The following is a 54,935-nucleotide window of genomic DNA, read 5'->3' as shown; positions in this document are numbered from 1 at the left end:
CCGGCGCGCGTCGTCCCACAGGCTGCGGCCCTTGACGGGGGTGGGTGCGGCGGGGGTGGGTGTGGCGGGGGTGGATGTGGCGGGGCCGCCGTCGGCAATGAACACGCTCATGCCAGCCGCACCCGGGGGTCCAACACCGCCAGCAGCAGGTCGGCGACCAGGTTCAGGACCAGGATCAGGGCCGCATAGACGATCACCATCCCCATCACCACGGTGTAGTCGCGCTGCAGCGCACTGATCACGAAGAACTTGCCCAGGCCCGGCAGGTTGAAGATCCGCTCCACCACCAGCGAGCCGGTGATCAGGCCGGCGCAGGCCGGGCCCAGGTAGCTGACCAGGGGCAGCAAGGCGGCGCGCAGGGCGTGCTTGCCGACGATCAGGCGTTCCGGCAGGCCCTTGGCGCGGGCGGTGCGGATATAGTTGGCGTGCAGCACCTCGATCATCCCGGCCCGGGTCAGCCGTGCGATGATGGCGATCTGCGGCAGGGCCAGCACCGTCACCGGCAGCACCATGTTGACCAGCGCCCCGTCGTTCCACCCCGCGGTCGGCAGCCAGCCGAGGTTGGACGCGATGACCAGCACCAGCAGCGGCGCGGTGACGAAAGTCGGGATGCAGACGCCCAGGATGGCCACCGCCATCACCGCATCGTCGGTCAGCCGGTTCTGGCGCAGCGCCGCCATCACCCCCAGGCTGACGCCCACGATCGAGGCGATCACGATGGCCGAAAGCCCGAGCTTGAGGGAGACCGGGTAGTTCTCCTTGATGATGTCGAGCACCGACTTGTCGCGGTATTTCAGCGACGGCCCCAGGTCGCCCTTGGCCACGCCCACCAGGTAGTCGACGTACTGGGCGCCAAGCGGCTTGTTCATCCCGTACTTGGCCAGCACGTTGGCCTCGATCTCCGGCAGCAGCTTGCGGTCGCCGTCGAAGGGGCTGCCGGGCGCCGCGCGCATCATGAAGAAGGCGGCGGTGATCACCAGGAACAGGGTCGGGATCGCGACCAGGAGGCGCCGGCCGATGTAGCGGAGCATGGGGCTGGGAGAGCCTTTGCGCAGAGCGATTTGAGGGCCGGACGTTGCGAAAATTCCACCCACCCCCGATGATGTCAACGAAGGGCCCACAAAGGCGGGTAGCGAGTATCATGAGCGACTTCCGAAACGTCACCGACGACTTCACCACGGCGCCGCAGATCAGCATCGCCGATGTGGCCGAGGCGGCCCGCCAGGGCTTCAAGACCCTGATCAGCAACCGCCCCGACGGCGAGGAGCCCGGCCAGCCGACCGCGGCCGAGATCGCCGTGGCGGCAGAGGCCGCAGGCCTGGCCTTCCACCACATCCCGGTACGCGGCGCGCCCACGCCGGAACAGGTGGAGGCGACCAAGGCCGTGCTGGCGGAGGCCGACGAGCCGGTGCTGGCCTTCTGCCGCTCGGGCACTCGGTCGATCATCACCTGGTCGCTCAGCCAGGCGACGTCGGGGGCGATGAGCCGCAGCGACCTGGTCGGCCTCGGCCGCGCCGCCGGCTATGACCTCTCGGGCGTGCTCGGCGCATGATCCCGTATGTCCGCGAGATCGAGATCGAGTACGGCCGTTGCGACCGGGTCTCGCCGCTGATCCGGCGCGTCACCGCCAACAATCCTGGGCCGTTCACCTTCAAGGGCACCGGCACTTACATCGTCGGCCAGGGCGAGGTGGCGGTGATCGACCCCGGTCCGGACGACCCGGCGCACCTGGAGGCGATCCTGGCGGCGGTGGCCGGCGAGACCGTGACCCACATCCTGATCACCCACCACCACTCCGACCACTCGCCGCTGGCGGGCGCGCTGAAGGCGGCGACCGGGGCCACGATCTACGGCTGCGCCGTCGCCGGCCATGAGGAGGAAGACACCGGCGAGGTGAAGATGGAGGCCGGCCACGACCACGACTTCAAGCCCGATGTCACGCTCTGCGAGGGGGGGACGGTGCAGGGCAATGGTTGGACGATGGAGGCGATCCCGACGCCCGGCCACACCTCCAACCACATCTGCTATGCGCTGAAGGAGGAGAACGGCCTGTTCTCCGGCGACCACATCATGGGCTGGTCGACCACGGTGATCACTCCGCCCGACGGCGACATGAGCGACTACCTGGCCAGCCTGGAGGTGATCCGCGCGCGCAACTTCGCCACGCTGTGGCCCACCCACGGCCCGCCGATCCGCGAGGTCGACGCCTTCATCGCCGCCTATGCCGAACACCGCCAGGAGCGGGTCGACCAGATCCTTGGCGCCCTGAAGGCCGGTCCCGCCCGCATCCGCGACCTGGTGCCCCGGCTCTACGCCGACGTGGACGCACGCCTGCACCCAGCGGCGGCGCGCTCGATGCTGGCGGCGATGATCCACCTGGTGCGGCAGGGCGCCCTGGCCACCGACGGCGCGCCCGGCCCGGACAGCGCGTACCGCCTGGCCGCCTAGGGCTACAACTAGGCTCCAACTTTCCCCGGCTTGCGGAGGAAATGTCGCCAAGGCCATAGGCGGGCGACAATGGGGGAAGTCGCAGGAGTCCTCACTCGCACTTCCCCCATCGACCCTCGCCTTCGGCGTCGGGCCACTTCCCCCCGAGGGGGAAGGATTAAGCCCTACGCCCTCGCCGCCAGGGACTGGAGGTCGCGGCGGATCCTTGCAGGGTCCGCGCCGTCGAGGTCGACTTCCAGGGCAGCGTGCGCCTCGCGCCACAGCGGCAGGGCCGCGGCGAGGCGCGTGCGGCCCTGCGGCGTCAGGGCGATGCGGCGGGCCCGGCGATCCTGGCCATCGACACGGACCTCCGCCAGCCCCTGCCGGACCAGCGGCTTCAGGGCGCCGGTCAGGGTGGTGCGGTCGGTCCCGAGCAGCGTCGCCGCCGCGCCCATGGTCGCCGGCTCCGGCCCGTTCAGCGCCATCATCAGCGAGAACTGGCCGTTGGTCAGCCCGGCCGGCCGCAGCGCCTCGTCGAAGCGGCGCGCCAGCCCGCGGGCCGCCCGCTGGGCATGCAGGCACAGGCACGTATCCCGCACCTGCAGGGTGGTCTCGAACGACACGGTGGAGAGGTGAGCCACCGCGCCTTATGTTGCTAACAACCTATCTGGTCAACTCCGCCGGCCCGGCCCTCACGGCTTGGCCGGCGCAGGGGGCGCGGTCGTGGCGGCGGGGGCCGCCGGCTTCGCGACCACGGCGTGGGGGACCGTGCCTGCCCAGGTCCAGCCCGCGATCTTCCAGGCGCCGTCGGCCTTGTGCAGGGCCAGGGCCATGTGGGCAGGCTCGATGGTGGGCTTGCCACGGACCTTGTAGGTGTAGGTGACGGCGACCACGACCTAGGCGTCATCGCCGCTGATCGTGACCACGTCGGCCCGGTTGAAAGTGACCTTCTCGGCGCTTAGGCCCGCGCCTTTGTCGTGCTTGTCCAGATCGCCCGCCCAGGCCTGGAAGGCGCCGGGGCCGCGCCATAGGTGCGGCGGGACCTCGTCGATGATCGAGACGTCGGCCGCATAGGTGGCCTCGGCGGCGGGGATATCGCCCTTGTTGAAGGCGTTGAGGAAGGTCCGCACCGTAGCCAGGGGCCCGGCGTCGGCCATCTTCGCGGCCAGGGCGGGGGCGCCGACGGCGAGGCCAAGAACGCCCGCGGCCATGGGCAGCATGCGGGCAAGACGCAGTGTGTTCAGCATCGGGATTTCCCCCTTGGGGTTGGACGGACACCAGTCCGATCCACGGTAGACCCGCTGTGTCGTGGCGCAAGGCGGCGTGCGGGCACGTGGGGCACGGCGCGGCGTCAGTTTCCCGGCAGCACCGGCTTGCGGTCGGGATAGGCGGGGCGGACGAACTTCGCCGGCGGGGTCTTGCCGAGGGCGTCCAGCGCCACCGCGACGGCACGCTCCAGCTGCGGGTCGGCGCCGCTGCGCATGGCGGCCGGGTCCTGCTCCACGTCCACATCCGGCGGGATGCCCAGGTTCTCTACCTCCCACTGGCCGCGGGTGCCGTAGAGCGCCCAGCGCGGGGCGGTGACCGTGCCGCCGTCGATCAGCGGCGGATAGTTGCCGATGCCCACCAGCCCGCCCCAGGTGCGCTTGCCGACCAGGGTCCCGGCCGCATGGAAGCGGAACAGATAGGGCAGCGCGTCGCCGCCGGAGCCGCTGAGCTCGTTGATCAGCATCACCTTGGGTCCGAAGATCGCCTGCGCGGGCTCGACCACCTCTTCGCCCTCGCGGGTGGCGTTGACGAAGTTCGGCGTGCGGCCCAGCTGCTCGACGATGTAATCGGCGATCTGGCCGCCGTGGTTGAAGCGCTCGTCGATGATCGCGCCCTGCTTGCCGACCTGGGCGTAGTAGTAGCGGTTGAAGTTGGCGTAGCCGCCGGTGGCGGTGTCCGGCAGGTAGACATAGGCCAGCCGGCCGCCGGACAGCCGGTCCACCTGCTGGCGGTTGGCCTCCATCCAGCTGCGCAGGCGCAGCGCCGTTTCGCTGGCGACCGGGACGACCGTGACCTTGCGTGCGCCGGTCCCGTCGGCCTTCGGCCCCACGGTGATCACCGTCTGCTTGCCGGCCAGGCCCTCGAAGGCGCGATAGACCTCTGCGTCGGCGGTGACCTCGCGACCGTTCACCGCCAGCAGGTATTCGCCCTCCGCCACATTGACGCCCGGCTGGCTGAGCGGCGCCTGCAGGCTGGGGTTCCAGTTCTCGCCGCGCAGGATGCGCTTGATCCGATAGCGGCCGGCATCGACGTCATAGTCGGCGCCCAGCAGGCCGACCTTGACCTGCGTCTGGCTCGGCAAGGCGCCGCCGCGCACGAAGACGTGGCCCAGGCCCAGCTGGCCGGTCATCTCCTCGAACAGGGTGTTCAGGTCCTGACGGCCGGCCAGCCCGTCCAGGAACGGCGCATAGACCTTTTCCGCCCGCGCCAGGTCCAGGCCCTGGGCCTTCGGGTCGTAGAGGAAGTCCCGCTCGATGCGCCAGGTCTCATGGTACATCTGCCGCCATTCGGCGCGCGGATCGACCCACACCGACAGGTCGGCCAGCTTCAGCTTGGTCTCGTCGGCGGGCTTGGGCGGCTTCTCGCTGGCGGCCAGGGTCCACTGGTTCTGGCGGGCGTAGAGGATCTTGGAGCCGTCGGCCGAGACGGCGGCCGAACCGTTGTCGATCCCCTCGACCAGATGCTCGTTCTTCCGGGTCTTCAGGTCGAAGCGGAACAGGGTCTGGTCGGGTCCGCCCTGAGCGGCGTTCTGGTCCTCGTCCGAGATCGACAGCGGCTCGGTGACGGTGAAGACGATGCCGTCCGTACCGGTCATCAGGTCGGCGAAGCGGGCGTGCGGGATCGGCAGGGCCACCACCCGCTGGTCCAGGTGGTCGAAGTCGATACGCGTCTGTTTCACCGGTTTCGCGGCGGCTTCGGCGGCGGCCTTCTTGGCGGTCTTGGGCGTCTCGTCCTTGTCGGTGGTCGGCTTGACCGCCCCGGGCTTGGCCTCCTCCGGCTTGCCCTCCTCGTCGCTCTCGGGCCCGACCGGCGAGGCCTGGTCCTTGCGCAGGACCACCGCATAGACCGCCGCGTCCGCCGGCCGGGCATAGCTGGACATGTCCAGCCAGCCGGCGCCCAGGCCGGTGCTGGTGCTGGCGGTGAAGTAGAGATAGTCGCCGCTGCGGTCGAACCGGGGCGAGGCCGCATCGCTGAGGCCGTCGGTGACCTGCACGCTCTTGCCGCTGTCCAGCGAATAGACGAACGCCGCGTGCAGGTGGCTGGGCAGCTGCTTGGTGTAGGCGATCCAGCGGCTGTCGGGCGACCAGCCGGTGTCGGGGCGATAGAGCGGGCTGTCGAACAGGTCGGTGTCGATCTTCACCGGCGCCCCGCCCTTGGCCAGATCGACCATCCAGACCATCAGCCGCTTGTCGAAGAACACGAGCTTCTGGCTGTCGGGCGCCCAGCGGGGCGCATAGAAGAACGACGGCGGGTCGCCCAGGGCGATCTTCTTCACCGGCCCCTGCCCGTCGGCGGCGCGGATGTGCAGGGCATATTCCCCGGACTCGTCGGAGAACCAGGCCACCTGCTTGCCGTCCGGCGAGGCGGCGGGGTCGCGGTCGGCGACGCCCGGGCTCTGGGTGAGGTTGCGGATATCGCCCTTCTCGGCGGGGGCGGAGAGGATCTCGCCGTGCGCCTCGATCAGCACCCGCTTGCCGGCCGGCGTCAGCGCGACGTGCAGGATCTGGTCGGGCTTCAGCGGCTCGAAGCGGGGGCGCAGTTGCGGCAGTTCGGCCGAAAGGCTGACCGGCACGGTGTGCGACCGGCCGCTGGCGGTGTCGTAGATCTTCAGCGCCCCGAAGGCGTCGTAGACGATGCCGCCCGGCCCGGCGCTGGCCGAGGCGACGTCTAAGCCGTGGGCGTTGTCCACCAGCGGCTTCACAGCCTTGGTCCTGGTGTCGAAGGCATAGAGGCTGACCGGGCCGTTGCGGTCGGACAGGAAGTAGATACTGTCGCCGACCCACATCGGGTTGCGGTCGTTGGAGTTCTCGCGCGGGATCTTCTCGACGGTGGAGTCGGCCAGGTTGGCGATCCAGATGTGCATTGTCGCGCCGCCGCGATAGTTCTTCCAAGCCGGCTGCGGTGCGTAGAACGGCAGGTAGGCCAGGTGCGTCCCGTCGGGCGAATAGCTGCCCACCTCGCCGGACGGCAGCGGCTCCATCCGGGCCGGGCCGCCGGTCATGGCGATCGTGAACAGGTTGTCGGTGTCGCGGTTGGTGGCGCGCGGACTGCTGAATAGGATGCGCTTGCCGTCGGGCGTCCAGCCCAGCGCGATGTCGCCGCCGGGGTGCCAGGTCAGGCGGCGCGGCTCGCCGCCGGCGGCGGGCACGACATAGACGTCCAGGTTGCCGTCGTAGCGGCCGCTGAAGGCGATCCAGCGCCCGTCCGGCGAGAAGACCGGCCGGCTGTTCTGGCCCTGGCCGACCACCACCGCGGTCGCCTTGCCGCCGTCACGCGGCACGGTCCAGATCTCGCCGGCGTAGTCGAAGGCGATCTGGCTGGCCGAGAGGCTGGGGTGCTGCAGCAGCCGCGGCGGATCGGCGGCCATCGCCCCGCTGACCCACGCCGCCGCCAGAACGGCCGCAGCCGCGCCCCACAAGCCCTTGCGCATCGACATGTCCCCTGACTGAGGCCGGGGAGATTGGTCGCCGGCCCGGCGGGGGTCAAGCCGGGCAAATTCCTAAGCCAAACCCACCCTGTCGCCAAGGACCGCCAGGAGGTCGATCGACCCGAGGTTCGCCATCGCTACAGGCCGCGCTCAAGCACGTCGAAGTAGAGGCCGTCCTGCGTCGGCCGGCCGAACCGCTGGTCGTCATAAGGGAAGGGCTTGGTCTCGCCGGTCACCGCATAGCCGCGGCGTAGGTACCAGGCGATCAGGGTCTCGCGCTGATGGATGACCGTCATGCGCATGCGGGTCGCGCCGCGCGCCCGGGCGTAGGCCTCCGAGGCGGCGAGCAGGGTGCGGCCCAGCCCCGCGGCCTGGCGGTCCGGCCGCACGGTCAGCATCCCAAGGTACCAGGCGCCGTCCGCCGCCGGGTCCAGCCAGACGTGGCCCAGATGATCGCCCGCCGCGTCGCGCCAGATCAGCAGATGGGCGTCGGGGTTGGCGGCCAGGTCGTCGCGCAGCAGCGGCTCGCTGATCCGCTCGCCCTCGATCATGTCCTCGACGTTCCAGCTCGCCTGCGGCCCGGTCTCCCGGAAGGCGCGGTTGGTCAAGGCGACGATCTCCGGATAGTCGGCCTCGGTCGCCCGTCGCAGCTCGGCCATGGCCCTACGCGGTCGCCTTGGCCTTGGCGGTGGGCAGGACGTAGTCCTTCATGCGGTCGCGGATCAGCTTCTTGTCGATCTTGCCGGTGGCGCCCAGCGGGATGTCGTCGACGAAAACCACGTCGTCGGGGGTCCACCACTTGGCGATCTTGCCCTCCAGGAAGGCCAGGAACTCGTCCTTCGTCCCCTGTTCGCCGGCCTTGAGCTTGACCAGCAACAGGGGGCGTTCGTCCCACTTGGGATGCAGCACGCCGATCACGGCGGCCAGCTCGGCCTTGGGGTGGCCCATGGCGATGTTCTCGATCTCGATGGAGGAGATCCATTCGCCGCCGGACTTGATCACGTCCTTGGCGCGGTCGGTGATCTGCATGAAGCCATGCTCGTCCAGGGTCGCCACGTCGCCGGTGTCGAAGAAGCCGGCGTCGTCAAGGATCTGGCCGCCGTCGCCGCGGAAATACGCGCCCGCCACGAACGGCCCGCGGACCTTGAGCTTGCCGAAGGTGGTCCCGTCATGCGGCAACTCGACCCCGGCGTCGTCCTGCAGTTTCAGCTCGATGGCGATGGGCGGCCGGCCCTGCTTCAGCTTGTAGCGAAGCTGCTCCTCCTCGCCCATCGCGGCGATGGCGGCGTTGGGCGTGGCCTGGGTGCCGAGCGGCGAGGTCTCGGTCATGCCCCAGGCGTGGGTGACGTCGACGCCATATTCGTCGCGGAAGCCACGGACGATCGCCTCCGGCACCGCCGACCCGCCGATCACCACCCGCTTCAGCGTGCTGAGTGTGCCGTTCGTCTGGCGCAGATGGGTCAGCAGCATCTGCCAGACGGTGGGCACCGCGGCGGAGAAGGTGACGCCCTCGGTCTCCAGCAATTCGTGCACCGAGGCGCCGTCCAGCTTCTGGCCGGGCATGACCAGCTTGGAGCCGGCCGCGGGTCCGGAGAGCGCCAGGCCCCAGGCGTTGGCGTGGAACATCGGCACCACCGGCAGCACCGTATCGCGCGCCGAGATGCCCAGCACGTCGACGCCCATGGTCACCAGGGTGTGCAGGAAGTTCGAGCGGTGGGAGTACAGCACCCCCTTCGGATGGCCCGTCGTGCCCGAGGTGTAGCAGAGCCCCGCAGCGGTGTTCTCGTCGAAGCCGCCCCACGCGCAGTCGGCGGAGTTCTGGTCGATCAGGGTCTCGAAGCAGAGCGCGCCGGGAAAGCCGCCCATGTGGCCTTCATCGGTCATGACGATGAAATGCTTCACTGTCGGCAGCTTGGCGCGGTTCTCGATCAGTATCGGCAGGAAGGTCAGGTCGGTGAAGATCACCTGATCCTCGGCGTGGTTGATGATGTAGCAGAGCTGCTCGGCGAACAGCCGCGGGTTCAGGGTGTGGCAGACCGCGCCGATCCCCATGATCCCGTACCAGGCCTCGATGTGGCGGCCGGTGTTCCACGCCAGGGTCGCGACCCGGTCCCCGGCCTGGATGCCCAGCCCCTTCAGCGCGTTGCTGAGCCGCTTCGCCCGGTCGTGGATCCGGGCGTAGGTGGTGCGCACGATCGGGCCCTCGATCGAGCGGCTGACCACCTCGCGGCTCCCATGCCAGTGGTTGGCGTGGTCGATGATCTTGTCGACCGTCAGCGGCCAGTTCTGCATCAGGCCCAGCATGGCCATCTCTCCCCACGACTTATCGCGTGTCTGTCAGCCGCTAGGCTTAGTCAGCGCAGGCCGCTTCGGCAACGCGCCTCAGCCCAGCCAGGCCCGGACCGCGGCTTCGGCAGGGATCGTGGCGTCCGCCTTGCGCCAGGCAACCGGCCGCAGCCGCGCCACCTGATCGCGCAGCACGGCGACTGTGGCGTCGGAGGCGTCGCCCGTGCGGCCGGCGACCCGGGCTTCCAGGACCTCCAGCGGCGCATCGAGCCAGGCCGGCCGGAACGCGACTCCGCATTCGGCCGCCAGCGCCTCGGCGCGGGCTCGCAGGACGGGGTCGATGAAGGTGGCGTCCAGCAACACCGCCCGCCCGGCCCGCAGGAGTGCGCGGGCGTCATCGAGCAGGGTGTCGTAGGTCCGGATGTCGAATTCGGCGCTGTAGGAGGACGAGGGCAAGATCTCGGTGGGCGCCACGTTCATCAGCCGCTTGCGGATTTCGTCAGTGCGCAGGATCACCGCCCCCGGCGAACCGCCGAGGCCTGGCGCGACGGCGCGGGCGAAGGTCGACTTGCCCGAACCGGACAGGCCGCCCACCGCCGCCAGCACCGGCGGCGACGGCGACAGGTGGGCGATGGCGGCCTCGACATAGGCCGCGGCGTCGGCGAGCTCGCCGGAGTGCGCCGAGACGTGGGCGCGGACGCCGGCGCGGACAGACAGCATCAGCGGCAGGGCGGCCAGGCCCTCCCGGAGCCCGGCCGGGAAGCTGCGGGCGGCCTCGTCGAGATAGCCGCTGAGCGCGCGCACGGCGGCGTCGCGGCGGCCGCGGAAGTCCAGGTCCATCAGCAGGAATGCCAGGTCGTACTGGACGTCCAGGTCGGACAGCAGGTCGTTGAACTCGATGCAGTCGAAGAGCACCGGCCGGCCGGCCTCCATCAGGATGTTGCCCAGGTGCAGGTCGCCGTGGCAGCGCCGCGCGAAGCCCGCGACGGTGCGGGCGGCCAGCAGTGGGCGCTGGCGCTCCAGTTCCGCCTCGGTCAGCGCCGTCATGTGCTCGACGCGGGCCTGGTCCAGCCCGGGGCAGGTCTCGCGCAGCAGCTGGGCATTGGAGCCGACCGTGAAGGCCAGGGCGGAGAGACCGCCTTCCGGGCGCGGCGGCGCGGCGGCGTGGAAGCCGGCGATGGCGCGGCCCAGGACCTCCGCCATGTTGCCGTCAACCGACTCCGGCTTGGCCGAGAGCACCTCGCGCTCATCGAAGCGGCGCATCTCCAGGGCGTATTCGACTGTCTCGCCGCGGCCTGCCAGGGCCAGGGAGCCGTCGGCCTCGCGGGTGATCGGGCGGACGGCGCGGTAGATGTCCGGCGCGGCCGTTTGGTTGAACGCCAGTTCGCGGTCCAGGGCCCACAGGCGCTTGGCCGGGGTCGAGAAGTCGGCATAGCCCAGGTCGACGTGGCGCTTGATCTTGAACGCGGCCTCGGCCCCCAGGAACACATGGGCGCAGGCCGTGTCGATGGTCCGCTCGGTACGCCCGCCCATCCAGGCGATGATTTCCGCCTCGAGCCCGACGGGCCGGGCGCCACTCAAGGAAACAGCCGGCGCGTGGTCCAGCCGCCCTCGGCCCGCTCGAACAATAGCCGCTCGTGCAGGCGGAACGGGCGGTCGCGCCAGAACTCCATGGCCTGGGGTTCAACGCGGAACCCGGACCAGTGGGGCGGGCGCGGCACCTTGCCCAGGCCGAAGCGCAGACCGACCTCGGCGATCCGCTTCTCGAGCGCCAGCCGGTCCGGAAGGGTCCGCGACTGCTCCGAGGCCCAGGCGCCCAGCTGGGCCGGCCGCGCGCGGGTGGCGAAATAGGCGTCGGCCTCGGCATCGCTGACAGGCGAGACAGCCCCCCGAACCCGCACCTGGCGGCGCAGCGACTTCCAATGGAACAGCAGCGCCGCCTTCGGACTGGCGGCCAGCTCGCGGCCCTTGGCGCTCTGCAGGTTGGAGAAGAACACGAAGCCCGCCGCGTCCACGCCCTTCAGCAGCACCATGCGCACGTCCGGCAGGCCGCTCTCGTCGACCGTCGCCAGGGACATGGCGTTGGCGTCGTTCGGCTCTTTGCTCACCGCCTCGGCGAGCCAGCCGTCGAACAGGGCGTAGGGGTCCGTCTCGCTGAGCAGCGGCGGCGGCTCCGCGGCGGTCACCTGGCGGACGTAGTCGTCCTCGCTGGGTGACGGGGGAATGAGGGTCTTGTCGGTCACGTCACCGCCTATAGCGCGCCCGGCGGCGGGCGCGCGAGGCCTTAACGGAGCGTTGAGGGCGTTTACCCTAAGGTTCCGGATCATGAGTCGGACCGCGACTGACCTGACCCTGAAGGACGCCCGCGAAGTGCTGGGCGTCAGCTCCGCCTCGACCCCCGCCGAGGTGCGGCAGGCGTTCCGCGACGCCGCCAGGCGGGCCCATCCCGACGCCGGCGGCGGCGACGGCGCCTTCCAGCAGGTGGTGGAGGCCTACCGCCGCCTGCAGGACCCGCTGAGCGAGCGCTTCGTCCAGCCCCCGCTGCGCGCCCGGCCGACCCCCGACCCCGACCTGGAAATCTCCCCGCGCCTGGCGCTGGAAGGCGGCGAGGCGGACCACCGGACGCCGGACGGGTCGATAATCCGCATCACCCTGCCGGCCGGCCTGCGCTCCGGCGACAAGGTGCGGGCCGGTGAGCTGGAACTCTGCGTCTATATCCGCGCCATGGACGGCGTAATCGTCCGCGGCGACGACCTCTGGATGACGGTCAAGGCGCCGCCGGCGGTGCTGAAGAAGGGTGGCCGGGTCAGCCTGGAGACCCCGCTGGGCCCCCGCAGCGTATGGATCGACCGCAAGGCCGCCGAGCGCGGCCTGGTGCGGGTGGAGGGCGAGGGCCTGCCCGCCCGAGGCCGCCGCCCCCACGGCCACCTGTTCATCCGCCTCTGCGCCGCGACCGGCATGGCCGACAGCGCGGCCCTGGCCCTGCTCCGCCGCTTCGCCGCCGCCTGGGCCGCCTAGAGCGCGTCAGGCGAAAGTGGATCCCGGTTTCGCCGCCCGACGCGCTCTAATTCAAAGCGTTGGAGCCTTTTTATCTGGTTCAAGTGCGTCCACTTGAACCAGAAAGGCTCTAAGCGTCTACCCAAGACGACAAAGGCGAGGCCGCTCGCGCGGCCTCGCCCTGAAGTCCGGCGGGACAGGGCCCGCGTGGCGTCGAATGGCTTAGGCGACCGCCGCGCGCCGGCGACGGAGCATCGCGCCCGCGCCGCCAAGGCCCAGCAGCATCATCGCCCAGGTCGCCGGTTCGGGCACGCTGCCCGTCAGGGAGACGCCGTCCAGCGCCGCGATCGGCGGCTGGCCGTTTGGCGTGCCCTTGGAGAGGAAAGTCAGGGCCTGGCTGGCGCTCGTGGCGATAAAGCTGAAGTGCCCCTTCTTCCAGCCCGAGAACTGGCCGCTGGGCACCGCCAGCGTCTCCGTCTCGAAGGTCTGGCCGCCGAAGGTCACGGCCAGCTTCTCGGTGGTGTCGCCGGCGCGGTTGCGCAGTTGGCCGGCGGCCCAGTCGAAGGTCAGGTCGTAGCTTTTGCCGATCGTCAGGCCGCCGATCGTCTGGGTGACCTGGCCCGAGTAGTCGGTATCGCCATCGAGCGCGACGAAGTTGCCGCCGTTCGGGCTCAGCGCGTTGAAGGTGTCGTAGAAGTAGCCCAGGCCATCGCCGAACTGGTTCACGGCATTCACGCTGTGTTGGGTGCCGCCGAAGTAGTAGAACTGCAGGTGATTGCCGCCGAGACCTGACCAGTTGGCAACGCCCTGGCCGCCGAAGCCGGCGCCGAATTGCGTGTTTGACGTGTAGGACGTGTCCTCGAAGCCGCCGTTTGCGACCAGGTTGGCGGCCTGGGCGGCGGTCGCCGACACCAGGAGAGACGCGGCGATGGCCGCGGTTGCGAAGAGCTTCATGTGGACGAACCCCGTGTCGGTTTAAGCCAGACTTGGACCCGCGGCCCGAATAGGCGCGGTTTCAACGCCGCATTAACCACGGCGCAACCGGGCCTCACATGCGATTCCCCCAGGGCGCGAGCCGGTCCGGCACGGCCGAGGCTGCAGCGCCCCGTCGCAGGCTGGCGACGAATACCTGACTACTCTTGAGAGACGCCGCGCCTGGCCAGCGACGCCGGCTGTATGACCGCGATTTAACCGGCTCCCGCTGCGCCGCTCGGCTAGGCTTGAGCGTCCCCGATCGCGCGGAGCGGAAAATGCGGCGAGTGCCTGGAGTTTGCGGATCGGTTGCGGCGGCGCTGCTGCTGCTGGCGGGCGCCGCCCAGGCCGGACCGGTCGGCGAACGCCACCTGCAGACCACCGACGCCACGGCGGCGCTGCGCGACGCCGAGCACCGGTCGACGGTGCGGGTGACGGTCTGGTACCCGGCGGCGGCCGGCGCGGTGGAAGAGCGCATCGACATCGGCCCGCCGGGCAGGCCGCTGTTCCTGGTCGGCGCCGTCGGCGCCGACGCAGCCTTCGCCGACAGCCGGCCGCGGCCTGTGATCCTGTTCTCCCACGGCTTCGGCGGCTCGGCGCGGATGATGGGCTGGTTCGGCACGGCGCTGGCCCGGGCCGGCTATGTGGTGGTGGCCGCCGATCACCCCGGCAACAACGCCCTCGACAAGATGACCCCCGCCGGCGCGATCCTGTCCTGGGACCGCGCCCAGGACCTGCGCGCGGCGCTGGACCGGGCGGCGGCCGACCCGACGGTCGGGCCGCACCTGGACCTCAAGCGGCTGGGGGTGGCGGGGTTCTCGGCCGGCGGCTTCACGGCCCTGGTCTCGGCCGGCGCCCCGGTCGACATGGGCCGCTTCATGGTGTTCTGCGGCCAGCACCCCGCCGACGGGGTCTGCGCCCCACAGAAGGAATTCGCCGTGTCCGTGGAAGACAGGCAGCGGGCGCTGGCCGCCCCGGAGTTGCTCGCCGAGGTCGCCCACGCCAGCGACGACCACACGATTCCGGGCGTCCGTGCCGCCTTCGCCATCGCCCCGGCCATCGTGCAGGCCCTGCCGCCCGAGGGGCTGGCGCGGATGAAGGTCCCGGTCGCCATCCTGCTGGGCGACGCCGACTCGGTCGCCCCGCCAGACACCAACGGCCGCGTGGCCGCCGCGGCGATCCCCCACGCCCAGCTCAAGGAACTGCCGGGCGTCGGGCACTACGACTTCCTGGGCGCCTGCACCCCGGCGGGCGTAGCGGTCGCACCCGTCTGCAAGGTCGCCGTCCCGCAGGACCTGACGCACCAGACCGCCATCGACATGGCCCTGGCGTTCTTCGGCGAGACGCTGGGCGCGCCGTAGTTTGGTTCGGCGCGAGGGTTCCGCTAGAAGCGCCTCGTCATGTCGCACAATACCTTCGGCCACCTCTTTCGCGTGACCACCTGGGGCGAGAGCCATGGGCCGGCGCTGGGCTGCGTGGTCGACGGCTGCCCGCCCGGCATCGGGCTGACCGAGGCCGACATCCAGCCCTGGCTGGACCGCCGCCGGCCGGGCCAGGGCAAGTTCGTCACCCAGCGCCAGGAACCGGACGCGGTGCGCATCCTCTCCGGCGTTTTCCAGGACGACCGCACGGACGGGCAGGTCACCACCGGCACGCCGATCTCGATGATCATCGACAACCTCGACCAGCGCAGCCGCGACTATTCAGAGATCGCCACCGCCTTCCGGCCGGGCCACGCGGACTACGCCTACTTCGCCAAGTACGGAGTGCGCGACTATCGCGGCGGCGGGCGGCAGTCGGCGCGGGAGACCGCGGCGCGGGTGGCGGCCGGGGCCATCGCGCGCAAGATCCTGGCCGGCGTCGCCATCCGGGGCGCGGTGGTGCAGATCGGGCCCTACGCGGTCGACCCGGCGAAGATCGATTTCAGCATCACCGGTGACAATCCATTCTGGGCGCCGGACCCCGACATCGTGCCGGTCTGGGAGGCGCACCTGGAGCAGATCCGCAAGGCTGGCTCCTCCACCGGAGCCATCGTCGCCGTGGAAGCAACCGGTGTTCCCCCCGGCTGGGGTGCGCCGGTCTACGGCAAGCTGGACGCCGAGCTGGCGGCAGCCTGCATGTCGATCAACGCCGCCAAGGGGGTGGAAATCGGGGCCGGGTTCGCCGCCGCCGCGCTCACCGGCGAGCAGAACGCCGACGAGATGCGGATGGGCAATGATGGGCCGATGTTCCTGTCCAACAGCGCCGGCGGCATCCTGGGCGGCATCTCCACCGGCCAGGCGGTGAGGGTGCGCGTCGCCTTCAAGCCCACTTCCTCGATCCTCACCCCGCGGTTGAGCCTGAACGAGGCCGGCGAGGAGATCGAACTGCGCACCAAGGGCCGCCACGACCCCTGCGTGGGGCTGCGCGCCGTGCCCGTGGTGGAGGCCATGATGGCCTGCGTCCTGGCCGACGCCTACCTGCGGCACAGGGGCCAGACCGGCGGCGGGGCGCACGCCCCGAACACGGCACCCGGGGGTTGAATTTCAATTCAGTAACAACTTAGTGGGGCGTCAAGCATTTGATCGAACGATGGTTTCTGTTCAGATACCAACGATATTCGATTGACCGCCGAACACGGGTCGCCTTAATCCCCCCCGGTCCGCCGTCCGCATCTCGCGGTCAGGTGAGTCGCCCCGGCAGAGTGGATCGGTTAGCAAGGCCAAGTGCGTTACGACCTGCTGAAAATCCTCCTGGTGGACGACAACCACTACATGCGGGTTCTGCTCGGCGAGATCCTGCGCGCCATCGGCGTGAAGGACATCTGCGAGGCCAATGACGGGGCCGAGGGCCTGCAGATGATGCGGGATCATCCCATCGACGTGGTGATGACCGACCTCAGCATGCAGCCCCTGGACGGGATCGACTTCGTCCGCCTGCTGCGCAATTCGCCCGACAGTCCCAACCAGCTGGCCCCGGTGATCATGATCACCGGCCACTCCACCATGGCGCGGGTGGCCGAGGCGCGCGACGCCGGGGTGAACGAGTTCCTGGCCAAGCCGCTGACCGCCCGTGGCGTGATCGAGCGCCTGCACCAGGCGGTGGAGCATCCCCGCGCGTTCGTCCGCACCGACGACTACTTCGGGCCCGAGCGGCGGCGGCGCGTCGATCCCAACTTCCGCGGCCCTTTCCGACGCTCGACCGACGAGAAGAAGGACGCGCCCGCCTCTTAGAGCGCGGTCAGGTCGCGCTTCACCTGCGCCACCACCGGCGCCCAGTCGTTGGGGATTGCCTGGCGATAGAGGCGCGCGCTCGGGTACCAGGGCGAGGTCGCGCGGCCCTGCATCCAGCGCCAGTCCGCATGGCGCGCCGGCAGCAGGATCCACACCGGCTTGCCCATCGCGCCCGCCAGGTGTGCCACCGAGGTGTCGATGGTGATCACCAGGTCGAGGCCGGCGATCAGGTCGGCGGTCGCCTGGAAATCCCCCGCACCGGTGTCGGCCGGATCGAGGCTGATCGCCCCTGGCAGCGCCAGCAGCTCCGCGCCGGCGGCCTCGGACAGCGAGCGTTCCGGATGCGGCAGGGCGTTGCCGCGCCACATGACCCCGACGCCGCCCCGGCGGGTCGGGGTCCCGGTGAAATAGGGCCCCTGGGGCAGGGTCTCGGGCGTCACCCCGAAGCGGAGCGGCAGGGAGAACGGCAGGGTCCAGTAGTCGTGCGGCCCGGCGTCCCAGGGGCCGGTGACCGGCAGGTAGTCGACCGGCATCTGGCGAAACAGCCGCTCGAGGGCGGGCGGGCCCGCATAGGTGACCTTCGCCGCTCCCAGCATCGGCAGGAAGCGGGCCAGCATCAGCTGGTCGCCGAACCCCTGCTCGCGCCAGATGAACAGCCGCTTGCCGGCCAGTGGCTCTCCTTGCCATTCCGGGGCCGGGAACCCGCGGCCCACCGCCTTGGCGGGATCGGGGCGCAGCCCATCGTAGAGCGGCCAGCCCTCCGTGAAACGGCCCAAGCCCAGCAGCGCATAGCCCAGCGACAGGCGCAACTCCGCCTCGTCGGGCTGGCGGGCGATGGCCTCGCGCAGCAGGGGCTCGGCCTTGTCGAAGGCGCTGAGCGCCATGTGGCAGCGCGCGACCCCCACCCGCGGCGGATCCGGCGCGACGCCCAGGTCCAGCGCCCACTGGAAGCACGGCAGGGCCTCATCCGGCCGGTCGGTGTTGTAGAGCAGCCAGCCCAGGTTGTTGGCGGTCTCATGGTCGTGCGGCGCGTTGTCGAGGACGACGCGATAGAGCGACTCCGCCTTGCCGGTGTCGCCGGCCTTGTGCAGCGCCAGCGCCCGCTGGAACATCGCCTCGCCCACGACGTCGCGCTGCGGGCCGGCCTGGGGACTCTCGGGGTCGGAGGGGCTCATCGGGCGGGGGTCAGGCGATGCCGAGGTACTTGTGCGTCTGCACGCTGAGCCGCCAGCGCGGGTGGGCCAGGCAATAGGCGATGGCGGCCCGGGTATTGGCCTCGCGGTCGGGGCTGTCCATCGGCTGCAGCAGGAAGCGTTCGAACGCCAGGCCCTCGAAGCGGGCCGGATCGACGCCGGCCTGCGGATAGACCAGCTTCAGCTCCTGGCCCTCGGTCTGGACGACGGCGGCGTCGGCCTTCGGGCTGACGCAGAGCCAGTCGATCCCGGGCGGCGCCGGCAAGGTGCCATTGGTCTCCAGCGCGATGGCGAAGCCGCGGGCGTGCAAGGCGGCGACCAGCGCCGGGTCCACCTGCAGCAGCGGCTCGCCGCCGGTCAGCACCGTCAGTCGGTCGTCCGGGCCGCCCCGCCAGGCGGCCTCCACCGCGCCGGCCAGGGCCTCGGCGTCGGCGAAGCGCCCGCCGCCCGGCCCGTCCATCCCCACGAAGTCGGTGTCGCAGAAGCTGCAGACGGCGCCGGCGCGGTCCTGCTCGCGCCCCGACCAGAGATTGCAGCCGGCGAAGCGGCAGAAGACCGCCGGACGCCCCGCTTGGCCGCCCTCCCCCTGCAGGGTCAGGAAGATCTCCTTCACCGCGTAACTCATGCCGCCAGTTCCGGCCGCCCGTCGCCGAGCCAGCCCTCGAACCCGCGCTGCCGCAGCTCGCACGCCGGACAGGCGCCGCAACCATAGCCCCAGGGGTGCAGGGTCCCGCGGTCGCCGCGGTAGCAGGTGTGAGTCTCCTCGATGGTGATCGCCACCAGCCGCTCGCCGCCCAGGCCCTTGGCCAGGCCCCAGGTCTGCGCCTTGGTGAGGGCCATCAGCGGGGTCTCGAGGATCAGGTCGCGCTCCATCCCCAGACGCAGCGCCTGCTGCAGGGCATCCAGCGTCTCGCGCCGGCAGTCGGGATAGCCGGAGAAGTCGGTCTCGCACATCCCGCCCACCAGGGCCGTCAGGCCGCGCCGGTCGGCCAGGGCGGCGGCGTAGATGAAGAACACCAGGTTGCGCCCGGGCACGAAGGTCGACGGCAGGCCGCGGTCGGTGATCTCGATGGCCCGGTCGGCGGTCAGCGCCGAGTCGGCCACCGCGCCGAACCCGCGCAGGTCCAGCACATGGTCCTCGCCCAGCCGCGCCGCCCAGTCGGGGAACTCGTGGACCAGACGCGCGCGAACCGCCTGCCGGGCCTGCATTTCCACCCCGTGGCGCTGGCCGTAGTCGAAGCCGACCGTCTCGACCCGCGCATGGCGTTCCAGGGCCCAGGCGAGGCACGCCGTGGAATCCTGGCCGCCGGAAAACAACACGAGGGCGCCTTGGTTCATCGGCTTCATATGGGCCGTAAGCCACCGCTGGAAAAGCGGACCTTGCGGCAGCTTTGGTGGCTCCAGCGCCACACTGGCGCGCGCAATCCCTTACGCGGCCTAGCCTTGCGTTGACAGTTTGTCACGGGGAGCCGAGCTTCCGGCCGCTGAACGGGGGGCGCCGCCGCCTCCCCGCCGGATATTCTTTTCGCGGCGTGACGGCGTCTACGGGCCAGGACAAGAGCTCGGGAGCCCTGGGAGGAACTTATGTCGGATACCCGTACTCTTCGGAGCTGGCTGGCCGTGGGCGTTTGCGCCGCGGCGATCACGGCCGTGGCCATGCCGGCCATGGCCCAAACCAGCTCCAGCGCCAGCTCCAACTCGAATGTCATCGAGGAACTGGTCGTCACCGCGCAGAAGAAGGAGGAGGCCCTCCAGGACGTGCCGATCGCCGTCTCGGCCTTCGACCAGAACGCGCTCGAGAAATCCAAGATCGACGGCGGCCCCAACCTGGTGCTGGCCGTGCCGAACGTGAACTTCTCCAAGGGGAACTTCACCGGCTACAACTTCCAGATTCGCGGCATCGGCTCGAAGCTGGTCTCGGGGTCCGGCGACGCAGGCACCGGCATCCACCTCAACAACGCCCCGCTGATCGCCAACAACCTGTTCGAGACCGAATTCTACGATGTGGAACGGGTCGAGGTGCTGCGCGGTCCGCAGGGCACGCTCTACGGCCGCAACGCCACCGGCGGCGTGGTCAACCTGCTGACCGCCAAGCCCACCGACACCTTCGCGGCCAACATCCGCGCCGAATACGGCAACTACAACGCCAGGAAGGCCCGTGGGATGATCAACATTCCGCTGGGCGACATGTTCGCCGTGCGCCTGGCCGGCACCTATCTGAAGCGCGACGGCTTCGGGACTAACATCGTCACCGGCAACGACGCCGACGACCGTGACCTGTTCGGCGCGCGCGCCACCATCGCCTTCCATCCGACCGACAAGTTCCGGGCCTGGGCGATGTGGGATCACTTCGAAGAGGACGACAACCGTTCGCGGATCGGCAAGCAGATCTGCAGCAAGGACAACGGTCCGGCCAACGTCGGCGGCGTGAACTACTCCTCCGCGGCCGGCGGCCTGGTCGGCCAGATCGAGCGCGGCTTCTTCAGCCAGGGCTGCAACGCGACGTCGCTCTATGCCGCTGACCGGTTGGGCACGGTGAACTCTCAGGCGACCCTGGGCGGCCTGTTCGGCGCCCTGGCCGGCTTCCAGACCGGCGACGCCTATGCCGGCAAGGTCCAGACGCCGGGCATCCGCGACATCGAATCGACCTTCGACCCGACCTACAAGTCGAAGACCGACATCTACGAATTCAACGCCGAGTTCGAGGTCACCCCGGACATCAAGATGACCTGGCTGACGGCCTACACCTACTACAAGCTGAACACGCGCCAGGACTACAACCGCTACACCCCCAGCGTGCCGTTCAACACCACGCCTAATCCGGTGAACGTCCTCGCGGGCGTGCCTGGCTACGCCCAACTCTATGCGTCGCTGTTCCCGGGCGGCGTGATCAACGACCCGCAGAACGGAGCCTTCAACCGCTTCACCACCAGCGATTTCTCGACGGCCTATACCGAGCAGTGGAGCCACGAGATCCGGTTCCAGTCGAGCTTCGACGGGCCCTGGAACTTCAACATCGGCGGCATCTTCACCCGCTTCCAGGGCACCGGCGACTACTTCGTGATGTTCAACACCGGGACCGGCTACTACCAGGCAAACAACCAAATATTCGCCGGTAATGCCAACTGCACCAGTGGCCCCGCTTGCGTAGCCATCGATCCCAAAAAGGATCCGACGCGCCTAGGCCACAACTACTATGACAACTACGGCCCCTATGACCTGACGTCCTATGCCGCGTTCGGCGAGCTCTACTGGCAGATGGCGCAGAACTTCAAATGGACCCTGGGCCTGCGCTATACGGTCGACCGGAAGGAAGTCGAGAACCACTCCGTCACGCTGGGCACGCCCGGCAGCGGCATCGGCGGCCCGTCCGCCGGCCAGGATGCCATCCTGAAGGCCAAGTTCTCGGAACCGACCGGCCGCTTCGGCTTCGACTGGAAGCCGCACACCGGATTCACCGACGAGACTCTGCTCTATGGCTTCTATTCGCGCGGCTACAAGGCCGGCGGCCTGAACCCGGCCTTCAGCCCCGGCATCGGGGTCGTGCCGATCAGCCCGACGTTCAAGCCCGAGTTCATCGACAGCTTCGAGGTCGGGACCAAGAACACCCTGCTCAACGGCACCCTGCAGGTGAACGCCACCGGGTTCTATTACAACTACAAGGGCTACCAGGTTTCGAAGATCATCAACCGGACCTCGATCAACGAGAACATCGACGCCCGGGTCATGGGTGCGGAGTTCGAGTCGATCTGGCAGCCGCTGGACGGTCTGCGCTTCAACGCGCAGATCGGCTACCTCGACACCAAGATCAAGAACGCCAATTCGATCGACACCTTCGACCGCACCCAGGACAATCCGGGTCTGACGCTGGTGAAGTCGAACGCCGCCTCAAACTGCGTGGTCTCCACGGCGGCGGCGGCGACGGCGCTGACGATCGCCAACGCCACCAACCCGTTCAACATCCTGGGGGTCTGCTCCCTGGCCTCCGCGGCCGGCGCGGGCACCAACATCGGCGGGACGGGGGCGATCGCAGCCGGCACCAACGTCTTCGGCGGCCTGGTCAGCGAGGGCGTGCCGGTGGCCCTGAGCGGCAACAAGCTGCCCAACGCCCCGCACTGGACCGTCTCGCTGGGCGCCCAGTACACTTGGCACGTCCTTGACAACTGGGATGCCATCCTGCGCGGCGACTACTACCATCAGACCCAGTCGTTCGCGCGGATCTACAACAGCAACGCCGACCGCATTCACGCCTGGGATAACGTCAACCTGACGCTCACGGTCGAGAACAAGGACCTGGGCGTCGAGGTCGGTGGCTTCATCAAGAACGTCACCAACGAGAAGGCGATCACCGACTTCTACCTGACCGACGACAGTTCCGGTCTGTTCCGCAACGCCTTCTACACCGATCCGCGCACCTACGGCGTCTCGGTCACCAAGCGCTGGTAGAAGCCAACCGTCCAGGGCACTGCCTTTCAGGGGCGGCGGAGCGATCCGCCGCCCCTCTTTCATGGGCGCTTCTAGACCGATTTGACGATCCGGTATGGCTTGAGCGACTTGTGACCCGCCGCGATCCCTTGGCCCACAAGGGTTCGGTGACCGTTGTTCAGTTTTGCGCTCACAATTCGAAAATGCGGTCTTTTCGCCACAGTTGGCCAAAAGGCGTGGCCAAAAGGCGTAACTCATCAGCGATAAGTTGACGCCGCGCGCAGCCCGGTTTGAGGGTCCGCGCCCCGGACGCCTCCCCGCGTCCGCTTCAACAATCAACAGACCACGAGGTCGCGGCTCCCTCCGTATGGCCTCGGGAGGACCCTTCATGTCTCGCATCCACGCGCCATTGCGCGCGCTCCTGGTCGCCGGCGTTTCCGCCGCGGCCCTTACCGCCATCGCCCAGCCGGCCCTGGCCCAGGCCTCCGCCGACGCCAGCAACACCGTCGAGGAACTGGTCGTCACCGCAGAGAAGCGCGAGCAGTCGCTGCAGGACGTGCCGGTCGCCGTCTCGGCCTACACCTCGGCCAAGCGCGACATCGTCGGCATCAACAGCATCCAGGACTTCGTGAATTTCACGCCCGGGATGAACTATTCCGGCACCGACCGGGTCAGCCTGCGCGGCGCTGGGCGCAACACCTTCTACATCGGGAACGACCCGGGCGTGGCCAGCTACTCGGACGGCTTCTATTCGGCCTCGTCGTCGGAACTGTTCAAGACGCCGCTGTTCATCGAGCGGACCGAGATCCTGCGCGGCCCGCAGGGCACGCTGTACGGCCGCAACGCCATCGGTGGGGCCATCAACCAGATCTCCAAGCGCCCGGCGCACGAGTTCGGCGGCGAGATCCGCGCCTCCTACGCCAACTACAACCGCACGGTGATCGAGGGCGTGGTGTCGATCCCGCTGGCCGACAACCTGCGCATCAAGGTCGGCGGCAGCCAGGACCATCAGCGCGACGGCTTCATCAAGAACATCGGCACGGGCAACGAAGGCGCCACGATCAAGCGCACCTACTTCGAGTTCCAGCTCGAGGCCGAGCCGACCGACAAGCTGAACATCTTCCTGCGCTACAACCACTCCAGCTGGGACGACACCCTGGGCGTCGGCGACCGCCTGGCCAACCTGGTCACGCCCTACGACACCACCCGCGCGTTCGGCCTGATCGGCGCCCTGCAGCCCAACCCGCAGTTCGGCTACACGACCCCGAACCCCGGCGTGAAGGACCCCTACGTCCAGAACACCAACACCGACGGCTATGGCCAGCTGCGCGGCAACCACGTCATCACCACCAGCATCACCTATGACCTGGGCTTCGCGGACCTGAAGTACATCGGCGGCTTCCAGCAGTACAACTACCAGACGGGCGGCGACTACGACGGCACCAGCCGCACCGCGGCCATCGCTATTCCCGGTATGGCGGCCCCCTACTTCCCGACCCAGACCACCGACTTCAACGAGCACAAGCGGTACTACTCGAACGAGATCAACCTGACCTCGCACGGCGACGGCCCGCTTCGCTGGATCGTCGGGGCCTATCAGTATCATGAGAAGTATCGCCAGCAGATCCAGCTCGCGAACCCCAACCAGGCCTCGCTGGCCACCCCGCTGACCTTGGCCGGAACGCTCGCCGCGCCGAACCCCAGCCGCGACTTCTTCGACACCCGCGCGACCCTGACCTCCAAGGCCTATGCGGTGTTCGGCCAGGCGACCTATGCGTTCAACGAGCAGCTCTCCCTGACCGGCGGGCTTCGCTACACCAAGGACAAGAAGGACGGGACCGAGAGCCAGCGCCTGATCTTCCTGTCGCCGGCGATCGCCGCGGGGACCGTCGCCTTCGACGTCTCCACCGACGTCGACCCGACCAAGCCTGGCGTGCAGAATTTCCGCTCCGTGGCCGGCAGCTGGGACGCGGTCACCGGGGTGGTGAACCTCGACTGGACGCCGGACAAGGACACCCTGGGCTATGCCAAGTACAGCCGCGGCTACAAGTCCGGCGGCTTCCTGCTGGGCACCCTGTCCAGCCAGCCTGAGGCCAAGCAGGAAAAGGTCGACGCCTTCGAGGTCGGCCTGAAAAAGACGATCGGCGGTCACTTCCAGATCAACGCCGCCACATTCTACAACGACTACAAGGATCTGCAGCTCAACCTGTCGCAGCTGAACGCGGCCGGCACGGCGGCGGCGAACAACTTCGTCAACGTCGACGCCAAGGCCTATGGCGTCGAGCTGGAGAGCATCTGGCGGCCGATCGACCACCTCGACCTGTCGGCCAGCTATGGCTACCTGCACACCCGCATCATCAAGGGCTGCTGCTTCTACGACCCGGCGGATCCAGGCGCGCTGGACCCGCGCGCCACGCCGTCCGGCGGGGTGGTGGTCTCCAACGGCACCCGCCTGGTGTTCCAGACCCTGAAGGGGTCGCAGATCTACCAGTCGCCGAAGAACAAGCTGGCCCTGAACGGCAACTACACCTTCGACTTCGCGCCGGGCTCGCTGATCCTGTCAGCCACCTACACCTGGACCGACAAGACCTTCTACCAGCCGTTCAAGAGCGCGGCGAACAGCGTGCCGTCCTATGACACCACCGACTTCCGCATGCTCTGGAAGGACGCCCAGAACCGCTTCACGGTCATCGGCTACCTGAAGAACGCCTTCGACCAGAAGGGCTACACCTCCAACGGCTCGACGACGCCTTCGGCGATCTTCGACAGCCCGAACCCGGGCACGACCTCGATCGTCCAGACCCGGACCGCCACGGTCCGCGGGCTGATCCAGCCGCGCACCTACGGCGTGGAACTGCAGTACCGCTTCTAGGACTGCTGCTTCGACTTTGGCGCTCATGCCTCCCCGAGCGCCGGCCCTGCGGGCGGAACCCCTGGTTCCGCCCGTCTCTTTTTCAACGTTACGTCGAAATCAGACGTCCTGCGGCCGGGCTTAACCTCTGCGCAAGCGCTGGCGCCCAATATGGGTCCCTAGCTTCTGCGTCCCAGGCGGTTCATGTCCCTGCCCGACTTCTTCTTCGAGCGAGTCACGGCCGATATCCGTCAGCAGATGGAGGGTATCCAGGCCTTGACCGCGCAGCTGGGCCGCCAGCGGCTCACGGCCGACGGCGAAGCCTGCGTGGCCAGCGTCGCCGAGGCCGCGGCCGGGGTCGCGCGCATGCTCGAGACCGCCCGCGACATGCGCGGCACGGTCAACGGCGTGGATCTGAACCTCGAACCGGTGCGCCTGCGCGAGGTGATGGACGACATCGAGGCGCGCTGGCAGCCGCGGGCGACCGCCGCCGGCGTCACCCTGCTGGTCGGCTATGACGGCGATCCCGACGCCGTGGGCATGGCGGACCGCAAGCGCCTCCTGCAGATCTTCGACGGTTTCATCGGCGAGGCGGTCGCCGCCCAGGCCCGCGGCGCGGTGGAGGCGGGCCTCTATGCCTATCCCGGCCCGGACGGCGTGCGCCTGGAAGGCCGCATCCGCGGTCCCCGCGACTCCGGCTGGGACGCCAAGGACGCCGAGACCCGCATCCGCGGCATCGAGGCGCGGCTGGGCCTGGAGGTCGCGCTGGGCGCCATGCTGGCCCGGCGCATCCTGGCCGGCATGGACGGACAGCTGCGCAAGGAGGCCAACGCCGGCGCCTCGGACACCGCCGCGTTCGAGATCCTGCTGGCCCTGGCGCCCGAGGCGGCCGCGGCGCCCCACGAAGACGCCGGCCGCGCCGCCCACATCCTGGTGGTCGACGACAACGCCACCAACCGCATGGTCGCCCAGTCGCTGGTCGAGATGTTCGATTGCACCAGCGAGTCCGCGGAAGACGGCGAGGAGGCGGTCGAGGCCGCCCGCACCGGCCGCTTCGACCTGATCCTGATGGACATCAAGATGCCGCGCATGGATGGCGTCGCCGCCACCCGGGCGATCCGCGCCATTCCGGGCCGGGTCGGCGAGACCCCGATCATCGCGCTGACCGCCAACGCCGACCCCGAGGACGCCGCCGGCTACCTGGCCGCCGGGATGAACGGCGTGGTCGAGAAGCCCATGAAGCCGGAACACCTGCTCACCGCCCTGCAACAGGCCCTGGACCCCGGCGCCAACGCCAGGGCGGCGTAGGGCGCTTCGGGTCAGGCGCCTGGCGCAACCTAGTCGGAACATGGCGCCGCGAGCACGATCTCGCGACAGAAGTCCGGCTTGCGGGTCGCGCGCCAATAGGCTGCAAGGCCGGACGCCTGCATGAGGCTCGTGAACCGGGCATCGCTCCAGAGCGGGCGGGCGGCCGCCGAAAACAGGGGCGCCGTGTCTCGCTCCCCGGGCCGCTGCGGCCCGATGAGCGCCCCCGCCGCGTCAGGGCTCCCGGGGCCGGCGAACAGCCGCTCCGCCAGCGCCAGCGCCGCCTGCGGACGGCCCAGGGCCAAGGCAGCCCGCATCGCCTGTCCCGGCGCGTCCGGCGCGCGACGCTCCATCGCGCCGCGGTAGGCGGCAAGCACAGCGTCCCCCGCCGCGGGCGAGCGGCTGCGAACCGCGTCCGCGAGGTGTGCGGCCATGGCCATGTCGGCGGCCAGGGCCGAATCCGGCCAGAGCGCGGGGTCCGTCGCCATCGCCAGCGCCTCCGACGTGCGCCCCGAGTCGATCTTCAGCCAGAAGCGCGCGCGCCAGAGCTGCGGATCTCGCGGCCAAAGGCTGGCGGCGCGGGCCGCCACACATTCGGCGGCGTCCAGTTGCTGGCTGTCCGCCAACAGTTGCACCCGCCCGGCCTGGATCCAGGGCAGGAGCGGCGCCGCGGCGGCGGCGCGTTCCATCAGGGCCGTGGCCTCCCGCATACGTCCCACGGCGGCCAGGAACTGCGCGCGTTGCACCAGGACGGCCGGCGTGTCGGTCGGCGCGAGTTGCAGGGCGCGCCGCAACGCCTCGTCCTTGTGCGACCAAGCGCCGAAGGTGGGCTCCAGACTGACCTGGGCGGCCAGGGCCAGGCCTTCGTGCGGGTCCAGCGCAAGCGCCCGGGTCGCCGCCTCGCGGATGCGAAGCGTCACGGCAGCCCGCTCGGTGGGCGCCGTGGTCCGCAGACTCAACACCTGCGCCATGGCCAGGGCGCCCCAGGCGTCGGCGTCTCGGGGCGCGCGGGCCGTCGCCTCGCGCAGGTAGCCTATTCCGCGGTCAAGCTGTGCCGGCGTGCCCTCGAAGACGGCGGCCCGCCCGCGAACTTCCAGGTCCGCCGCGGCAAACTCGGCGGGCGTCTGCGCCGGTCGCGCGGTCCTGACCGGCTCCGGCCGAGCGGCCGCGACGCGCTCGCGCCACGCCCAGGCGCCAGCGCCTCCCAGTACGACCAGTAGCGCCCCGAGCGCCATCCAGGTCCGCCGACGGCCGAGCCGGTCGTTCGCCCGCTGCGGCGGCCTCAGGTCGCGGCGTCCCCCAGCGTCTGCGCTCGCCGGGAACGCCAGCAGACGATAGCCGATCTTCGGCAACGTCTCGATGCTGAAGGCGCCGGCGGCAATTCCTTCGGAGAGGCGGCGGATCTTGGAGATCACCCGGGTGATCGCGTCCTCGCTGACCGCCCGCCCGCCCCAGCAGGCTGCGACCAATGCATCGCGCGAGAGCACGGCGCCCTGCGCCCCGATCAACGCCAACAGCACCTCCATCACACGCGGCTCGACAGCTTCGCGGCCCGTCGGGCCGGCGACCTCGCAGATCGACGGGCGCACGGTGACGTCGCCGACAATCAGGTCCGCACAGTCCGCCAGGGAGGGTCGGGTCATCACCTAACCCACGGAACTAACTAGTCATCGGGAAAACATCGGGAAAACATCCGCTACGGGTCCTGTCGCCTACTCGCCCATGCTGTCCGGTGCCCGCCAGTCGCTCAACCCGGGCGGCATGGAGCCCGAACCATGGCACGTTTGAAAGTCCGCGACGCCCTCGTTGCGCTGGCGCTGGCGACTGGCGCCGCGGCGCCGGCCCGCGCCACGACCGTCCTGTTCTCCGGAAGCGAGCACAACACCAACCCACCCGCCCAACCGGGTGGCCGCTGTGCGCCGACGCTGACCGTCAGCATCGGGCCGGCGAACGCCAGCGGCCTGTCGAACCTCGGCGCGTTTACCCCGACCCAGAGCCACTGCCTCAACGCCCCGCCCCCCGTCGCCTACTACGACGGCCGGTTCGACTTCGCGTTCGGCGCGGCCGACCATCTGTTCGGGACCTACAGCGGTCTCCTAACCGCTTCGGGAACCCCGGGTCTCTTCAACAATGCACAGGCGTTCGTCGCCACCGGCGGCACGGGCCGCTTCGCGGACGCCATCGGGCGCTTCGACGGGACCGGCACGGTGCAATTCCGGCCCGGCGGCCTGGCGGAAGGCCAACTCGACTTCGCCGGCGTCGTCGAGGCGCCGGGCGTGCCCGAGCCGGCGACCTGGCTGACCCTGGTGCTTGGCCTCGCCGTGACCGGCCTCGCGCTCCGGCGCAAGGGCCACCGGCTGGCCGGGGTCAGCCTGTGATTCGCGCGGCGCTCGCCGGCGGCCTGTCGCTCTGCCTTGCCGCCTCGGCCTATGCCGGTGGGCCTGTCTGCACCGCGGACGGCTTCGCCATGGCCGACGATGCCGCGATCCAGGCCCTGGAGGTGCAACAGGCGCGAACCTGGAACGCCCACGACATTCCGGCCTACGCCGCGCTGTTCACCGAGGATGCCGACGTCGTGAACGTCCTGGGCTGGCGATGGCGCGGTCGCGCCGAGCTTGAACAGAAGCTGTCCCTGGCTCACCACACGGTCTTCCGGACGAGTGTGCTGACCCTGGAGACCGTCGACATCCGCCCGCTGGCCCCCGACCTCGCGGTCGTGCTGGTGACCTGGCGCATGGCCGACGCCCGTCCGCCCGACGGGGTATCCGCCCACACGCCGCAGGCCGGCGTGCAGACCCAGGTGCTCCGGCGCCTGCCGGGTGGCTGGCGCATCACCGCCTTCCAGAACACCAACCGCGTCCCCGAGCGCCCATTCGGCGCCCCGCCCTCGTGACCGCCGACTTCCGTGCACCATCGGAGATGCTCACCTTGCCCATGCCTGCCCTTCGAGGTTCATCGGGCGCCCTGGCCCACTGGGGGCGGCAGTCACCGCCGCTGCCTTCCCGGTCCGTTTCAGCCGCACATTCTGGTGTCAAAACCGGCCCTTGCACCCCCTGTCGCAATGACTTAGGTCGCGGGCTCCGGTTTCGGGGGAGATCCTATCCGTGGCGAAGACGGCGGCCGTCCCGCCCTCCCTGGAGGCCGTGCGTCAGCGCATCGACGCGCTGGACACCGAGCTCCTGCGCCTGGTGGACGAGCGCGCCGCCCTGGCCCGGATCGTCGCCGCGGCCAAGCGGGCGGCCGGCGACGGCGACAAGTTCGGTCTGCGGCCCGCCCGCGAAGCCGCGATCCTGCGCCGGCTGATCGCCGCCGAGCACACCTCCGCGAACCCCAGCCTGATCGTGCGCATCTGGCGCGAGCTGATCGGCGACAGCCTGGCCAGCCAGGGCCCATTCCACCTCAGTGTCTGGGGCGCCAAGGACCCCGGCCGCGCGGTCGAAATGGCCCGCCAGCGCTTCGGCGCCGCCCCGCCGCTCAGCCAGGCGGCGAGGCCCGAGGACGCCATCGCCCAGGCCCGCACCCCCGGCGGGGTCGCGGTCTGCGCGCTCAGCCCCGACAGCGCCTGGTGGGGCCGGCTGCTGGCCGAACCGCAGCTGAAGGTATTCGCCGCCCTGCCCTGCCTGGCGGCCTGGGGCGAGATGGCGGCGCTGGCCGTGGCCGCCGTGGAGGTGGAGCCGACCGGCGACGACCGCACCTTCTGGGTTACCGACGCGCCGGGCGCCGCCCGCGCCGTGGAGGACGCCCTCGGCCGCGACGGCGTGGCGGCCGACCTGGTGCTGGAGGCCGGCGGGCTGAAGCTGTTCATGCTGGCCGGCTTCTACCAGGGCGGCGACGAACGCCTGGCCCGCGCGCCGGGCCGGCTGACCGGCGTGATCGGGGCTGCACCGGCCCCGCTGGACGTGTAAGACGCAGCCTCCGCCCACCGGCACAGCGTCACCCCGTTCCAGGCATGCCCGACAGCACCGATCTCCTCGCCCCCGCCGACCCGCGCGCCCAGGCGCCGAAACCGCTCCCCAAGCCCGGGATCCTGGACATCCACGCCTATGTGCCCGGCAAGTCCAAGGCCGAGGGCGTCGAGACGCCGATCAAGCTGTCGTCCAACGAGAACATCCTGGGCAGCAGCCCCGCAGCCCGGGCGGCGTTCGTGGCAGCCGTGGACAGCCTGCACCTCTATCCCGACAGCCGGGCCAGCGAGCTGCGTGCGGCGGTGGCGGCGCACTTCGACCTGGAGCCGGACCGGCTCGTGTTCGGCGACGGCACCGACGAGGTGCTGCACCTGCTGAACCAGGTGTTCCTGGAGCCGGGCGACAACATCGTCATGGGCCAGTACGGCTTCTCCGCCTATTCCATCGGCGCGCGGGCCTGCCAGGCGCAAGTGCGGCAGGCCGCCGAGCCCGGCTATCATCTCTCGGTCGAGGCGATGCTGGCGGCAGTGGACGCGCGCACCCGGCTGGTCTTCGTCACCCAGCCCGGCAATCCCACCGGCACCTTCCTGACCCGCGACGAGCTGCGCGCGCTGCACGCCGGCCTGCCGGCCTCCGTGGTCCTGGTGCTGGACGGCGCCTATGCCGAATTCGCCACCGATCCGCGCTTCGACGACGGCCTGGAGCTGGCCCGGGCGCAGGACAACGTGGTGGTCACCCGGACCTTCTCCAAGCTGCACGGCCTGGCGGCGCTGCGCATTGGCTGGGCCTATTGCCCGGCGCCGATCGCCGACGCCGTGGACCGGATCCGGGCGCCGTTCAACACCTCGATCGCCGCCCAGCAGGCCGCGGTCGCGGCGCTGGCCGACGTCGACTTTCAGGCACGGTCGCGCGAACACGTCGCCTACTGGCGGCCCTGGCTGACCCAGCAGTTCGGCGGCCTCGGGCTCGAGGTCGTGGCCTCGCAGGCCAATTTCGTGCTGGTGGGCTTTCCGACGACGCCCGGCCGCACGGCGGCCGAGGCCGAGGCCTGGCTGGCGCGCCGGGGGCTGATCGTGCGCGGGGTCGGCAACTACGGCCTGCCAGACCACCTGCGCATCACCATCGGCCTGGAAGAGCACAACCGCGCCGTGGCCGACGCGCTGGCCGAGTTCATGAAGGCCTGATCCGATGACCGCGCCGATCTATGCGAAGCTGGCGGTGATCGGCTGTGGCCTGATCGGGTCGTCGGTGGTCCGCGCCGCGCGGGCGGCGGGCTGCGTCGGCGAGATCGTCATCGCCGAGACCTCGGCCGAGACGCGGGCGCGGATCGTCGAGCTGAAGCTCGCAGACGCGGTCACAGGCGACGCCGCAGAGGCGGTGCGGGACGCCGACCTGGTGCTGTTCGCGGTGCCGGTGCTGGCGATGGGCGAAGCGGCGCGGGCGGCCTCCCCGGGGTTCAAGCCCGGCGCGACGGTCACCGACGTCGGCTCGGTCAAGGGCGCGGTGGCCGAGGCGCTGACGGCGGCCTGCCCGGACAGCGTCTTCGTGATCCCCGGCCACCCCATCGCCGGGACCGAGCAGTCGGGGCCAGACGCGGGCTTCGCCGAGCTGTTCCAGAACCGCTGGACCATCCTGACGCCGGACGGGCGGACCGACGCCCCTTACCGCGACGCGGTCGGCCGGCTGGCGGCGTTCTGGACCGCTATCGGGGCGCGGGTCGAGGAGATGGACGCCCGTCACCACGACCTGGTGCTGGCCATCACCAGCCACCTGCCCCACCTGATCGCCTACAACATCGTCGGCACCGCCGCCGACCTGGAGGGCGTCGCCGAGGCCGAGGTGATGAAGTATTCGGCCGGCGGCTTCCGTGACTTCACCCGCATCGCCGCCTCCGACCCGACCATGTGGCGCGATGTGTTCCTGACCAACAAGGACGCGGTGCTGGAGGTGCTGGGCCGCTTCACCGAGGACCTGCAGGCGCTGAGCCGCGCCATCCGCTGGGGCGAGGGCGACAAGCTGTTCGAGCTGTTCAGCCGCACACGGGAGATCCGCCGCGGCATCGTGGCCATGGGCCAGGAGAGCGCCGAGCCGAACTTCGGTCGCGACCGGGGCAAACACTAGGCTCCGATTTCGGCCACAGACGGGCAATATGGTTGCTACAGACGGCGCGCCCTGTGCCGCCGCATCTTCGGAGAGACACCCCATGCGCACCCTCATCTTCGCCGCCGCGGCTTTGGCCGCGCTGGCCGGCGCCGGCGTCGCGGCGGCCCAGGCGCCGGACCCGGCGACCATTATCAAGGCCTGGGACAAGGACGGCGACGGCGCGGTCAGCAAGGCCGAATGGATCGCGGCCGGCCGGCCGGCCGAGCGGTTCGACGCCGTCGACGCCAATCACGACGGCAAGATCACCGCCGAGGAACTGGCCGCGGCCATGGCCAAGATGCGCCAGTCGCAGGGCGGCTGATCGACCCAGAAGGTGCTGGCCATGGCTGAGATCGTCGTCCGCCACCGCTATGCGCACCCGCCGGAGACGGTGTTCGACGCCTGGCTGGACCCGAAGACGGCGGGCCGCTTCGCCTTCGCCACTCCGGACGGCGAGATGATCGTGGCCGAGGTCGACGCCCGGGTCGGCGGCCGCTTCACCTTCACCGACCGGCGCCCGGACATGGGCGCTGTGGCCCACGTCGGCGCGTATGAGGTCATCGACCGGCCGCGCCGGCTGGTCTTCACCTTCGCCGTGCCGCAGTTCGACCCGGGGTCCACGCGGGTGACCCTGGACTTCGCCGCGGCCGCCGGCGGCTGCGAACTCACCCTGACCCATGAGGGCGTGCCGCCGGAATACCAGGACCAGACGCCGAAGGGCTGGGAGATGATCCTGGCGGCGCTGGAGCGGGTGGTGCTTTAGCGCGGCTTGGCGCCCTCGCCCCACCAGCCGCGTTGTCCCTTTGAGCAGGCGGCCAGGTCATCGAGGACGGCGGGCAGACCGGTGCCATCGATCACCACCTCGGCGACCGCGCGCCCGTCCACGCTGACCCGTAGCGCCTTCGCGCCGCGGAGGGCGGAGAGCGCGTCACGGTCAAATTCCGGATCGAACGCGAAATACGAGTCGCCGTCGTAGACCGGCTTGAAGGTGAAGCTGTGGGCGTCCGCCTCCATGCGGCCATGACGCCCCCGGGGCAGGGGGTCATCCGACCTGACGGCCAATCCGACCACCCCCTCTGCGCCGATCAAGATCAGCATGGTGCGCTCGGTCACCAGCGCATAGGCGGTGCAAATCCGAGCCAGCGGCGACCGTTCCAGGAACCAGGTCTTCTCCGGATTCATGGCGGCGCTGACGCTGGCCTTGGCGCCGCCGCCGGCGCCGGCGCCCCACCATCCCTGCTCGCCCCTGGAGCAGGCGATGACGGCGTCGAGCGCCCCTTCCGCGCCGGTGCCGTCCAGCGTCGCGCTGATCACCGTCACGCCATCGACCGCCACCTCGACACCCTGGGCCAGCCGCAGCGCCGCCAGGGCGCGGTCGTTGAGTGCGCCCTCGGTCGCCAGCAGATCGTTGGCGTCCGAGAAGTCGGGCTTGAACTCGAAACTGTAGGCTTCCGTCGCCAGGGTGGCCTTGCGACCGCGCGTCATCGGCGTCTTCGATCCCACCAGCAGGGCGACCTGCCCATCTTCGGCGCGCAGGATGAGCAGCGCACCGGCCTTGGTCGGGAGGCTGGCGAAACACCCCCCGCCGGACCGGTTGTGTCCGACGCTCCAGAAACCTTCCTTGTTGAGGACAGGGTCTTGCGCTGCGGCGGGCGCAGCGCCCATCGCCAGGATCAACAGCGCGGCGCCCAGCTTGCGAAACAGGTTCATGACAGCGTCCCCCGACGGTTCCGGCGGAGCCTGCAACACAACCCTGAATGATTGCTGAGCCGGAATGCGCGGAAGCTTAGCCGCGGGGCGGCGGCGGTGTAAAGAACAAATGTAGAACTTCAGTTCCTCCTCCGTTGGAGGAGGATCTTAAGGTGATGGCGGCAAAAACGCCTGCACCGCCTCGATGGCCTCCACCAGGGTCAGGCGCTGGAGCTCGACGCCCGGCGGCAGGCTGCTGAACAGGCGGGTGGGGCTGCTGGCGTCGAGCATGACGAAGACGCCCTTGTCGTCGGCGCGGCGGATCAGTCTGCCGAAGGCCTGGGCGATTCTGGCGCGGGCGATGCTGTCGTCGTAGCTCTTGCCGCCGAACCGCACGCGCCGCGCCTTGTGCAGGATGTCGGGGCGCGGCCAGGGGATGCGGTCGAAGACCAGCAGCCTCAGCGACCGGCCAGGCACGTCGACGCCGTCGCGCACCGCATCGGTGCCCAGCAGGCAGGCGTCCTGTTCGGCGCGGAAGATGTCGACCAGGGCGCCGACCTCCAGCGGGTCGACGTGCTGGGCGTAGAGGGCGATGCCCTTGTCGGCCAGCGGCGCCGCGATCCGCTCGTGCACGGCGCGCAACCTGCGGATGGCTGTGAACAGGCCCAGGCCCCCGCCCCCCGCCGCCAGGAACAGCTCGCGCATCGCGGCGCCGACCTGGCGCGCGTCATCGCGGCTGACGTCGGTGACCACGATGGCGCGGCTGTTGCCCGCATAGTCGAACGGCGAGGCCAGCCGGAGCGTCTTGGGCCGCTCGGGCAGGCGCGCGGCGCCGCTGCGCATTTCGGCCAGCGCGAAGGGGTCGTCCAGGGTCATGTCGGCCAGGGTCGCCGAGGTGACCAGCACCCCGTGGGCCGGGGCGATGACGGTGTTGGTCAGCGGCTCGGTGGGGTCCACCCAGTGGCGGCGGCAGGCGGCGTCCACCACCCGGCCGTAGAGGAAGTTCGCATCGAACCAGTCGACGAAGTCCGGGTCGTCGTCGGCGTTCTCGTCGATGGCCTGCAGCATGGAGCGCCAGGCCGGCAGCTGCATGCGGGCGCGCCGATCGAGCCCCCTCAAAGCGCCTTCAATTCTTGCGCGTTCCGAGCCGCCCAGGGTCTCGGCCTCGGCGTCCATCAGGTCCTCCAGCGCCCGCGCCAGGGCCAGCAGGGGGGTCTCCAGGTCGGCCAGCGCGCGGGCGGCGGCCTGGGCGGTCTCGCGCACCCGGTCCAGCGCCGGGCGGGCGGCGCATTCCATGCCCACCTCGCTGGGGGCCGCACGCGCCCGCAGCTGCTCCAGCATGGCCACCAGGAAGGTCTCCACCGGGCCGATGGGATTGACCTCCCCGTTCGGCGGGGCGATGCGGCCGGACCAGCCCTCGCCCGGCAGCTGCGAGGCGGCCTGGATGGCGTCGGAGAGCGCCGTGCGCGCCTCGTCGTCGTCCCCCAGCACGTCCAGCAGCCGCGCCTCCAGCCCCCGGCCGCGGCGCCCCCGCCCCTCCGGCCCGCGGATCCAGCGGCGCAGCTCGGCCGCCTCCTGGCCCGAGAGCGCCGCGGAGAAAGCGCTGTCGGCCGCGTCGAACAGGTGGTGGCCCTCGTCGAAGACGATGCGCTTGAGCTGGGTGGTCTCGCCGTCGGCCTTGGAACCGCGCGCCGCGCGCGCGCCGTCGAACGCCGCCTGGGTCAGCACCAGGGCGTGGTTGGCGATAACGATGTCGGCGCGGCGCGAGCCGCGGATCGCCTTCTCCACGAAGCAGGTGCGGTAGTGGGCGCAGCCGGCGTGGACGCATTCGCCACGCCGGTCGACCAGGTTGCCGGGGCTGGCCTGGGCCGGGGGCGGCACGGCGAACAGGGTGGGCAGCCAGGCCGGGAAGTCGCCGCCGGTCATGTCGCCGTCGCGGGTGGCGCGCGCCCAGCGCGCGGTCAGCGCCATGCCGATCAGGTCGGACCCGCCCAGTTGCGCGGCGTTGGCCTGCTCCTGGAAGTTCAGCAGGCACAGGTAGTTCTCGCGACCCTTGCGGACCACGGCCTTCCTGGCGCGCACCTTCTCGTCCGGATAGATCGCCCGGCTCTCGCGCTCGATCTGGCGCTGCAGGGCGCGGGTATAGGTGGAGACCCAGACCGCCGGGCCGTTGGCCTCGGCCCACAGCGAGGCCGGCGCCAGGTAGCCCAGGGTCTTGCCGACCCCGGTGCCCGCCTCGGCCAGCATCATATTGGGCTCGCCCTCGCGGTCGCGGGGCTGGAAGACGTGGGCGGTCTCGGCGGCGTAGTCCGCCTGGGTGGGCCGCGCCTCGTCCAGGCCGGCCTGGGCCAGCAGGGCCGCCAGCCGGGCGCGGGCGTCGGCGGCGGGGACCGGCTTGGATCCGGGTTCGCCGGGCGGAGCCTCGGCCTCCCATTCGCTGAGCCGCTGCCAGACGTCGAGGCCGGAGGAGCGGAAGGTGTTGCCGGGGAGCTGGGCGCGCAGGGCGGCGATGACGGCCGTACCCCAGGACCAGCCGGCGCGGGCCAGGGTCTCGGCGATGGCGAGGGCTTCCTCGCGGGTGGGCGTGGGGGCGGCGGCGAGTTCGGCGAGCAGGGTGTGGGCGGCGCGTTGCAGGGTGGCGGCCTGCTGCTCGACGGACTTGGGTTCGGGCAGGCCCAGCACCTGGGCGAGGCCGGCGGCGGAGGGGGCGGTGAACTGAGCGGGCCGGACGAAGGCGAAGAGTTCGAGGGCGTCGAAGATGCGGGGCGTGCGCGGGGGGGCCGGGAGGTTGAGGCGCCGCGCGGTCATGGCCGCGTGGGCGAGGAGGACGGGGGCGGAGGTGAGGAGGTCGCGGGCGTCGGGGGGGCGGATGGCGGAGGGCGGGCCGTTGGGCGGCGCGACGGCGCAGCGCGGGCCGGGGAGGACGACCAGGGCGGGGGCGAGTTGCAGGGTGGGTGGGGCGGCGGACACGCTGAACCGCTAACGCAGAATCACGCAGAACGGAATGGGAACGGAGATCTTGTGAAGTTGGCGGCGCGCGATCATCCGGCTCGCATGGCCACGATCCAGATCCGCAACGTCCCCGACGCCCTGCACCGGCGGCTGAAAGCCAAGGCGGCGCGGGAGGAGTATCGCTGGCCGAAGGGTTGCTGCGGGTGGTGACGGCGGTGGCTGAGCGCCCGGGCGTGGAGGAGTTGCGGGCGCGTTGTCGTGGGGTGTCCCAAGAGGCCGGCGCGCGGAGCCATGAGGGGCGTTTCTGGGAATTCGGGGCAGGTTAAGCGCGCCCCTTCCCGTCAGCAGCCTCAGCCCCGTCGCCGAGCATGCTCCGCCCCCCCCGCTTCAAGGACGCGCGCTGGCGCGCTCGCTGCGGGTCGACCGGCTACCGCCGGTCCCTGACCCGATTGAGTGCCAGAGAGGTCTCGCCGCGGCGCGGCGCGCCAGGGGCGCGTCCTTGACATCGCCAAGGCCGGAGGCTCGCATCTACCGTGGGGTTCAAGTGGTGGTGTGCGCGGGGCGCGGGGCGCGGGCCGGGTCCGGCGCGCCTCTCCCCCGAGCGCCGCAGGCGCGAAGAGAGGGAGAGGGTAGGGAGAGGGCCGGCGCGTGCGACGGGCTGGCGCTGGATGGGCAAGCCATGGCCCGCGAGCGTCGTCGGCGCTGATCCTCGCGTCACACCCGGTACGAGCTTCGAGGGCCAGCCGGCCCTCTCCCTGCCCTCTCCCTCTCGGCGCTGGGCGCTCGGGGGAGAGCAGGTGGTGGGGCGGACTCCGTTGGCGCCTAGACTTTCAGCGACTTCCGTACCCGCCGGTCCGGGGACCGGCGGCGGGTCAGGTCGGGCGGTGCGGTCAGGCCGCGACGGCCGCGCGGCGACGGCGCAGGGCCACGCCGGCCAGGCCGAAGCCGCCGATCATCAGGGCCCAGGTCGAAGGCTCTGGCACGGCGCCGCCGATCGCCGCCAGGTGGAAGTTGTCGATCCCCCAGCTCTCGTCATCGCCGCCCTGCCAGCCCGCGCCGCCGGCCGTGATCTTCAGCTTCCAGTCGTCCGAGGCGTCGGCGATCAGGACGTCATAGTGGACCACGGCGTCGCTATAGCTGCTGACGCCGAAGTTGCCGGTCCCGACCACCGTGCCGGGCCCGAACAGCGGGCCGTTGCCCCCGCCGCCAATCCAGGTCAGCGACAGGGGCGCGACGCCCTGGATGTCGACCGTCGGGATATCGGGGCCAAAGCCGTTCGAGGCGTCGAAGCCGTCCCAGGAGTCGATGAACGCAAGATCGAAGCTGACGTGCAGGCCGGTGTGCGCGCCCAGGCCGCCGACCGAGAACACCGTTGGCGAGGTGGTGGTGACCCGCGCGTAGTCCGTCCCGAAGCCCGGGAAGGACTGCGCGCCCACGATGCTCAGGCCACTGGCGGCGCCGAAGCCCAGGCTGAAATACGGGAGTGGTCCGGTGGACTGGAAGACGTCTCCGCCATCGAAATTCGTGGACCAGATGTTGGTCTCGGCGGCGGCCGAACCGGCGGCCGCGGCGAGCGCGCGCGATGTTCGCCGGATCGATGCGGTCAGATACCCGTGCGCCGGCCGCCTACCCCATCGCCTTGCGCGAGCTGGCCTCGACGGCGGCGCGGGGAATCAGGCGCAGGGTGGAGCTGGCCTTGGCCAAGACCGCGCCGTTGGCGTCGGTCAGGCGGCCCTCGGCGAAGGCGGTGGCGCGGCCGGCGCGCTCGATCCAGCCCTCGGCGATCACCAGGCCCGGGCGGGCGGGGGCGAAGTAGGTGACCTTCATCTCCAGCGACATCGGCGTCATCTCCGGCGCCTGGGCGATGGCGGCATGGGCCATGGCCGCGTCGATCCAGCCGCAGACGAAGCCGCCCTGGGCGACACCGCCCGAGTGGCACATGTGCGGGGCCACCTGGAACTCGATGATCGCGCGGCCAGGCTCGAGGCTGACGATCCGCACCTGGCCCAGGGCGGTCTGCAGGTCGGGGGCGACGGCGTCGGTCATGGGCGGCATCCGGTGGCGTGTGGGGTCGGGATTACGATGACTCGGGGGTCTCGCGACAGGGCGGGCGCGGGGCGGCGACGGAACGAAGGCTCACGCGCCGTTTTTAAGGTCAAGCTGGCCCGCGTCGGGAAACCGGCGCTAACTGCCAAGGTGGAGGTTCCGTATGGCGGACGATTCCGGGCCGGTCCCGGAGGACCCAGGTCTCGAGCGACGCTACCGTGCGCTGTTCGCGAACATGGCCGAGGGGTTCGTGGTCTGCGAGGCGATCCGCGACGACGCCGGGCGGCTGGTCGACTACTGGGTGCGGGCGGCCAATCCGGTGTTCGTGCGGCGCGCGCCGGCTGGGGCGCGGATGGTCGGCCGCCGCCAGTCGGAGATCCGGCCCAGCACGGCGGCGGCGTGGTTCGGCGCCTGTGCGCGGGCGCTGGCGTGCCGCGACGTGCGCTTCGAGTACCGGGATACCTACGCCGAGCGCTGGTACGACGTGCACATGATGCGGCTGTCGGACACCGAGTTCGGTCAGTTCTTCATCGACGTCAGCGAGCGCAAGGCCGCCGAGGCGCGACAGGCGGAGCTGTTCGACGAGCTGAACCACCGGGTGAAGAACAACCTGAGCGTGGTGTCGGCGATCCTGGAGCTGCAGGCGCGGTCGAGCCCGCCGGGGGTGCGCGCGCAGCTGAGCAAGGCGGTCGACCGGATCCGCACCATCGCCGACCTGCACTCGATGCTCTACCGGCAGAACAGCCGCGACCGGGTGGACCTGCAGCCCTATCTGGAGGGGCTGTGCGCGCGGCTGGGCGAGAGTCTGTTCGAGGAGGGCCGGACCCGGGTGGCGGTGAGCTGCGCCGCCGTCGCCGCGCCGGTGCGCGATGCCGTCAGCCTGGGCCTGATCGTCAACGAGCTGGTCACCAACGCGGCCAAGCACGCCTTCGCCGGCGGGCGCGGCGGCCAGGTGACGGTGACGTTGTCGGCCGAGGGCGCGCGGCTGCGCCTGGCGGTGGCCGACGACGGGCCGGGCCAGGCTGGCGGCGGGACGCGCGACGGCGGGCTGGGCCTGCGGATGGTGCGCTCGCTGGCGGCGGGGCTGGGGGGCGAGGTGCGGTTCGGCGGCGGGCCGGGGACGCGGGTGGACATATCGCTGCCGATGCCGGGGACCTGAGCGCGAAAACCTGTGGCGCGGCGGGCGGGCTTGGGGTCACGGTGGGCGATGGGTCCGCGCAGACGGACCTCAGGAGGACCACAGCATGGATGACGCCGGCCAGATCCAGACTCCGCGCGCGGTCGCGGCCAAGAGCCTGCGCACGCCCACGACGGTGAGCCCGCAGCTGCAGCGCTCGATCTCGACCATGGCGGCCCAGGCGGCGGCCGGCGGCGGCGGGCTGCCGCTGGGGTGGAGGCCGGGGTCGGCGGACGAGTGGACGGCGCTGATCGCCCAGGTCGACGCCCAGGCGCTGGCCCTGGTCCCCGCGCTGGCGGCGATGTTCCCGCACCGGGTCGAGCTGATGCAGGTCGCCGGCGTGACGGTGCGCCAGATCGTCCCGGCGAGCCTGGACCCGGCCAAGGCGGGCCGCGTGTTGCTGAATTTCCACGGCGGCGGCTATGTGCTGAACGGCGGCGAGGCCAGCACCGGCGAGGCGGTGCTTGGCGCGCACTATTCGCGGATGACCGTGGTGTCGGTGGACTACCGGATGCCGCCGGAGCACCCCTTCCCGGCCGCGGTGGACGACGCGGTGGCGGTGTGGCGGGCGCTGGCGGCCGAGCGGCCGGCCGGGGCGATCGGGGTGTTCGGCACTTCGGCCGGCGGCGGGCTGACCCTGGCGCTGGCGCTGAAGCTGAAAGAACTGGGCCTGGAGCTGCCCGGCGCGCTGGCCACCGGCACGCCGTGGACCGACCTGACCGGAGCCAGCGACAGCTACCAGGTCAACGCGGGCGTCGACGGGGTGTTCTCCAGCTTCGACGGCATGGCCGGGGGGATGGCGGCGCTCTACGCCGGGGACGCCGGCGTGACCCACCCGCTGGTGTCGCCGATCTACGGCGACTTCGCCGGCTTCCCGCCGACCATCTTCACCACCGGCACCCGCGACCTCCTGCTGAGCGACACGGTGCGGGCCTATCGCGCCATGCGCGCGGCGGGGGTGACGGCGCGGCTGGAAGTCCATGAGGCGATGAGCCACGCGGAGTACATCTACGCCTTCGACAGCCCGGAATCGGCGGTCGTGTTCCGCGATATCGCCGCCTTCTTCGACGAACACCTGAAGGGATAGCGGGCGAGCGGCGACGGCTTCAGCTCGACTGGGTGGTGTCCGGCAGGCCCAGGATGCGCTTGGAGATGATGTTGTTCTGGATCTCGGACGAGCCGCCGTAGATCGACATCGCCTTGCCGCCCAGCCAGCCGCGCACGGTCTCGATCTCATCCGTCGTGAAGGCCTCGCCCTGCCAGCCCAGGCCCTGATGGCCGAAGATCTCCAGGCTGAGCTCCGACCGGGTCTGGGCGACGTTGGTCGCGGAGTTCTTCAGCACCGAGGCGGCGTTGCCCGGGTTGTTGCTGCCCTTCGCCTCGGCCATGGCGCGGGCCAGGGTCAGGCCGTGCACCTTGGCGTCCATCATGTGGCGCGCGAGCCGGGCGCGCAGGTCGGTGTCGGCCAGGCGGCCCTTATCGTCCACGCCGACATAGGCCTTGGCCACATCCGACAGCGGCGGGATCACCCGGCCGCCGCCCGACGCGCCGGTCTGGCTGGCGCGCTCGTGCTGCAGCAGCCGCTTGCCCACTGTCCAGCCCACATTGAGCTGGCCGAGCAAGGCATCCTTGGGCGCCGTCGCGTCGGTCAGGAAGGTCTCGCAGAACGGCGACGCGCCGGCGATCAGCGCGATCGGCCGGGTCTCGATCCCTGGCTGATGCATGTCGATCAGCAGGAACGAGATGCCGTCGTGCTTCTTGGCCGAAAAGTCGGTCCGCACAAGGCAGCCGCACCAGTCGGAATACTGCGCCCCGCTGGTCCAGGTCTTCTGGCCGTTGATCACCCAGTGGTCGCCGGCGTCGACCGCCTTGGTCTGCAGCGAGGCCAGGTCCGAGCCGGCGTTGGGCTCCGAATAGCCCACGCACCATTGCACGTCACCGCGGATGATCGGCGGCAGGTGCTGCTGCTTCTGCGCCTCGGTCCCGTAGTCCATGATCGTCGGGCCGATCATCGTCACGCCCATGCCGAACATCAGCGGGTTGAACGCCCCGGCCTTGGCCATCTCCTGGCCGAGCACGCGGGCCTGCTGGGGCGAGAGCCCGCCGCCGCCGTACTCCGCCGGCCAGGTCGGCGTGGCCCAGCCCTTGGCGCCGATCCCCTTGCGCCAGGCCTTGAGGTCGCCCGTCGCGGCGGTGACTTCCAGGCTGGCCAGCGCGCCCTGGCCCTTCAGCGAGGCCGGGAAATTGGCCGCGATCCAGGCGGCCGCCTCCGCGCGGAAGGCCTCCAGTTCGATGTCGGCTCCGGAGTCGGCCATGTCAGGGTCTCCCGCTACAACGTCGTCAGCATACGGCGCATGGCCGAAGCTATAATCTAAGGCGGGTGACGCGACGGGAGCGAAGGCCCTATGGAAGGCCCATGAACCCCTGGATCCATCTCGACACCGCCCAGATCCCCGGCGGCGGCGAACTGCGGCTGATGCAGCGCGGCCAGGACTTCTCGATCATGTCCGGCACGATCGAGCTGATGAACAGCCGCCTCTCGGGCTCCGAGGTGGCGCTGGCCAACCTCGCGTGGGCGAAGATCGCCGAGCGCAAGGCGCCGCGCATGCTGATCGGCGGCCTGGGGATGGGCTTCACCCTGCGCGCCGCCCTGGCCGCACTGCCGAAGGACGCCCAGGTCACGGTGGCCGAGCTGGTGCCCGCCGTGGTCGCCTGGGCCAAGGGCCCGCTGGCCGGCCTGTTCGCCGGGTGCCTGGGGGACAAGCGCCTGATCCTGCGCCAGGCCGACGTCGCCGACCTGCTGCGCGACGCCAACCCGCCCTATGACGCCATCCTGATGGACGTGGACAACGGCCCCGACGGCCTGAACCGCGACGCCAACGACAGCCTCTATTCGGTGGCCGGCCTGGCGGTGCTGCGCAAGGCGGTACGCCACGGCGGCGTCCTGGCGGTGTGGTCGGCCGGCCCGGACCAGCCCTTCATGGGCCGCATGCGCCGCGCCGGTTTCGCCGTCGAGGAGGTCCAGGTCCGCGCCAGCCCCTCCGGCAAGGGCGCCCGGCACATCATCTGGGTGGGCGTGGCGCGGTAGGCGCCGGCCTACGGCCGGTAGCTCACCGCCATCCCCGCCCGCACGTCCTGCTGCACGCCATATTGCGCGAACGGATAGCGGAAGCCGTTCTTCGACAGCGCCCGCATGCCGGCGATGGCCTTGATCAGATACTCCGGCGGCAAGGCCATCAGCATCTCGTCGTCCAGCACCCCGCCATAGCGGCGCTCGGCGAAACAGGGGATCGAGAGGCTGGGCGCCCGGGTGGTCAGCGCCCGGCCCCAGCTGTCGGCGCAGGCGCTCTCGCCGACCACGCCCCAGTCGAACTTCTTGTAGCCGGACCACTGCAGCCCGTTGATGAAATAGATCATCGCCCCGGGCGTGGCGTAGAACAGGGCGATATCCGGGTCGCCCAGCTTCTCCGCCGCCAGCGGCCCGATGGCCAGCGCGTCGAACTGGCCGTCCGGCACGCAGTGCATCGCCGCCTGGTGGGCCGACGCGTCCTCGACGGTCTCGAACCACACCCCGGTCATGTGCCGGCCCGATTTCCAGTCGTCGGTCTTGGCCGATCCCAGGCCCACCACGGCGCGGCACTGCGCGCCCACCAGGTCCTCGGACGTCACGCCCACGGTCCAGCCCAGCCGCGAGGCCTGGCCGACCAGCTGGTCCAGGGTGTGGACCGCCGTGGGCCGCCGGATGCGCGGGATCGCCTCCATCTCGGCCCGGTCGGCGTAGAGCTTCATGCCGAACGGGATCGAGCGCAGCTTCAGCAGCTGCTCCAGGTCGGCGACGATGGCGGGCCAGTCCAGGTTCATGATCAAGTCCTTCAGCGTGGGCCTCGCCGCCACGCTGGAGCCAGCGGGTGCTGGGCGCAAGGACGACGCGCACCTCCTCTCCCCCGCGAAGCGAGCGGGAGAGGGTAGGGAGAGGGCCGGCGCGTGCAGACGTGATCCGCCGTTGGTCCAGCCAGGACCCGCTCGCGCCGCCGCCGTGGCTCATCGCGGGACCACACGTACGAACCGACAGGTCCAGCCGGCCCTCTCCCTACCCTCTCCCTCTCTTCGCTGCGTTCGGGGGAGAGGCGGCTCTTCGCCCTACGCGGTCACCGGCGCCTTCGCCGCGACCTTTTCCCAGTCTTTCCACAGCCGCTTCGCCTCCGCCCGGGCGGGGCCGACCGAGGCGTCCTTGATGTGGCCGTAGCCGCGGATCTGCTGCGGGACCTGGGCCAGCTTCACGGCCAGGAGGTGGTGGGCCGCGTCGAGGCCACCCACGATCCGGTCGAGCTCGGCCTCGAACTCGGCGACCAGGCCGCGCTCCATCTTCCGCTCCGCGGTGTGGCCGAAAGGATCCATGGCCGTGCCGCGCAGGCCCTTCAACTTCGCCAGGGTCGGGAACGCCAGGTCCAGCATCCAGGGCGAGAAGGCCATCTTGCGCGGCCTGCCGTCCGGGCCCTTGCGCGCCAGCAGCGGCGGGGCCAGCCAGACCTTGGCCTTGCCGCCCTTGAAGGTCTCGGCGCGGTACTTGGCGAACCGGCCGTCGGAATAGAGCCGGGCCACCTCGTACTCGTCCTTGTAGGCCATCAGCTTGTAGAGGCTGACCGCCGCGGCGCGGGTCAGATCGTCCGAGCCCAGCGGCGCCTCGGCGGCGCGGACCTGCGCGACCCGAGCCAGGTAGCGGTCGGCGTAGGCGGCATTCTGGTAGGCGGTGAGCTCGCCCGCGCGATGGGCGATCAGGTCGTCCAGCGGCATGGTCTCCGGGGTCGGCACGTCGTCGTCGCGCTTGCCGCGCTGGGACGGGTCGAAGGCCACCTTGCGGCCCAGTTCGAAGGCCTGGAGGTTGGCCTCGGTCTCCACCCCGTTCAGCCGGATGGCGCGATAGAGGGCGCGGCTGGAGACCGGCACCACGCCCTTCTGCCAGGCAAAGCCCAGCATGATCATGTTGGCGTAGATGGCGTCGCCCAGCTGGCTCTCGGCCAGGTGGCTGGCCGGGGCGGAGTCGTAGGACTTCACCGCCGCCCCGATCCGCTGGCCCTGTTCGTCGCCGTCGAAGCGGACGTCACGGTCGGTGACGAAGTCGGCGGTGGGGGCGAAGTCGGCATTGCCCACCGCCACCGTGCGGTCCTTGGCGTAGAGCGCCAGCGCGTCCGGTCCCGCGGCGGACAGCAGGTCGCAGGCGATCAGCACATTGGCGCTGGCCGCCGGCACCCGGCCGCCGATCACCGTGGTCTCGGTCGCGCCGATGCGGACGTGGCTGAACACCGCCCCGCCCTTCTGCGCCAGGCCGGTCATGTCGACCACCGATGCGGCGCGACCGTCGACGTGCGCCGCCATGGCCAGGATCGAGGCCACGGTCGTCACGCCCGTACCGCCCACGCCGGTGAAGACGATGTTCTGCACGCCCGCGAACTCCTGGAAGTCCGGCAGCGGCGTGGCGTCGGCGGTCAGGGCCGGCATGGCCTCGCGGTGCGCGTTGTCGGCGCCTTCAAGGGTGACGAAGCTGGGGCAGAAGCCGTCCAGGCAGGAATAGTCCTGGTTGCAGGTCGACTGGTTGATCTTCCGCGTGCGGCCGAACGCGGTGTTCAACGGCTCGACCGACACGCAGTTCGAGGTCTTGGAACAGTCGCCGCAGCCTTCGCAGACCAGCGGGTTGATCATCACCCTGAGCGGCGCGGCGGCCATCTTGCCGCGCTTGCGCCGCCGGCGCTTCTCGGTGGCGCACACTTGGTCGTAGATCAGCACCGAGACCCCGGGCGTGTCGCGCAGCTGGCGTTGCATGGCCATCAGCTCGAGGCGCGGCTTGACCTCCACGCCGGGCGCCAGGTCGGTTATGTTGAGATAGCGCTCCGGCTCGGCGGCCACGACGACGATCTTCTGCACGCCCTCGGCGGTCAGCTGCCGGGTGATCTGCGGGACGGTGAAGCCGCTCTCCGCTGCCTGGCCGCCGGTCATGGCGACCGCGTCGTTGAACAGCAGCTTGTAGGTCATGTTCGCGCCGGCCGCGACGGCGGCGCGGATGGCGAGCGATCCGGAGTGGTTGTAGGTGCCGTCTCCGAGGTTGACGAAGACGTGCTTCTCGTCGGTGAACGGCGAGGCCCCGACCCAGCTCAATCCTTCACCGCCCATGTGGCTGTTCAGGTCGGTCGAGGGGTCGTTGAAGCTGGCCATGTAGTGGCAGCCGATGCCGGCCAGGGCGCGGGAACCCTCCGGCAGGCGGGTCGAGGAATTGTGCGGGCAGCCGGAGCAGAAGAACGGCTTGCGCTGCTGGTCGCTGGACAGCGTCACCGCGGCCATCGAGGCGGCCGAGACCCGGTTCAGATAGTCGTAGACCCGGTCCATGTGCGGGCCGGGCGGCAGGCGGTCGGCGATCGCCAGCGCGATCTCCGCCACCGACAGCGAGACCAGTTCGCTGAGCAGCGGCTGGCCGTGCTCGTCGGTCTTGCCGACGATCTTCGGCCGCGCGTGGGCCGGCAGGTCGTAGAGCGCGGCGCGGGCCTGGCTCTCGATCAGCGGCCGCTTGTGCTCGACCACCATCAGGGTCTCCAGGCCGGCCGCGAAGGCGCGCAGGCCCAGCGGCTCCAGCGGCCAGGGCATGCCGACCTTGTAGATCGCGACCCCCAGCGACGAGGCCTCGGCCTGGCTGATGCCCATGGCCGACAGCGCCTCGATCACGTCCTTGTAGGCCTGGCCCTGGCAGGCGATGCCCAGGCGCGGGCGACTGGCGCCCAGCATGATCCGGTCGATGCGGTTGGCGCGGGCGAAGGCCAGCGCGGCAGGCAGCTTCTGGGTCCGCAGCCGCCGCTCCTTCTCCAGCGGCTGGTCCTTCAGGCGGATGCCCAGGCCGCCGGCGGGCAGGCGATAGTTCTCGGGCGTCACGAACCGGTGGCGATCCAGCGAGACGTCGATGGTCGCGCCGGAATCCATGGTGTCGGCCAGGGCGATCATCCCCACCCACAGGCCGGAGAACCGCGACATCGCGATGCCCAGCAGGCCGTAGTCCAGCACCTCCTGCACGTCGGCCGGCGACAGCACCGGAATCTCGGCGTCCTGGAAGGCGTATTCCGACTGCGACGGCAGGGTGGAGGACTTGCAGGTGTGGTCGTCGCCGGCCACCGCCAAAACCCCGCCCTTGGGAAATACCCCGGCGAAATTCGCGTGCTTGAAGGCGTCGCCGGTGCGGTCGACGCCCGGCGCCTTGCCGTACCACATGCCGAACACGCCGTCGTAGCGGGCGCCGGGGAACAGGTTGGCCTGCTGGCTGCCCCAGACTGCCGTGGCGGCGAGGTCCTCGTTCAGGCCCTCCTTGAACACCACCTCGGCATCCTTGAGGTATTTGGCGGCGCGGCCGGCCTGCTGGTCGAGGCCGCCCAGCGGCGAACCCCGGTATCCCGAGACAAATCCCGCCGTGTTCAGCCCCGCGGCGCGATCCAGCCGGTGCTGGTCGATCAGGACACGCAGCAGTGCCTGGACGCCGGTGATGAACACCCGACCATCCGTGAGCAGAAACTTGTCGTCGAGCGTCACTTCCTGGTGCCGCATCGCAATTTTTATCCTTTCGGGCCTCCCCTTGGCGCCTGCAAGATCATATAAGACCGGCGCAATTGCTTGCCAAAAGCATGCCTCGGACCAGCGGTTCCGGGGCAAGAACAGTATGCTCTCACGCCGATAGCAGGAGGAAAAGTTGTCTGAGGTGCTCGACGCCGTCGATGCCAAGATTCTGGATCTTATCCAGCACGACGCCGGATTGTCCGTGGCCGAGATCGCCGAGCGGGTCGGATTGTCCTCCAGCCCCTGCTGGCGGCGCATCAAGCGGCTGGAGGATGCGGGCGTCATCCAGCGCCGGGTCACCATCCTGGACCGCGACAAGCTGGGCCTGGGCTTCGAGGTCTACTGCACCGTCAAGCTCAGCCTGCCGACCAAGGACAACCTGGACGCCTTCGAGACCGCCATCGGCAAGCTGGCCGAGGTGGTGCAGTGCGCCACGGTCACCGGCGCCGCCGACTACGAACTGCGCATCGTCACCCGCGACATGCACGCCTTCGACGAATTCCTGCGCGAGAAGATCCTCGGCCTCGGCCTGGTCTCCAACATCGAGAGCCGCATCGTCATCCGCTCGGTGAAGAACACCACCGCCGCGCCGCTGGGGCTGATCAGCCCGTATGTGAGTTCGCAGGGATAGGTCGTCGGTGAACGACCTCGCCAAGATCGCCACGCTCACGCCGGTCCAGTTCTGGGCGATTATCGTGCTGTTCCTGGCAGGCTTCATTTCATTGAAGCTGTATCGGTTTTTGGATCGGCGGCAGACCACCGCTGCGGAAGCTTTGATTGACGTTGTCGGCTTCTCGCTCCTGAACGCCTTTGTCTTCTTCTGACCGATCTATCTGAACAGCCAGATTCTCGCCCAGAGGCCGCGCTACTGGCCAGCCGTGATTGGCAACGGGATCCTGGCCTGCATCATCGGACCGGCCATTTGGCCGCCGCTGTTTCGTCTGCTGCAGCGCTACGGACTGCGTGGCGGGTGGTTGCTCGGTGAGCAGAAAACCGCCTTTGACGCCTACTTCAGCACCAGCGAGCCGTGCTGGGTCATCGCTCATCTTCAAGATGGTTCGACGGTCGCCGGCTATTTCGGCGGAGAGTCCTTCGCCTCCGCGCACCCGCACTCCGGCGACTTCTATCTGCAAGTCTGGACGTTGGACGAGAACAGCCGCTTCGATAAGCCGGCGCCAAACTCGAAGGGTGCGATCTTCCATCGAAGCGATTATGTTTGGGTTGAACTCTTATGCGACGATCCTGCAGGACAAGGATAATTCTCGTGGCGGCGCGCAAGTCGGCAAACACTCACATTCAGGTCATTCGTGACGGCTATTCGCCGAAAGCGGACGGCCCAAAAAATCCGCCTCACGGTGGATCGGTGACCGGCGGGTGGGCCACACGAGATGCCGCAGCCGGCGCTTTCACGCGTGTGGCGCGAGAGCCAACACCACCCAAGACGTAGATGATCGAACTCGTCATCGACCAGCGCCGCAAGGACCTCGGCGGCTTCGAGGTGGGTCGTGTGCTGCCCTACGCCAAGCACCGGATGGTCGGGCCCTTCGTGTTCTTCGACCATATGGGGCCGGTGGACTTCCAGGCCGGCTTCGCCAAGACCGTCGACGTCCGCCCGCACCCGCACATCGGCCTGTCGACCGTCACCTACCTGTTCGACGGCCACATCACCCACCGCGACAGCGTCGGCGCGATCCAGGAGATCAACCCTGGCGAGGTCAACTGGATGACCGCCGGCAAGGGCATCACCCACTCCGAGCGGTTCGAGACCCTGCGCGCCCACGGCGGGACGATGCACGGCATCCAGGCCTGGGTGGCGCTGCCGACCGAGCTGGAGGAGATGGCGCCCAGCTTCGCCAACCACGGCGAGCGCGATCTGCCGACCTACGAGAGCCCGGACGGAAAGCTCTGGAGCCGGCTGGTGGCCGGCAAGGGCTGGGGCGCCGAGGCGAAGGTGAAGACCCACTCGCCCCTGTTCTACTGCCACTGGCGCCTGCGGGCCGGCGCCCAGGCGGAGCTGCCGGCGGAATATCCCGAACGCGCCGCCTATGTGGCGCGGGGCTTGGTCGAGGTGGAGGGGCGCCAGTTCCACCCGGGCCAGATGATCGTGTTCAAGGCGGGCCAGCCGGTGCTGTTCACCGCCGTCACCGACGCCATCGTCATGCTGCTGGGCGGCGAGCCGGTGGGGCCACGGTTCATCGAGTGGAACTTCGTCTCCTCGTCGCAGGAACGCCTCGACCAGGCCAAGGCCGACTGGCGCGCCGGCCGGATGAAGCTGCCGGACGCTGACCACGACGAATTCATCCCCCTGCCGGGCGACCCGCCGCCGAGCGCGCCCGCCATGAGCTGAGCGGCGGGCGGCGACCAGGTCCCGGACGCCGCCGATCCGCCTAGCGGCCCCTTGATTTTCAATCGTTTCGCCACGCTCCGCCGTCGTCTTGCTTATGGCGACGCACGCGCCTGGGCCTCACCATCGAGCGCGAACGAGGACGGCCAGGCCGGCCGTCACGATGAGGTCCATGGATGCCGACCCCCCCATGGCCGACCAGGTCGACAACGCAACGCGCCAGAGCCCTCGGCCTCGCCTATGCGGTCGGGCTCACCACCGTGATCCTGTCGGGCGCGGCGCGCGGGCAACCCGCAGCCCCTGCGGCGGACGCCGCGGTCCGGCCCGGCGACGACTTCTACCGGTACGCCAACGACGTCTGGCTGAAGACCATGCCGCTGCCGCAGGGCCGGTCCCGATACGATACCGGGGCCATGTTGAAGGACCAGGCCGCACGGCGGGTCCGGGACCTGGTCGAGGACGCCGCCAAGGCCCCGGCCTCGGCGCGCGCCAAGCGGGTTGGCGACGTCTACGCCAGCTGGATGGACGTGGCCGGCATCGAGGCGAAGGGCCTCCAGCCGCTTTCGGGGGAGCTGGCCGCCATCGCCGCCATCCGCGACCGCCGCGCACTCTCGGCCTATCTCGGACGTGCGCTGCGGCTCGACGACGGAACCAATAGCCAGACCGACGGCCTGTTCGGCGTCTGGATCCATCAGAGCTTCCACGACGCTGATCGCTACGCGGCGCATGTGGTGCAGGGCGGACTGGGGCTGCCGGACCGCGACGACTATCTCGACGCCAGCGCCGGGAAAGCCGCGCGGCGCGACCTCTATCGGGCGCACGTCGCGGCGATCCTGAAGCTGGCCGGTTTCGACCTCGCCGACGTCCGCGCCGGGCGGGTCCTGGACCTGGAGGTCGCCATCGCGAGGACGCACGCCCCGGCGGACGACCTGGCCGATGTGTTCACGACCGACAATCCGTGGCGCCGGGCGGACTTCGCCACCCGGGCGCCGGGTCTGGACTGGGCCGCCTGGTTCAAGGCCGCCCGCCTGGACCGGCAGGACGTGTTCGTCGTGTGGCAACCGTCGGCGGTGGTCGGCGCGGCGGCGCTGGTCAGCGCCCAGCCGATCGCGGCGTGGCAGGATTATCTCGCCTTCCATCTCATCGCCCACGCTTCGGCGGCGCTTCCCAAGGCCTTCGGCGAGGAGGACGCCGCCTTCCTCGGCCGCCTGTCCGGCCGCCCGCCGGCGACGCCCGCCGCCGCCCAGGAGGCCCGCGCGCAACAGGCCATCGCCGCGACCACGGCGGCCCTCAGCGAGGACATCGGCCAGCTCTATGTCGCGCGATATTTCCCGCCCCAGGCCAAGGCCGCCGCCACGGCGATGGTGGAGAACATCCGCACCGCGTTCCGCGCCCGCATCGCCAGGCTCGGCTGGATGTCGCCCGCGACCCGCGACACCGCTCTGGCCAAGCTGGCGGCGGTCAGGGTCGGGGTCGGCTACCCCGACACCTGGATCGACTATTCCGGGCTCACGGTCAGGCGCGACGACGCCTACGGCAACCTGCGCCGGGCCGAGGCCTTCGCCTATCGGCGCGAACTGGCCAAGCTTGGCCGGCCGGTCGATCCGCGCGACTGGCTCCTGGCGCCGCCGCAAGAGGTCGGCGCCAACATCAACTTCAGCCCGAACGCCCTGCAATTCTCCGCCGGCCTCCTGCAGCCGCCGTTCTTCGACGCCGGGGGCGACGCCGCGGCGAACTACGGCTCCGCCGGCGCGGGCATGGCCCATGAGATCGGCCACAGCTTCGACGAACTGGGCAGTATCTACGATGCGCGGGGAAGCCTGGTCCGGTGGTGGACCCCGGACGACCTGGCGCGCTACCGCGCCGCCCTGGCGCCGCTGGCCGCGCAGTTCGACGCCTATTGCCCGAAGCCGGAGCTTTGCGTGAAAGGACAGCAGGTCCTGGGCGAGAGCAGCGCCGACCTCGCAGGGCTGCTGGTGGCCCACGACGCCTACGTCCTGTCGCTGGGCGGCAAGCCCGACATCGTCAAGGACGGCCTGACCGGCGACCAGCGCTTCTTCCTGGCCTTCGCCCGGCGCTGGCGCAGACAGCAGACCGACGCGGCCCTGCGCCAACAGATCGCCACGGACACCCACGCCCCGGGCGAATACCGCGCCGACCTGGTCCGCAACCTGGAGGCCTGGGTGCGCGCCTACGCCGTCGCGCCCGGCGACCGGCTCTACCTCGCGCCCGGAGCGCGCGCGCAGATCTGGTGACGATGGGGTCGATACCCCCTCTCCCGGTCGTCGGCCGCGCGCAAAAAGGGTTGTCATCCCGGACGATCCGAAGGATCGATCCGGGACCCAGGCGCACCGAGGATGGGTCCCGGCTCTGCGCTTCGCTTGGCCGGGATGACGGGCTCTAACGGAATGAACGTCAGCGTCTTCGACCTGTTCAAGCTGGGGGTCGGTCCTTCCAGTTCGCATACGATGGGGCCGATGACGGCGGCGGGGCGGTTCCTGGCCTGGCTGGGAGCGGACGTGGGGCGCGCGGCCCGGGTCGAAACCACGCTCTATGCGTCGCTGGCGTTGACCGGGCGGGGGCATGCGACGGACCGGGCGGTGATCCTGGGGCTGGCGGGGTTCGAGCCGCGGACGCTCGACCCCGACGCGGGCGACGCCGTGGTCCTGGCGGCGCGCACCGAGGGCCGCCTGAAGCTGGGCGGGACTCACGAGATCGCCTTCGATGAGGCGCGAGATCTGGTCTGGGCCGGCCGCACGCGGCTGCCGCAGCATCCCAACGCGCTGAAATTCGCCGCCTTCGACGCCGACGGATCGGTCCTCGCCGAGCGCACCTACTTCTCCATCGGCGGCGGCTTCGTGCGCGACGAGGACGAGATCGGCCAGAACACCGCGCCCGCCCGCGCCCTGCCCGCCCCCTACCCGTTCGAGTCCGGTGCGGAGTTGCTGGAGCAGGCCCAGGGGGCGGGCCTCACGATCGGCGACCTGATGATGGCCAACGAGCGGATGCTGCGCGCCGACCCCGAGATCGAGGCCGGCCTCGATGCGCTGGTCGCCGCCATGTACGCCTGCATCGAGCGCGGCATGAAGACCCCCGGCGTCCTGCCCGGCGCGCTGAAGGTCACCCGCCGCGCGCATGGCATCTGGAGCCACCTGGTCAACAACGCCGAGCGGCAGATCACCGACCCGCTGGCGGCCCTGGACTGGGTCAACCTCTGGGCCTTGGCGGTGAACGAGGAGAACGCGGCGGGGGGCAAGGTGGTGACGGCGCCCACGAATGGCGCGGCGGGACTGCTGCCGGCGGTGCTGCGCTACTACGACCGCTTCCACCAGGGCACGGCCGGCGGGCGGCGGAACTTCCTGCTGACCGCCGCGGCCATCGGCACGCTCTACAAGAAGAACGCCTCGATCTCCGGCGCCGAGGTGGGCTGCCAGGGCGAGGTGGGGGTGGCCTGCTCGATGGCGGCGGCGGGGCTGGCGGCCGCGCTGGGCGCGTCCAACGCCCAGATCGAGAACGCCGCCGAGATCGCCATGGAGCACAACCTGGGCCTCACCTGCGACCCGATCGGCGGGCTGGTGCAGATCCCCTGCATCGAGCGTAACGCCATGGGCGCGGTGAAGGCCATCGACGCCGCGCGCCTGGCCATGCTGGGCGACGGCCAGCACTCGGTCAGCCTGGACAAGGTGATCGCCACCATGAAGCGCACCGGCCAGGACATGAGCCACATCTACAAGGAGACCTCGCTGGGCGGCCTGGCCGTGAACCTGGCGGAGTGTTGAAGCGGCTGGCGAAAACTTCCAGCCGGTCATTTGTCGGGCGCGGTGTCGCCCGTTCGTCCTCCGTGCGTCAGGGTCGCCCGATCCACTGAGAACCGAAGGAGATATCCGATGCGTGTGATGGTGATGGTGAAGCCCTATCAGTCCGCGACCGCCGCCGACCGGATGCCGAGCGCCGAGGCCGTGGCCGAGATGGGCAAGTACAACGACGAACTGATCGCCGCCGGCGTGATGGTCGATGGCGGCGGCCTGAAGCCGCTGTCCGTGGCCGGCGCCCGCATCCGGTGGAGCGGCCGCAAGGCGATGGTGCTGGACGGCCCCTTCACCGAGACCAAGGAAGTGATCGGCGGCTACTGGATCTGGCAGGTCGCCGACTTCGCCGAGGCGGTGGCCTGGGCGCGCAAAGCGCCCATGGAGGACACGGAGCTGGAGCTGCGCCCGTTCTTCGAGCCCGAGGACTTCGAGGGCATCGCCACGCCGGAGCTGATCGCCCAGGAGCAGGGCTGGCGCGAGGCGCAGCTCGCCAAGGCGCCGAAGGCTGGCCAGGGATGAACACCGGGGCCGGGCCGCCGTAAACGCGGGCTTTCGGCCGGGATGACGGGCTTTGTTGCAAATCCAATGGCGTGGGGAGCCTAGAGCCTTTCCGGTTCAAATGGAATCAGTTGAACCGGACAAAAAGGCTCTAAATCAAAAGTTTAGAGCATGACGGGCGCTTGAACCGGTATCCACTTCAAGCTGTCGTGCTCTACAGCGCGTCAGGCGAAAGTGGATCCCGGTTTCGCCGCCCGACGCGCTCTAATTCAAAGAGTTAGCAGGTTGTTGAAATAGGTTTTTTGGGGTGCCTGAGGCGCAAGTTTGCAGCCCTAGAGATTCAGAAAACCCAATTATTTCAACTACGAGATTTTGCCTGTTTGAGCGGAAGGGCCATGAGAGGGCGAAAATCGGCCCTC

Annotated in this window: 47 protein-coding genes; 26 read left to right on the top strand and 21 right to left on the bottom strand. The window is 70.2% G+C overall.

The genetic code is table 11. The annotated features are described in order from the left end of the window. Positions 1–107: 107 nt before the first annotated feature. Positions 108–1,031: an oligopeptide ABC transporter permease OppB gene (gene oppB, locus Q0R13_RS02140; RefSeq protein WP_293898772.1), complete on the bottom strand. Its 924-nt coding sequence runs from the start codon at positions 1,029–1,031 to the stop codon at positions 108–110. A gap of 110 nt (positions 1,032–1,141) precedes the next feature. Between oppB and Q0R13_RS02135 the strand changes: the two genes are divergently transcribed. Then, positions 1,142–1,552: a TIGR01244 family sulfur transferase gene (locus Q0R13_RS02135; protein WP_293898769.1), complete on the top strand. Its 411-nt coding sequence runs from the start codon at positions 1,142–1,144 to the stop codon at positions 1,550–1,552. Then, positions 1,549–2,448: an MBL fold metallo-hydrolase gene (locus tag Q0R13_RS02130; protein ID WP_293898766.1), complete on the top strand. Its 900-nt coding sequence runs from the start codon at positions 1,549–1,551 to the stop codon at positions 2,446–2,448. Before Q0R13_RS02135 ends, Q0R13_RS02130 begins: the two co-directional genes overlap by 4 nt. Before the next feature lie 164 nt (positions 2,449–2,612). On the opposite strand, the gene Q0R13_RS02125 is transcribed toward Q0R13_RS02130, so the two are convergent. From Q0R13_RS02125 to pdxH, 8 genes are all read right to left on the bottom strand, one after another. Next, positions 2,613–3,068: a MarR family winged helix-turn-helix transcriptional regulator gene (locus Q0R13_RS02125; RefSeq protein ID WP_293898763.1), complete on the bottom strand. Its 456-nt coding sequence runs from the start codon at positions 3,066–3,068 to the stop codon at positions 2,613–2,615. Between the two features lie 51 nt (positions 3,069–3,119). Continuing rightward, positions 3,120–3,320 carry a hypothetical protein gene (locus Q0R13_RS02120; protein ID WP_293898760.1) on the bottom strand — a complete coding sequence of 67 codons (201 nt, stop codon included), beginning with the start codon at positions 3,318–3,320 and terminating at the stop codon, positions 3,120–3,122. A gap of 3 nt (positions 3,321–3,323) precedes the next feature. Beyond that, positions 3,324–3,674: a nuclear transport factor 2 family protein gene (locus tag Q0R13_RS02115; protein WP_293898757.1), complete on the bottom strand. Its 351-nt coding sequence runs from the start codon at positions 3,672–3,674 to the stop codon at positions 3,324–3,326. A 104-nt stretch (positions 3,675–3,778) separates the two neighbouring features. Further along, positions 3,779–7,126, bottom strand: coding sequence for a S41 family peptidase (locus tag Q0R13_RS02110; protein ID WP_293898754.1), 3,348 nt, complete (start codon positions 7,124–7,126; stop codon positions 3,779–3,781). A gap of 134 nt (positions 7,127–7,260) precedes the next feature. Then, positions 7,261–7,782 carry a GNAT family N-acetyltransferase gene (locus Q0R13_RS02105; protein ID WP_293898751.1) on the bottom strand — a complete coding sequence of 174 codons (522 nt, stop codon included), beginning with the start codon at positions 7,780–7,782 and terminating at the stop codon, positions 7,261–7,263. 4 nt (positions 7,783–7,786) lie between these two features. Beyond that, on the bottom strand, positions 7,787–9,427 hold the full coding sequence (locus tag Q0R13_RS02100; RefSeq protein ID WP_293898748.1) for a long-chain-fatty-acid--CoA ligase: 1,641 nt from the start codon (positions 9,425–9,427) through the stop codon (positions 7,787–7,789). A 78-nt stretch (positions 9,428–9,505) separates the two neighbouring features. Next, a complete protein-coding gene (locus tag Q0R13_RS02095; RefSeq protein WP_293898745.1) occupies positions 9,506–10,990 on the bottom strand; it encodes a bifunctional aminoglycoside phosphotransferase/ATP-binding protein in 1,485 nt (494 codons plus the stop codon). Further along, positions 10,987–11,652: a pyridoxamine 5'-phosphate oxidase gene (gene pdxH / locus Q0R13_RS02090; RefSeq protein WP_293898742.1), complete on the bottom strand. Its 666-nt coding sequence runs from the start codon at positions 11,650–11,652 to the stop codon at positions 10,987–10,989. Before pdxH ends, Q0R13_RS02095 begins: the two co-directional genes overlap by 4 nt. 82 nt (positions 11,653–11,734) lie before the next feature. Between pdxH and Q0R13_RS02085 the strand changes: the two genes are divergently transcribed. Then, positions 11,735–12,427: a DnaJ domain-containing protein gene (locus Q0R13_RS02085; RefSeq protein WP_293898739.1), complete on the top strand. Its 693-nt coding sequence runs from the start codon at positions 11,735–11,737 to the stop codon at positions 12,425–12,427. 201 nt (positions 12,428–12,628) lie between these two features. Here the strand turns inward: Q0R13_RS02085 and Q0R13_RS02080 are convergent, their stop codons facing one another. Beyond that, positions 12,629–13,360, bottom strand: coding sequence for a PEPxxWA-CTERM sorting domain-containing protein (locus Q0R13_RS02080; protein WP_293898736.1), 732 nt, complete (start codon positions 13,358–13,360; stop codon positions 12,629–12,631). A 296-nt stretch (positions 13,361–13,656) separates the two neighbouring features. Here Q0R13_RS02080 and Q0R13_RS02075 point away from each other — a divergent pair, with 296 nt between their 5' ends. The 3 genes from Q0R13_RS02075 to Q0R13_RS02065 all read left to right on the top strand — a co-directional run bounded on the left by Q0R13_RS02075 (position 13,657) and on the right by Q0R13_RS02065 (position 16,590). After that, the gene (locus tag Q0R13_RS02075) at positions 13,657–14,739 is read left to right on the top strand and encodes an alpha/beta hydrolase (protein WP_293898733.1); all 1,083 of its coding nucleotides are present in this window, start codon (positions 13,657–13,659) and stop codon (positions 14,737–14,739) included. Positions 14,740–14,778: 39 nt separating this feature from the next. After that, a complete protein-coding gene (aroC, locus tag Q0R13_RS02070) occupies positions 14,779–15,900 on the top strand; it encodes a chorismate synthase (protein ID WP_293898730.1) in 1,122 nt (373 codons plus the stop codon). Positions 15,901–16,083: 183 nt separating this feature from the next. Beyond that, the gene (locus Q0R13_RS02065) at positions 16,084–16,590 is read left to right on the top strand and encodes a response regulator (RefSeq protein WP_293898727.1); all 507 of its coding nucleotides are present in this window, start codon (positions 16,084–16,086) and stop codon (positions 16,588–16,590) included. On the opposite strand, the gene Q0R13_RS02060 is transcribed toward Q0R13_RS02065, so the two are convergent. Genes Q0R13_RS02060 through queC form a run of 3 tightly spaced genes read right to left on the bottom strand, consistent with a single transcriptional unit; the run spans position 16,587 to position 19,121 of the window. Then, positions 16,587–17,765, bottom strand: a complete 1,179-nt coding sequence (locus Q0R13_RS02060; RefSeq protein WP_293898724.1) for a tetratricopeptide repeat protein — start codon at positions 17,763–17,765, stop codon at positions 16,587–16,589. The two genes, Q0R13_RS02065 and Q0R13_RS02060, sit on opposite strands and share 4 nt — an antisense overlap. A gap of 10 nt (positions 17,766–17,775) precedes the next feature. Then, a complete protein-coding gene (gene queE / locus Q0R13_RS02055) occupies positions 17,776–18,408 on the bottom strand; it encodes a 7-carboxy-7-deazaguanine synthase (RefSeq protein ID WP_293898721.1) in 633 nt (210 codons plus the stop codon). Then, positions 18,405–19,121 (bottom strand): 7-cyano-7-deazaguanine synthase QueC, encoded by a 717-nt coding sequence (queC, locus tag Q0R13_RS02050; protein WP_293898718.1) that lies wholly within the window; start codon positions 19,119–19,121, stop codon positions 18,405–18,407. Before queC ends, queE begins: the two co-directional genes overlap by 4 nt. 246 nt (positions 19,122–19,367) lie before the next feature. Here queC and Q0R13_RS02045 point away from each other — a divergent pair, with 246 nt between their 5' ends. The 3 genes from Q0R13_RS02045 (at position 19,368) to Q0R13_RS02035 (ending at position 26,367) form a co-directional block, all read left to right on the top strand. Next, positions 19,368–22,229 carry a TonB-dependent receptor gene (locus tag Q0R13_RS02045; RefSeq protein WP_293898715.1) on the top strand — a complete coding sequence of 954 codons (2,862 nt, stop codon included), beginning with the start codon at positions 19,368–19,370 and terminating at the stop codon, positions 22,227–22,229. Between the two features lie 367 nt (positions 22,230–22,596). Further along, positions 22,597–25,080: a TonB-dependent receptor gene (locus Q0R13_RS02040; RefSeq protein ID WP_293898712.1), complete on the top strand. Its 2,484-nt coding sequence runs from the start codon at positions 22,597–22,599 to the stop codon at positions 25,078–25,080. 183 nt (positions 25,081–25,263) lie between these two features. Next, positions 25,264–26,367, top strand: a complete 1,104-nt coding sequence (locus Q0R13_RS02035; RefSeq protein WP_293898710.1) for a response regulator — start codon at positions 25,264–25,266, stop codon at positions 26,365–26,367. A gap of 29 nt (positions 26,368–26,396) precedes the next feature. Here the strand turns inward: Q0R13_RS02035 and Q0R13_RS02030 are convergent, their stop codons facing one another. Continuing rightward, positions 26,397–28,007 carry a winged helix-turn-helix domain-containing protein gene (locus Q0R13_RS02030; RefSeq protein WP_293898708.1) on the bottom strand — a complete coding sequence of 537 codons (1,611 nt, stop codon included), beginning with the start codon at positions 28,005–28,007 and terminating at the stop codon, positions 26,397–26,399. 132 nt (positions 28,008–28,139) lie between these two features. On the opposite strand from Q0R13_RS02030, the gene Q0R13_RS02025 reads away from it, so the two are divergent. From Q0R13_RS02025 to Q0R13_RS01995, 7 genes are all read left to right on the top strand, one after another. After that, positions 28,140–28,742: a PEP-CTERM sorting domain-containing protein gene (locus Q0R13_RS02025; RefSeq protein ID WP_293898706.1), complete on the top strand. Its 603-nt coding sequence runs from the start codon at positions 28,140–28,142 to the stop codon at positions 28,740–28,742. After that, positions 28,739–29,257, top strand: coding sequence for an SgcJ/EcaC family oxidoreductase (locus tag Q0R13_RS02020; protein ID WP_293898704.1), 519 nt, complete (start codon positions 28,739–28,741; stop codon positions 29,255–29,257). The genes Q0R13_RS02025 and Q0R13_RS02020 overlap by 4 nt, the downstream gene beginning before the upstream one ends. Positions 29,258–29,468: 211 nt before the next feature. Continuing rightward, positions 29,469–30,269: a chorismate mutase gene (locus tag Q0R13_RS02015; RefSeq protein ID WP_293898701.1), complete on the top strand. Its 801-nt coding sequence runs from the start codon at positions 29,469–29,471 to the stop codon at positions 30,267–30,269. A 44-nt stretch (positions 30,270–30,313) separates the two neighbouring features. Next, positions 30,314–31,453, top strand: a complete 1,140-nt coding sequence (gene hisC, locus Q0R13_RS02010; protein WP_293898698.1) for a histidinol-phosphate transaminase — start codon at positions 30,314–30,316, stop codon at positions 31,451–31,453. A gap of 4 nt (positions 31,454–31,457) precedes the next feature. Beyond that, complete coding sequence (locus Q0R13_RS02005; protein ID WP_293898695.1) at positions 31,458–32,390, top strand: prephenate/arogenate dehydrogenase family protein; 933 nt, start codon at positions 31,458–31,460, stop codon at positions 32,388–32,390. Positions 32,391–32,472: 82 nt separating this feature from the next. After that, positions 32,473–32,733: an EF-hand domain-containing protein gene (locus Q0R13_RS02000; protein WP_293898692.1), complete on the top strand. Its 261-nt coding sequence runs from the start codon at positions 32,473–32,475 to the stop codon at positions 32,731–32,733. Between the two features lie 21 nt (positions 32,734–32,754). Beyond that, positions 32,755–33,174 (top strand): SRPBCC domain-containing protein, encoded by a 420-nt coding sequence (locus Q0R13_RS01995; RefSeq protein ID WP_293898689.1) that lies wholly within the window; start codon positions 32,755–32,757, stop codon positions 33,172–33,174. On the opposite strand, the gene Q0R13_RS01990 is transcribed toward Q0R13_RS01995, so the two are convergent. The 4 genes from Q0R13_RS01990 to Q0R13_RS01975 all read right to left on the bottom strand — a co-directional run bounded on the left by Q0R13_RS01990 (position 33,171) and on the right by Q0R13_RS01975 (position 39,098). Continuing rightward, on the bottom strand, positions 33,171–34,121 hold the full coding sequence (locus Q0R13_RS01990) for a hypothetical protein (protein ID WP_293898687.1): 951 nt from the start codon (positions 34,119–34,121) through the stop codon (positions 33,171–33,173). The genes Q0R13_RS01995 and Q0R13_RS01990 overlap by 4 nt on opposite strands. A gap of 147 nt (positions 34,122–34,268) precedes the next feature. Next, a complete protein-coding gene (locus Q0R13_RS01985) occupies positions 34,269–37,070 on the bottom strand; it encodes a helicase C-terminal domain-containing protein (protein ID WP_293898685.1) in 2,802 nt (933 codons plus the stop codon). 872 nt (positions 37,071–37,942) lie between these two features. Further along, on the bottom strand, positions 37,943–38,488 hold the full coding sequence (locus Q0R13_RS01980; RefSeq protein ID WP_293898682.1) for a PEPxxWA-CTERM sorting domain-containing protein: 546 nt from the start codon (positions 38,486–38,488) through the stop codon (positions 37,943–37,945). A 190-nt stretch (positions 38,489–38,678) separates the two neighbouring features. Then, positions 38,679–39,098, bottom strand: a complete 420-nt coding sequence (locus tag Q0R13_RS01975) for a PaaI family thioesterase (RefSeq protein ID WP_293898679.1) — start codon at positions 39,096–39,098, stop codon at positions 38,679–38,681. A gap of 163 nt (positions 39,099–39,261) precedes the next feature. On the opposite strand from Q0R13_RS01975, the gene Q0R13_RS01970 reads away from it, so the two are divergent. Both Q0R13_RS01970 and Q0R13_RS01965 read left to right on the top strand, forming a co-directional pair. Further along, positions 39,262–40,257, top strand: a complete 996-nt coding sequence (locus Q0R13_RS01970; RefSeq protein ID WP_293898676.1) for a sensor histidine kinase — start codon at positions 39,262–39,264, stop codon at positions 40,255–40,257. Between the two features lie 85 nt (positions 40,258–40,342). Beyond that, positions 40,343–41,362 carry an alpha/beta hydrolase gene (locus Q0R13_RS01965; RefSeq protein ID WP_293898673.1) on the top strand — a complete coding sequence of 340 codons (1,020 nt, stop codon included), beginning with the start codon at positions 40,343–40,345 and terminating at the stop codon, positions 41,360–41,362. Between the two features lie 19 nt (positions 41,363–41,381). Here the strand turns inward: Q0R13_RS01965 and Q0R13_RS01960 are convergent, their stop codons facing one another. Then, on the bottom strand, positions 41,382–42,590 hold the full coding sequence (locus Q0R13_RS01960; protein WP_293898670.1) for an acyl-CoA dehydrogenase family protein: 1,209 nt from the start codon (positions 42,588–42,590) through the stop codon (positions 41,382–41,384). A 101-nt stretch (positions 42,591–42,691) separates the two neighbouring features. Here Q0R13_RS01960 and Q0R13_RS01955 point away from each other — a divergent pair, with 101 nt between their 5' ends. Further along, positions 42,692–43,363 (top strand): spermidine synthase, encoded by a 672-nt coding sequence (locus tag Q0R13_RS01955; protein WP_293898667.1) that lies wholly within the window; start codon positions 42,692–42,694, stop codon positions 43,361–43,363. 8 nt (positions 43,364–43,371) lie between these two features. Here the strand turns inward: Q0R13_RS01955 and Q0R13_RS01950 are convergent, their stop codons facing one another. After that, positions 43,372–44,136 (bottom strand): DUF169 domain-containing protein, encoded by a 765-nt coding sequence (locus Q0R13_RS01950; RefSeq protein ID WP_293898664.1) that lies wholly within the window; start codon positions 44,134–44,136, stop codon positions 43,372–43,374. A gap of 279 nt (positions 44,137–44,415) precedes the next feature. After that, positions 44,416–47,856, bottom strand: a complete 3,441-nt coding sequence (locus tag Q0R13_RS01945; RefSeq protein ID WP_293898661.1) for an indolepyruvate ferredoxin oxidoreductase family protein — start codon at positions 47,854–47,856, stop codon at positions 44,416–44,418. A gap of 142 nt (positions 47,857–47,998) precedes the next feature. On the opposite strand from Q0R13_RS01945, the gene Q0R13_RS01940 reads away from it, so the two are divergent. From Q0R13_RS01940 to Q0R13_RS01910, 7 genes are all read left to right on the top strand, one after another. After that, positions 47,999–48,496 carry an Lrp/AsnC family transcriptional regulator gene (locus Q0R13_RS01940; RefSeq protein ID WP_293898658.1) on the top strand — a complete coding sequence of 166 codons (498 nt, stop codon included), beginning with the start codon at positions 47,999–48,001 and terminating at the stop codon, positions 48,494–48,496. A gap of 7 nt (positions 48,497–48,503) precedes the next feature. Continuing rightward, positions 48,504–48,689: a hypothetical protein gene (locus Q0R13_RS01935; protein ID WP_293898655.1), complete on the top strand. Its 186-nt coding sequence runs from the start codon at positions 48,504–48,506 to the stop codon at positions 48,687–48,689. A 54-nt stretch (positions 48,690–48,743) separates the two neighbouring features. Then, a complete protein-coding gene (locus tag Q0R13_RS01930) occupies positions 48,744–49,124 on the top strand; it encodes a DUF6338 family protein (RefSeq protein ID WP_293898652.1) in 381 nt (126 codons plus the stop codon). A gap of 188 nt (positions 49,125–49,312) precedes the next feature. After that, positions 49,313–50,212: a pirin family protein gene (locus Q0R13_RS01925; RefSeq protein ID WP_293898649.1), complete on the top strand. Its 900-nt coding sequence runs from the start codon at positions 49,313–49,315 to the stop codon at positions 50,210–50,212. 173 nt (positions 50,213–50,385) lie between these two features. Next, complete coding sequence (locus tag Q0R13_RS01920; protein ID WP_293898646.1) at positions 50,386–52,464, top strand: M13 family metallopeptidase; 2,079 nt, start codon at positions 50,386–50,388, stop codon at positions 52,462–52,464. Positions 52,465–52,617: 153 nt separating this feature from the next. After that, the gene (locus Q0R13_RS01915; RefSeq protein WP_293898643.1) at positions 52,618–53,988 is read left to right on the top strand and encodes an L-serine ammonia-lyase; all 1,371 of its coding nucleotides are present in this window, start codon (positions 52,618–52,620) and stop codon (positions 53,986–53,988) included. Between the two features lie 108 nt (positions 53,989–54,096). Continuing rightward, a complete protein-coding gene (locus Q0R13_RS01910) occupies positions 54,097–54,537 on the top strand; it encodes a YciI family protein (RefSeq protein ID WP_293898640.1) in 441 nt (146 codons plus the stop codon). Positions 54,538–54,935: the final 398 nt, after the last annotated feature.

The organism is Phenylobacterium sp. (genome assembly GCF_025351295.1).
In the GTDB taxonomy this organism is placed as follows: domain Bacteria; phylum Pseudomonadota; class Alphaproteobacteria; order Caulobacterales; family Caulobacteraceae; genus Phenylobacterium.
This window is presented reverse-complemented; position numbering and strand designations above follow the sequence as displayed.

Excerpts from the sequence above, each read along its gene's own strand:
- Q0R13_RS02085 (WP_293898739.1), top strand. The coding sequence starts at position 11,735 with ATGAGTCGGACCGCGACTGACCTGACCCTGAAGGACGCCCGCGAAGTG.
- Q0R13_RS02075 (WP_293898733.1), top strand. The coding sequence starts at position 13,657 with ATGCGGCGAGTGCCTGGAGTTTGCGGATCGGTTGCGGCGGCGCTGCTG.
- Q0R13_RS02025 (WP_293898706.1), top strand. The coding sequence starts at position 28,140 with ATGGCACGTTTGAAAGTCCGCGACGCCCTCGTTGCGCTGGCGCTGGCG.
- Q0R13_RS01975 (WP_293898679.1), bottom strand. The coding sequence starts at position 39,098 with ATGACCGACGCCGTCGCCCCCGACCTGCAGACCGCCCTGGGCCAGGTG.
- Q0R13_RS02030 (WP_293898708.1), bottom strand. The coding sequence starts at position 28,007 with ATGACCCGACCCTCCCTGGCGGACTGTGCGGACCTGATTGTCGGCGAC.
- oppB (WP_293898772.1), bottom strand. The coding sequence starts at position 1,031 with ATGCTCCGCTACATCGGCCGGCGCCTCCTGGTCGCGATCCCGACCCTG.
- Q0R13_RS02045 (WP_293898715.1), top strand. The coding sequence starts at position 19,368 with ATGTCGGATACCCGTACTCTTCGGAGCTGGCTGGCCGTGGGCGTTTGC.
- Q0R13_RS01970 (WP_293898676.1), top strand. The coding sequence starts at position 39,262 with ATGGCGGACGATTCCGGGCCGGTCCCGGAGGACCCAGGTCTCGAGCGA.
- Q0R13_RS01910 (WP_293898640.1), top strand. The coding sequence starts at position 54,097 with ATGCGTGTGATGGTGATGGTGAAGCCCTATCAGTCCGCGACCGCCGCC.
- Q0R13_RS02035 (WP_293898710.1), top strand. The coding sequence starts at position 25,264 with ATGTCCCTGCCCGACTTCTTCTTCGAGCGAGTCACGGCCGATATCCGT.
- Q0R13_RS01995 (WP_293898689.1), top strand. The coding sequence starts at position 32,755 with ATGGCTGAGATCGTCGTCCGCCACCGCTATGCGCACCCGCCGGAGACG.
- queE (WP_293898721.1), bottom strand. The coding sequence starts at position 18,408 with ATGAGTTACGCGGTGAAGGAGATCTTCCTGACCCTGCAGGGGGAGGGC.
- Q0R13_RS01915 (WP_293898643.1), top strand. The coding sequence starts at position 52,618 with ATGAACGTCAGCGTCTTCGACCTGTTCAAGCTGGGGGTCGGTCCTTCC.
- Q0R13_RS01965 (WP_293898673.1), top strand. The coding sequence starts at position 40,343 with ATGGATGACGCCGGCCAGATCCAGACTCCGCGCGCGGTCGCGGCCAAG.
- Q0R13_RS01920 (WP_293898646.1), top strand. The coding sequence starts at position 50,386 with ATGCCGACCCCCCCATGGCCGACCAGGTCGACAACGCAACGCGCCAGA.
- Q0R13_RS02005 (WP_293898695.1), top strand. The coding sequence starts at position 31,458 with ATGACCGCGCCGATCTATGCGAAGCTGGCGGTGATCGGCTGTGGCCTG.
- Q0R13_RS01955 (WP_293898667.1), top strand. The coding sequence starts at position 42,692 with ATGAACCCCTGGATCCATCTCGACACCGCCCAGATCCCCGGCGGCGGC.
- Q0R13_RS02135 (WP_293898769.1), top strand. The coding sequence starts at position 1,142 with ATGAGCGACTTCCGAAACGTCACCGACGACTTCACCACGGCGCCGCAG.
- Q0R13_RS01945 (WP_293898661.1), bottom strand. The coding sequence starts at position 47,856 with ATGCGGCACCAGGAAGTGACGCTCGACGACAAGTTTCTGCTCACGGAT.
- hisC (WP_293898698.1), top strand. The coding sequence starts at position 30,314 with ATGCCCGACAGCACCGATCTCCTCGCCCCCGCCGACCCGCGCGCCCAG.
- Q0R13_RS02110 (WP_293898754.1), bottom strand. The coding sequence starts at position 7,126 with ATGCGCAAGGGCTTGTGGGGCGCGGCTGCGGCCGTTCTGGCGGCGGCG.
- Q0R13_RS01925 (WP_293898649.1), top strand. The coding sequence starts at position 49,313 with ATGATCGAACTCGTCATCGACCAGCGCCGCAAGGACCTCGGCGGCTTC.
- Q0R13_RS01960 (WP_293898670.1), bottom strand. The coding sequence starts at position 42,590 with ATGGCCGACTCCGGAGCCGACATCGAACTGGAGGCCTTCCGCGCGGAG.
- Q0R13_RS02130 (WP_293898766.1), top strand. The coding sequence starts at position 1,549 with ATGATCCCGTATGTCCGCGAGATCGAGATCGAGTACGGCCGTTGCGAC.
- Q0R13_RS01990 (WP_293898687.1), bottom strand. The coding sequence starts at position 34,121 with ATGAACCTGTTTCGCAAGCTGGGCGCCGCGCTGTTGATCCTGGCGATG.
- Q0R13_RS02000 (WP_293898692.1), top strand. The coding sequence starts at position 32,473 with ATGCGCACCCTCATCTTCGCCGCCGCGGCTTTGGCCGCGCTGGCCGGC.
- Q0R13_RS02105 (WP_293898751.1), bottom strand. The coding sequence starts at position 7,782 with ATGGCCGAGCTGCGACGGGCGACCGAGGCCGACTATCCGGAGATCGTC.
- Q0R13_RS02100 (WP_293898748.1), bottom strand. The coding sequence starts at position 9,427 with ATGCTGGGCCTGATGCAGAACTGGCCGCTGACGGTCGACAAGATCATC.
- Q0R13_RS02060 (WP_293898724.1), bottom strand. The coding sequence starts at position 17,765 with ATGAGCCCCTCCGACCCCGAGAGTCCCCAGGCCGGCCCGCAGCGCGAC.
- aroC (WP_293898730.1), top strand. The coding sequence starts at position 14,779 with ATGTCGCACAATACCTTCGGCCACCTCTTTCGCGTGACCACCTGGGGC.
- Q0R13_RS02040 (WP_293898712.1), top strand. The coding sequence starts at position 22,597 with ATGTCTCGCATCCACGCGCCATTGCGCGCGCTCCTGGTCGCCGGCGTT.
- queC (WP_293898718.1), bottom strand. The coding sequence starts at position 19,121 with ATGAACCAAGGCGCCCTCGTGTTGTTTTCCGGCGGCCAGGATTCCACG.
- Q0R13_RS02080 (WP_293898736.1), bottom strand. The coding sequence starts at position 13,360 with ATGAAGCTCTTCGCAACCGCGGCCATCGCCGCGTCTCTCCTGGTGTCG.
- Q0R13_RS02115 (WP_293898757.1), bottom strand. The coding sequence starts at position 3,674 with ATGCTGAACACACTGCGTCTTGCCCGCATGCTGCCCATGGCCGCGGGC.
- Q0R13_RS01950 (WP_293898664.1), bottom strand. The coding sequence starts at position 44,136 with ATGAACCTGGACTGGCCCGCCATCGTCGCCGACCTGGAGCAGCTGCTG.